Origin of the sequence: Vibrio ostreicida (genome assembly GCF_013074385.2) — a bacterium.
GTDB classification, from domain to species: Bacteria; Pseudomonadota; Gammaproteobacteria; order Enterobacterales; family Vibrionaceae; genus Vibrio; species Vibrio ostreicida.
Genome location: NZ_JABEYA020000005.1, coordinates 171,868 through 216,287, shown reverse-complemented (window position 1 = coordinate 216,287; position 44,420 = coordinate 171,868). Strand labels below are relative to the sequence as shown.

Here is a 44,420-nt window from a genome sequence, read left to right as displayed (position 1 = left end):
AATGGGTTACCAGAATTTCTCTATGACCTTCGTGAACAAAGATAATCGATAGACACGCTCATTTTATTGCAGTCACTGGTGACAGACTAAAGGAAAGAATCAAACCAAAGTGCGTATTATGCACCCTTATGTTAAAACATGTTTCATATCAACTAATTGTGGATACTCCTATGTTTAGGGGTTCCAACAATGAAGTACCACGAAATGACCAAGAATTACTGTTTTCGTGAATTTGAATGCGGGTTATCGGTCGAAGACACAGCAAAATTGTGTTTCAAAACTGTGACTACCGTCAAACATTGGGATAAGGGAGCGACCATTCCAAAAGAGTGTAAACGGCTTATGAGGATGTATAAACGGCTAGAACTCTCTTACAGTAAAGATTGGATCGGTTTTAGTATGAACAGAAGCAGAATGGAGTTACCCACTGGACAGCTGATCACTCCTCAGCAAATATTAGCCGGAATCGGACTACTGGAGATTAACTCAGAGTTGGAGATTAAAACGTCTACTCAGCTGTTAAAACTGGCGCGTTTTATTAGTGCAATGAAACGATAACAATAACTAAGGCTCTGAAAGGGCCTTAGTGAGTTGCTTACTGTTATTAAAAAGTTATACTTAAAGTGTATATGTGTTTTATGCATCTTATTTGGTAATGTATTGGGATTTAAAATGATAATAGGTGGGCGCGCGTTCTGTGGTCGTGATACCTATAAGGAGAGACATGGATATTAAAGTGGTTGTGGCTCTGATCGGAATTGGTGGTGTACTTTCTAGTGCGCTAGTTCAGTTTTGGCTGGGAAGTCGCACGGAAAAGAAAAAAAAACATGTTGAAATACGGAGTTCAGCCTATCTGGATTTTTTAAATGTTGTTGCTGAAATCGCAAGTTCAGCAACGCATTCGGAGCAGCGTAGTGTTGAGCAGCTAAAGCAATTAAATCAATCCAAAACACGAGTAATTTTGCTAGGTAGTAAAGCAGTTGTAACAACAGTGAATTCTTTCTTTCAAAAACACGATTCATTGGACAATAAAGAATCGTATCTATCCTTTAGTAAAATTGTAAAAGCAATGCGCTCAGACTTGTCTGGATGTGATGAGATTGAACTAAGCGTGCTCTGTGAGTCTCTGTTTGGTGTTTAAGGGGTATGCGGCGGCATCGGTATTGCGTTGCTCACACCTTAGCAGGGTGTTGTTCAGCTACAAATTAGGAGTAACCTTTAGATATACAAGTATTTACAGACGAAAGACTAAAATTTGCTCGTTTCTTTTTTTTCACAAGCTAACGCGCTTCGCTTGTTCAAATTACGCCCAGAGCAAGCAAAAAACCGCTTGCACTGGTCACAATTTACAGGTGAAGCGTTTAAAAAATTGTTGTTCTCATAACTATTTTTAATTCCTTTTGTATCTTTTCCGTTTTTTCTGACCTAAACAAAGACCCGAGGAGCGGTATATCCATAAGAACGGGGATACCAGTTTCGCTCATATGCTCAGATTTAGACATTAAACCACCAAGAACAATGGTTTGCTTATTTTGCACCTTGACGACTGATTGAAGCGTACGTTTATTGATGATGATATCGGACGCTAGGGTAGAGTTAGTCACTGATGAAGATTCTTGACCTATCGATAAGATTATTTCGTCACCGATAACGTGAGGTGTCACCTCCAATAAAATACCCACATCATGACGCTCAATACGTTGCACCGTATTACCACCGTCCGTAACCTCTGATGAAGTAAGGAAAGGCACGTTTTGACCCACTGTTATATAACCGCGCTCCCTATCCATTATTAATATGTTAGGGCGAGATAATAGCTCTGAATCTTCATTATTCATGACCGCTTTAACTAAGGCGTTAAAATTTCCGCCTGAAAACATAGCGGCACTATCTGTTAATACATCAACCACGGTTGTATTCGTTACAAAGCCCGCCTTATCAAGTGCCAATTGCATATTCACGCCAATTTCTTGAGCATCACTAAAAGTCACTTCTGTTATTATTGCTTCGATAAAGACTTGTTTTTGAGGACTGTCAATCGCCTGTATTAAAATATCAATTTTACTTAGCTGTTCTTTCGTTCCAGTTACCAATAAGCCGTTGGTTGTCGGTAAGACCTCAACAGTAAAATTGTTAATGGGGCTATCTTTAACCGACTGAGTTCTCGTTGCTTGAAGCGTAGAATTAATCACATCAACAAGCTTAGAGTTTCGCACATGGTTAAGCCTATACAGTTTAACCAATGACGGCTCAATCAATTTGATTTGATCCTCTTTCGGCTTAACAACATAGAAACCATCTTCGAATTGAACCCAATACCCATGAGCGGATAAGACGTTGTTAAAAAACGATGCATGTTCATCTGGCTTGAGGTTTGGAGCGGTAAAGCTGACGGTTCCCGTCACTCCCTGACCGAGCACAATCGGTTGACCTATCTCACGCGCTCCCCAAGAAACAAACTCAGCAATGGGCGTGTTGGACGTCTCAAACGTAGAAGATTCAGAAGCAAAACAGGATGCCGTCAGCAGTAAGAGACATAAGAAATGAAAAGCAAAAAGGATACCTATAACAAAATTGCGCATTTTATAAACCTTGATTTAATGAAATTAATATACGCCAGAGAATTAACAGTGAATACGCTCGTAAATGTCATTTTTCATCAAAGTCAATTGACACCTTGAATTAGATTCAAATGAATACCCCAAAGATGCAAGCTCGATACTTGAAATACGAACCCCAGATTTATCCAACTCAAAATAAAGTGGCTGATTGGGAGCGTTCATATAGCTCACAATGCGATAGCCCGACAAATCAACGCTAGGCACGTTTTGCTCGACCTGTTGAGTGACCTCAACAATGGGATCAACGGTAGGACGTGTTAAATACGAAATGAAGGAAGCCACAGCGACACCCAAAAATAACATGGTGAAGCGTGAGTATTTACGAAAGTATATTTTTGTAATACGCATAATGTTTCTCGCCGTGTAGGGGACAGTATACCGTCCATGCACATAATAAGGAGGCAATACGGAATAAACGCCGTGAGGGTAGTTAGGGCTAAACATTTGCTTAGTATCGTAACTAGAATAAAGGTCCGTACCCCAAAGCATCCATTTGTCTACGGTAAGCGATTGAGCGTTATCCCCGTATTTCACGATGCCTATATGAAGTTTCGGCAAGGGCAAGCGACACTGGCCGAGCGTGAACATCCAAACAAGAAAGGAAACAACAGGGATTTGCATTCTATCCATGCGGCGACAAAAAACAGTATGCTCGGCCAGTGCAAGGCGAGCTTGCTTGTCTACAATCGCAATATCTTGAACAATAAAAATCACATCCCAACCAAGCTTTCGAATATGCAAAAGGTGATCAATTAATTTCTGTCGGTTCTTATCGTTCCATGTTCTAGAGTTAAACCACGTGCCACATTCGTCTAGAACAATCAAACCGTCTTTACTCGTATCATAGGATTTATTGGCACTACCGATGACTTGCAAATCCTCAACAACTGGCTTGTCTGGCAGGCGATAAAGACGGGTGTTCTTTTTATCGCGTCCTATCATCTCTTTAAGGTTAATATTAAGGTTCGTTGCGACAGGAACGCCACGCTGCAAAGCCTCACGAATTTTACTCACCGAGACAAGCGATTTACCGCCGCCAAGCTTGCCCGTAACAAAAAATACTTGAGCCATTAGCCAGCCACCTTCGTTACGATATAGACTTGCCACTCCCAGACCCAACACATAATACGAGCGGAAAGAATGGTACTGACACAAGGGACCGCGATATCAGGAACGAAGAAGCCCCAAGCTTGAGAAATGACTGAAGGGGCAACGAAATGAATAGCGGTGAGTAAGGCATATATTGAATAACTCACCGCCGTAGCTAACCCAACAATCATGGTAACAATGGTCAAATTGATTGCGATTTGCTTTGTGTACCGAAGAAAGAAGAAACCAAATATTTTAGCCGAAAGACCACCAAGAAACGCCGCTAAAGCTGGCAAGCGCATTGCGTTGCCAATCGTGCCTAAAATGGGTAATAGTGCAATCATTATGCGTGCCTCGTTGCGCTTGGCTTAATACCCGCAGGGGTTATGCCATTGAGAAGAATATCGAATAGCGTCATGATGGTGTAAGCCCCAATGAGAAAAGAGAGAATCACTTTGATTTGCTCGCTTAAACTGCATGACAATTCAATTGTTGATCCTTCATGACTGCCAAGAGTCAAAGGCTGGCAACCAGAATTAAACCCTAACGACTCCATTAACATGGTTTTTGCATCACCGCCAACCACCTCCATATCAACCGTTAACGGGCTATCAATCGTGCCTTGGATGGTTGACATCAAAACGCCCTCAGAATCGTTTAAATCACTAGAAAACTGAGTACCTAATTGGGATGATATGGTCTCGATAAAGTCCCCCTTCAAACCGTGGTCACCCTCACAACCTCTTGGGTCAGCTAAAGGATCGCAAGGGGCTTCACCAGAATCACCAAGTAAGCTAGCTATATCATCAAGCTTTGAGCCTAACGCACCTGTTTGACCACTAATCGCGGATACCGTGGCGTCCGTGCCTGACATGACCGCCCCTGTTGTTTGTAATTGCGCCGCTTTATTCGCCTGATGCAAGGCGTAATCTTGATTCATTTGCTCACTGATAAGAACGCCAGTCGCAGCCTGATAAGCATTAGATTGATTGAGCGCGTTGTTCACATCAGAAAAACCTTTGTTGACGTCGGTATTGAGGGCATTAAAGGCATTATTGTTGTCCCTATTAAGATTTTGAATGCCCTCCAAAACTGCGGTATCGGTGCTATCGGTTGGGGTAACATGATCCGGTTCAGGCTTTTCAAAGGACGGAGTCGAAGGGTTAGACGTCGGTGGCGTACCAGGATTGAAACCGCCATCGGGCGGGGTTATAGGGTCGGTTGGGTCGATATCCCCTAAACACTCGGGATAGGTAGGCATCCCTATGACACATTCGCGCGGTTGAGTGCAAGACATATCGAGCGTGTCCAAGAAATCAGAGCAACTAAACCTAAATATGCCACTTGATTCGGCGCACGCCATTTCAGCACTGAATATCTCATCCCAAGTAGAAGAAAGGTCGCAGTAGGCCACCTCGACACATTCGCCCGTCACGGGGTCGGGTTGCTGACCGTCAGGACACGCAGGACCGCACTGTCCGGTTGCGGGGTCGGGGACTTCGCCATCCGGGCAAGAGGCAATATCCGAATAATAAAACAGGTCGTTACCTCCTGATTGGGACGTCGTCACCGACAGATACGAGGAAGCGACCGTCACACTAAGAATGGGGCCTTTGTTGACTTCATTACCGAACACCGTTGAAATGAGAGTACAACCTTGCAAGTCATTCGGTTCAATCACATCCCCCACAGAAACACAGGTCACTCGATTGACGGTGTTAACCCAGCCCGTCAATTTGACTAACGCAGAGACCGCATTAAACGAAACGGCTGAGAGTAGCAAGGCAATCATGGCGCTTTGTGGTTTGTTCATCGCGGTATCCAAGAAAAGAAGGGAAAGTGGGGCAGCGAACCGCCCACACTGGTGATATTAAGTGGCTTTGTTTGCTGATTTCCTGAATAGCTTGATACCAATAAAGCCAACCACAACGATAGGGACGATCCCCCAAGCCATTGCAATATAATCGGTAGCCGCACCCGTTAGAGCGTCAGCCGCCGCTTGAGCCTCGACACCCAGAGCCGCATGAGCAACACCGGAAGTAAGAGAGACAACACCTAAAGCAACAACAGGTGCACGATTTTTTAAGCCAATTAACAGTTTTTTCATGTTGATTTCCTTTTTAGGATGGTTAGTTAGAAATAGAGGTTTCAGAAGCTTGCTTGAACATTAAAATGCTCTTGGCTCCTGCGTACCCCAAAACGGACGCGGTCAGTAATGACCCGATTACAAATTCTACCGTTGGCATTAACGTTGACCTCCATATATGCAGCCAAGCAAAAAGCAGAGCATTAAACCAATGCAAAAAATCAAAAGATAAAACGCTTCGAATTGCTCAACTGTCATAATTTCGCCTATTTACTGAGTTGTGGTAGAGCAAAGAGGTGAAAGCCAGTTAACGCAACGTGCTTCCCCTCATCATTACCAAAACTGAATTCTTTGTATTGAATGTCGAAGGTCATACGCTGGCCAACGCACTGTTTGAGCGTCTGGCCTGCTTTGCCTGAATTCCACAGTTCCGCACTGATTTTGACCTCAATCGTGTCGGTGGGGTGTGTGGTGATGAGGTTAATTTTCCCCAATAGCAACAGCTCACCGCCGCGCCCCGTTTTGGATTCTTGAATGATGTCCGATTCGTCTAAAATTAATCCTTCGAGTTTCATAGTTATTACCTTTATTGACGTTTAAAAAAGTGAAAAGCGGGAGTTATTGACACAAGTCCAAGGGCGACATCAATGGCGCATGTCTGGCGGGGCTGCGCCCACCAAACACGCGCCCTCGATATCGCCTAAGAGCACAAGAGCTTGCAACTCTTCGATATAAGCAACGTATTCCTCATATTGTGCATAACGCTGTTCAGCCATTCGCGTATATTCGGCTTGCGCTTCGAGCGCATCAAAGAAATCAGCCGTCCCTTTCATAATGGTTTTCTGAGCAGCTAAGAACTGCTGTTTATTTTGCGTTTTCCAGTTACGAAAACGAGTAGCCAAAAACACATTCTTAAACAGAAGGCCAGACACGCGACCTTGAGCCGCATCACCAAAGCGAGTGGGGGAGAATTCACCGGACGTTAATAGCTTTTCGATGGCGTCCGGCGCGTTGTATTGAACACGGACAGGCTGGTCTTTGCGCTTAACGAAAACGCCTCCCATCGCCTGACAAAAATCCTTCCAATCGCCGATGTCAGCGGCTTTGCGTATCTTCTCAAGCATGTAATGCTCAGTTTCACTAATGTCTGATAACACGGTGCTATCCTCTTTAAATTCGTCTCTCAACCGACGCATCTCACGCCACACCGTAACCGACGGACCGCCTATGAATTGAAATTGTTTGATTTGATTCACTCGCGCCCAAGTGACAACACGCTCAGCCGCCTCAATACCGCTTAATCGAGAGCCTTTATCACAATCGATATGCTGACCATCAATGTTTTTGCTCAGGTACTTAGCGACATAACCAATGGCGGACCCTTTTTGCCAATCAATAGTCTTTGCTTTGAATCGATATTTCTTAGCGCCGCGCTCACTTGGTGAATCACTCATAGCAAGACGATTAAATTCATGGGTGACGGTTTCACGATGCTCTGGACGCATGAACAGCAAAAAGTGATGATGAGGCGTACCGTCTTGATGTGGCTCCGCAATGCGTATTCCATATAGTTTGATGTCCTTTTTATCGAGCAGCTTTCCAAGATCCTGCCACACATCCATTAAATGTAAGTGCGCTTGCTTTGCGGTAGGCTTGCCAGCCTGTAACCATTTAGGATTCACCTCACCGTTAGAGACAGCATGAAAGCGGCTAGGGGCTGTAGTGGTATAAAAAACAGCGTCATGACCAGACTCTTGGGCGATTTCTTCAAAGCCACGTAAGCGGGTGAACATTTCGCCACGGCGAAGCTCAGTGTTTGAAACGGATTTTTTGGACAGTTCAGCGATAGTGAACCAGTTTTCTAAATCGTCCTCATCAAAAGCAACGGTATTTTCAAGCACTTGCTCATTTGATGCGATGCGATCACGTTGGCGATAGACTGAGAAATCAGAGCAATAGACTTGCTTTCTCTCTTGAACAAGTGCCAAGTCTCTTGAGACCTGTTCGACTGTTAACGCACATTTTTTGCGTAACTGTCTACGAAGAAAAATTTCATCACAAACGCGATTGACCAGTGAATACAATTCACCTGATGAGGACTTTTGAGCGATCAACTCATCACGGAAAGAAAGCCCGAGGGATTCGAGCAGCTCACAGGCTTTAGCAAACTGATGAGATTCACCCTCAATAGAGAGAATTTGCTTAGCGAACGAGCGTGATTTTGCTTTCGCGAGTTGACAAACATCCTCATCACTCATTGCCGCACTATAGGTATGTTGAGTAAGCCTAGCGTTGGCGGCTTGCACTTCAATAAAGGCTTGACGCTCGTTTTGCTTCTTGGCTATGTCCAAATATGAACGCTTCATATGACGGCCAAAGTCACCATTACGGCGAAATAAGGGCGCAAGGTCATAACAAGGGTTTGAGAAAACAGGGCGCACATTATCGGAAACATCCCAAGAATGAATAGCTTGCGTTAAGGCATGACGGCGCAACGATTGATATTTATTGTTTGAATCGGTGTGGTCAACGAAATCAAGAGACCTAACTAACTGGTTATCGAAGTGCTCAGTCAGTCGAGGACGGTTAGACGTTTCAACAGGTTGAAAATCAACGTGCTCATACGTGTTGGTTTTGAGGTCGTGCACCAAGCGAAGCATATTATCAAGCGCCTTTGACTAGTTGAGGGATGACCACCAAGGGCGAAAGCGTCAAGGTCCAACGCCCAAGGCAGTCAAATTCGATTTGTAGTAATCGTAAATACTAAAAGTAGTATTTACAAGATACTGTAAATCGAATTTTTTAAGTTACAATAAGAAAAACGGAGGTAAGAAAATGTATGCAAACGAACTGTTAGATAGCTATAAAAACACCAAAAATTACATACAAGACAAGCAAGTAGCACATGACTTGAACGTTTTGCCGAATGTAATTAGCAAAATAAGAAAAGGTATTCGCTATGTAACTGATGAAGAAGCAATTTTTTTAGCTAAAGGCGCAGGACTAGACCCAGAGCTGGCTTTACTTGGGTGTCACGCTGACCGCAATGAAAACCCGAACATAAAAATGATGTGGGCGAATATCGCAAAAAAGTATAACGGGCTAGGTTTTCAAGGTTTATCAATTGCTTGCGGCGGCTTGGCGATGTGGATTGGCAGCCCATCAGAGTCACTAGCTCGGTGCGTATTATATGTATTATGTTAAATTGTGTGTGCGTATTAATAAGGGCTTATCTTTAGAGGACTCCCCTTATCCTCCAGAATATTAATCTGTTGAACATAACTGTATTTACCATAAAATACATAATAATCATTCTCTTCAATCAAAGATTAATCGCAATGATTATTAGCAAACCGTTTATTTATATCGAGTATCGCCCGATGTGAGCGGCTTAATGGATTTTGATGTTACGAATATAATTGAGGCCAAACATGAGAGGTTTGGCCTAGAAATCAGAGGGGGAAAACAGAGTTAGCCGCCTGATAATTTGACGATATGGCCTTTCTTTTCAAGGTGTGCCTTGATTTTGTCGCGAGCATCACCTTGAATTTCGATTGTGCCGTCTTTAACGGCGCCGCCGCAACCACATACTTTCTTGAGTTCTGCCGCGAGTAGCTTGAGTGGTGCGTCATCAAGATCGAGCCCAGAGACAATGGAAACCCCTTTGCCTTTACGTCCTTTAGTTTGTCGCTGGATGCGAACGATACCGTCGCCTTGAGGCCGCTCGGTTTTTTCTTCTTGTGGTTTGATTCGGCCAATATCTGTTGAATAAACGAGACTCATGAGTTGTTACTTCTTCTGTGCAGCTTGTTGTCTAGAGAGTAAGTATGCCTCTATATGCTTTTGGATCGCAAGCTTTCCACCCTTAATCAATTTACCATTAAAAAAACAATACCAGCTGTTTGGTTCTCCCGTATCATTTTTAAGCGTAAAACCATGAAAGTTTTCTTGGGCAGGTTTACCCTCTTCCTGCTTTTTATTGTTTAAGGAGCCAAATTCTTTCGGGTCTATGATGGTTGCCGTGTCGCAAAACCAATCAATGCTTTTTTTTACCGCAGGCATACTGCCAGATAATAGGTGATTCTTTATCTGAACTTGCCAAAGATCTGTCGAGCTTCCAGCAGTTTTGAGGGTGAAACCTCGGTAAGTCGCAGCAGCCATAATCAAAGTCACTTAGTAATAGGATATTTTAATAATAATTGTATATTGTGCTTAATCAAGTATTCTAGGTAAGTATAGTTCTGTTATAGTGCGTTTGAATGCGAAAAAATATTAGACCAATCACAGATTTAAGTCTTAAAGACGTACTGATACCTCAATTTGGTCGCCCTATTACCATTGGTGATCTCAATAAATTGACGGTTGAACAGTATGCTAAAAACTCCTTATTGGCGATGACAAAAGACTGGAATCTGTTCACACACTTTTGTCGACATAAATCGTTAAGCCCTCTGCCCGCTCAGGCTTCAACCGTTCGCATGTTTCTCGAACAAGAATCTCAAGACAGGAAATACGCCACCCTTAGGCGTTACAATGTCACAATATCGTTGGTGCATCGTATATTTGGGCTTGATGATATTACTCAACACGCTGCCGTACAGCAGGCTCTGGGCCAATTTAGAATCGATAAAGCTGGCGATGCAAAGTCGACCATTCCCTTCGAACGTCATCACCTGATTTCATTGACAGATAAACTGGAACAGTCACTTTGTCCCAAGGTAATTCGCGATCTTGCTATTTATCACATTATGTTCGAATGTATGCTGAAACGCTCAGAGCTTAAGCGCCTAACCCCTAACCATCTTCAAGTTATTGATGCCCAGCTTCATGTTGCGCTTGGTGACCATCTTTACCGACTGTCGTCGACGGCACAATCTCAGGTTGAACGTTGGCTAAAAAGCAAACCAGTCGACCATCCATTTTTGTTTAGCGCGATCGATAAGCACGGGAATATTGCCATGGAGGCGCTTGATGATTCTTCTATCTATAGAATACTGCGTGCTGCCAGTGAGAAATTAAGGCTCAATGTGGCGTTTTCTGGCCAGTCTTTACGGGTGGGTGCTGTCAAAGACATGTCTCGCCGAGGGGCAAAGACGAAAGATATTCAACACTTTGGTCGTTGGCTCAGCCCAGCGATGCCCTATCAGTATCTTGGGAACAAGAACATCGCTGATGCTGAGAAAATGGTGTTTAAACGTTTTAAGCCTTGGAGTTAGCGTGCTCGTTTGACACAGTCAGCAAGGAAGTCGCGAATTTGAACACCGCTTTGCTCTACCATTTTGGGGAACATCGAAATCGGAGTCATTCCTGGGAACGTATTCACTTCATTAAGGTATACCTTGCCCTCTGGTGTTAGGAAAAAGTCAATCCGAGATAAGTGGCGCAGTTGCATTTGCGTGAAGACTTTTTCACAGGCGTGTTGGATGGTATCCCGCTGCTCTTGGGTTAAATCGGTGGCTTCAACATCCGTTTTTGAATGACTGTCTGAGCTGTACTTTTCTTTATACGAATAAAAAGAGTTTTTAGGTGCTTTAATTTCGCCCGGCGGAGTCAGGTGCAATTGGCCCTGATATTCATACGCCGCTACCTCAAGTTCTCTTGGGGTTATCGCTTGTTCAATCAAGACTTGATCAGAATAGCCAAATGCATCATTAATCGCTTGCTGTAGTTGCTCTAGGCTTTCGACTTTGTAACAACCGACAGAAGAACCTTGGCGCGCGGCTTTGACAAATACACTGCCCCACTCCTTAAAGGCAGACTCTGCCTTGTTATAAGCCTGTTTATTGTTTTCTGAGAGAAAAATATAAGGCGTGTTCGGGATACCTAAAGTGTCATACCAAAGTTTGGATGTGATTTTGTTGAAACTATTGTTACTTGCTTCCGGGCCACAACCAAGATATGGAATGTTGGCCAATTCGAGCATTGACTGTATGTCGCCTGTTTCACCCGGGAAACCGTGGATGCATGGGATGACAAAATCGATTTTTGTTGTACTCATCTCTGAGTTTAGCGTACCCGCATTGGTATCCAGATAGACTAAATCGTCTTTATCGAACCATCCATTTGGTTTCATTTCTACGCGAACAACCTCAAACTCTGGTGTTAATTCAAGTTGAGATTGAACATAGTTTGCTGAAATAAGGGAGATCTCATGTTCCGCAGAACCCCCACCGCAAAGTAATAAAATTTTTGTTTTAACCATCAAAAGATCGTTCCGTGAATAGCCAAGCGTTCGAAGGGATTATCATAATGAAAAAGGCACTAGGAATCATCGAATTATTACTATTATCGACGCTAATGCCGATTTAATCGTCATTAAAAAAGGGGCCGCAGCCCCTTTCACTGATTTAGTTCAGTTTGTTTAGCGTCGGATACTGAGAGTTCTTAACGGTATCAATGCTCTTCACAAAAGGCTTCATTGCTTGAAGTTCACCTGGGAGTTCAGAAATGGCTTTTTTCGCATCCATACGCGTTGGGTAATCGCCATAAAGAATGGTATACCATTTGGTGCCATTGACGACTTTGTAATTTTCCCAAACCGGCTGGTTGTCTCGGGGTAACTTACGAGCAAACTGGTCTACTTTTGTCTGGCTGCCTACTGCAACAACCTGAATCGTGTAACCATAACGGGGATTCATCGCCTTTTGTTTTGCCGTTGGCGGAATAATAGCGATCGCGGGCTTGGCTTTATGGGAGGTTTGCATACCGGTGTTGGCCATGTGTTGGTCAGTCATCGGTCTCACGGTTTTCACCGCCTCTTCCATGACACTATTGGTCATACCCTGCTCAGAAACAATCGGCTGCTCAATTGCCGCTGTTTTGTAATTTTCACGATAGCTTTCCGACGATACGTCTGTAACGTAGTCACTCGATACACACGCGGAAAGCACCACTGATAAGCCAACTATTGCGATTTTTTTCATGAATTCTTCAATGCCGTTTTTAGGAATTACTGTAAATCATGCCGTTAGATAGGCCCAGAATCAAGCCAACATTTTAATTATATATCAATACACTGTGACACATGGCACAAACTGAGAGGCACGTCGGGTGATCTGAATAAAACTACACCAATTAACTCAACTTTTGTCGGCTGTCTTGAGTAAGATTAGGCAACCCACCCTGCTTTATCGGAGCGTGTTTATGAACAACCTTATTCCTCTACTTAGGCCCAGATCTGTTGCCGTGATTGGGGCATCAAATAAGCCAATGCGAGCGGGAAATATTGTGATGACGAATCTTTTGCAAGGTGGGTTTGATGGGGCGATCATGCCGGTGTCACCAAACTATGCGTCAGTATGTGGTGTGTTAGCGTATCCAGACATAGCCTCGTTGCCCTTAACGCCGGATGTGGCGATTTTGTGCACCAACGCTACCCGCAATATTGAGGTAGTCACACAACTGGCTGAAAAGGGTGTGACCGCCGTCATTGTGTTGTCATCAGAGATGTATTTTGACACGAACGATGGCCTAACTATAGAGCAGACTTGCCTCCAAATCGCTCAAGCAGCAAAGATGCGAATGCTGGGCTCCAATAGCCTTGGTCTGATCCTACCATGGATCAATTTTAATGGCTCATTTTCCCCCGTGACCGCCCAGCGCGGTAATATTGCTTTTATCTCTCAATCAGCGGCAATGTGTACCACGATCTTAGATTGGGCCAACGACAAGAACATTGGGTTTTCCGCGTTTATCTCATTAGGGAATGCGTCAGATGTCGACTTTTCCGACTTACTCGATTTTTTGAGAGCGGATACTCATACCGAAGCCATCCTACTTTATGTTGATACCATCAAGGATGCGCGGCGTTTTATGTCGGCGGCACGCGCCGCCTCACGAAATCGACGCATATTGGTTCTCAAAGGAGGGAAAACCGCCGAAGGCCAACGGGCCGCTCGCGCTCATACGGGCGGCGACAGTACATTGGACATCATTTATGATTCCGCGATCACCCGTGCTGGCATGTTAAGGGTTGCCAATTCTCATGAGTTGTTTGCTGCGGTCGAGACTCTTACCCACGCTGTACCTTTGAGAGGTGAACGTTTGGCCATTATGACCAATGGCGGCGGTCCTGCGATTATGGCGGTGGATACGTTGCTGGCGCGGGGCGGTAAGTTGGCCGTTTTGCCTGACGATGTCGTCCAGCGTTTGAATGAGGTATTGCCTTCAAGTTGGAGCCAGCATAACCCTATCGATTTAGTCGGTGACGCTGGTCGTCAACGTTATATTGATGCATTAATGATTCTATTGGACAGTGATTGTGCCGATGCCATTCTTATCATGTATAGCCCGTCAGCGATTGCGCATTCAGAGCAAACGGCGCAAGCGATCGTTGAGGCGATAAAAGCACATCCTCGTCATCAACGTTTTAACCTTTTGACTAATTGGTCTGGCGAACTGACGGCAAGGCCGGCAAGGCGCATCTTTACTCAAGCGGGCATTCCCACTTATCGAACTCCTGAAAGTGCCGTGACCGCTTTTATGCACTTGGTCGAGTACCGTCGAAATCAAAAGCAGCTAATGGAAACGCCAACGACTGCGGAGCCAGTCCATATTCGCGAACTGACACAAGCCAGAAAGTGGATACAAGACAAACTTCAGGACCAGAGTGTGGTGAGCCTTGATACGCATCAACTTGGTCACTTCCTCAAATTATTTCATTTTCATGTGTTGCCGACCTGGATTGCTTCCGATGCCTGTGAAGCCGTTCACGTGGCGGAACAAATTGGTTATCCGGTTGCCGTTAAACTGCGTTCCCCTGATATTGTGCACAAATCAGAAGTTCAGGGGGTTATGCTCAATTTATACAGCCGCCATGACGTGGCGGCTGCGTCCCAAGCGATTCTCGATCGGGCACAGTTGTCTTATCCATCTGCTCACCTGCATGGCTTGCTCGTACAAGGCATGGCCAAACTAGGTGGCGGTGAGGAAATACGAATTAAGGTCAAAACGGATGATACTTTTGGCCCCGTCATTCTATTGGGTCAAGGTGAGTCTGAGTGGGACGAAGCCAAGGATGCGGTTTCAGCCCTGCCCCCGCTCAATATGACGTTGGCGAGATATCTCGTTATTCAGGCGATTAAGAGTGGCAAGATACGGCGGCTTAAACAGCCCAGTTCGCTCAATATCCAAAGTTTGTCTGAATTTTTGGTCCGGATATCGCAAGTGATCGTTGACTGCCCTCAAGTATATCAACTGGATATCCATCCAGTGCTAGCTAACGGCGAAACTTTGACGATTATAGATGCGGATCTCACCTTGAGAAACTACAGTGGAGAAACTCAAACACGGTTAGCTATCCGCCCATACCCTGTTGAATGTGAAAAGCCTAGCCAGTTATCGAATGGTGAAGCGATCCTGATCAGACCAATACTTCCTGAGGATGAGCCAAAACACGCTAGCTTTATTAATCGCGTGTCGAAAGACGATTTATATCAACGCTTTTTTAGTGATGTGGGCGAGTTTAATCATGAAGCACTTGCTAATTTCACCCAGATTGATTACGACCGAGAAATGGCGTTTGTTGCCGTAAAAAATAGGGCGTCGGATCCTGAAATCATTGGTGTATCACGCGCTCTGATCAATCCCGATAATACCGATGCTGAGTTTGCTATTCTTATCCGCTCTGATCATAAAGGGAACGGATTAGGCAAACAATTAATGCAATGTATTATTGATTACTGCCAGCAAAAAGGCACGTTGCAAATCTCTGGTATCACCATGCCCACTAATCGGGGCATGCTCAACTTGGCGCAAAAACTTGGTTTTACGCTGGATGTCCAGTTTGAAGAGAGCATTGCCGACATGGTCTTGCTGCTTAATCGCTAGCGGGGTATTCGTATTACCCTTTAAGCGTCCAGTTGTTTTTTAGGTACTTAATACACCATGACTTGGCTTCTCCCATTTGATGTCGCTTCCAGGCCAATATCAATTCAACATGAAAAGCTTCGCAACCACTGATTTCTTTCAGTTTTCCTTGCTCTATTAACGGTTTAGCCACCGAATGCGTTAATGTTCCAATCCCCAAACCGGCAGTGAGTGCTTCTATTTTAGTCGCGACGTTAGATACGGTAAGGCGTGGTTGTTTGTGGAGAACGTTGACACTGAGAGCCGGTTGTTCACGTGCGGTGTCCGCAATGGCAATCACGCGATACTTTGCCCTTGCATTTTCGTCAAATACCCCTTTTCTCTGGTGTACAAAATGGGTTGGTGCCGCGACCCATATCATACTAATTTGGCCAATCACCTCCGATTTTACGTCAAGAGAAATGCTGTCCGGTTTTGGACACACTAGCAAGTCACAGCGCTCAGCATCCAAGGATTCCCAGCACCCCGCGAGTATTTCTTCTTGAAGTCGCACTTGCGTTGAACTGACAAGGCTCAGTGCGTCGACCATAGGGAAAAAATTGTCGACGGGTATAATCCCATCAAAGGCGATGGTCATATCCAATTCCCAGCCATTGGCCAGGACGTTTGCGTCGTTGACCAGCTTCTCAGTGGCAGCGAGAATCGCTCGGCCCCGTTCCAGAATGAGTTTCCCCGCTGCGGTGAAACTGGCTTTATGCCCTGAACGATCAAAAATTACAATATCGAGATCGTGCTCCATCTTTTGAATTTGGTAGCTCAATGATGATGGCGCTCTATCCAATTCATTGGCTGCAGCGGCAAAGCTACCTCTGCGGTCGATGGCATCAAGGATATGCATGGCTTCTAATGTGATTGGGCTCTGCAATATTGTTACTCCTATCAACTAATATTTAATTTTAAGTGATTTATATCACATTAACAGAGATTTAAGTGAACTTTTACAATTAGAGAATAACATCTTATCTAATTGTAATTTAAGTATTTATTTAAAAATTAACCGTCCTAACCGCATTTTTCGTTGATAAATACCAATGAGAACGATAGTAATTATCATTTGGATCATTTAGAGTACAGCCCACGTAAACATCTGCACTATTATGGACCTCAACAATGTATAAAAAATCGCTACTATCAGCGTCAGTCGTGCTGGCTCTTACTTCAAACGCTCATGCTCAAGAGTATGCACTATTTGAAGAAGTCGTGGTATCGGCAACGAGAACGGAACAACAACTTGAAGATGTCGCTGGGTCTGTCTCCGTCGTCACCGACAAGCAAATTGAGAAAACGTTATCGTCGAATGTTGATGATGTCTTGCAGTATACCCCGGGTGTAGATGTTGTTTCTGATGGCCGGATGGGTATCCAGCATATTAATATTCGTGGTATGGAAGGAAACCGTGTCAACATATTGGTTGATGGTGTTTCACAGCCCTATCTTTATGACCAGTCATTTTCTTTTATCTCTTCTGGTCGTATTGCCCTCGACACTGATATGATCAAAGCGGTGGAAGTGGTAAAAGGGTCGGCGTCTAGCTTATATGGTTCAGATGGTATTGGTGGCATCGTCGCCTTTCAAACCAAGGACCCGAGTGACTTTCTAACAGAGGGTGATGGGTTTGGAGGGCAAATCAAATTCGGTTTTGACTCTCGCAATGACGCATTTACCGAGAACGTTGTGTTGGCAAATCGTAGCGGTGACTTAGAGACGATGGTCGCCTATACCCGCAATGATGCCGAGTTAATCGATAACTTTGCACAAGGAAATTACCAAGACTACTCGCCAAAAGATGTGAATGCGAAAGCAGACAACCTTCTTGTCAAACTTCAGTATCAAATTGATAGCGCGAATCGCATTGAATTTACCGGTGAATCCATTGCTCAAAAGGCGTCCGGTAATATCGAGCATGCTTCTTTCTCCTCGTACACCAACAATGATACGACGGATCGCACTCGCCTGAGCCTCAAGCATATTTGGAAAGGAGAAACCGCTCTGGCCGACAAAGTCAGCACTCAAATAAGCTGGTTGTCGCATGAGCAAAATAACATCACTGATCGTGTTGGGACTTCCCGCGGGAGTGTTGTCAATGAAATTAAAGACTATTCATACGAAGACAAAGGCATTCAAAGTGATGTCCAGATTGATAAATACTTGTCACTGGATAACTCGGAACACTTTTTTACCTATGGCCTAGCACTTGCGAGAAAGGATATTCGTAATGATAACAATATTATCGATCGTAGCAACAATGATCAGGCCTCGACCTACTTTTATCAACCTAACGCGACAGAGACTCGTATTGGCTTGTTTGTACAAGATCAAATCTCCTTTATGGAAGACGACCTTATTGTGACCCCAGGGGTGCGCTGGGACAAGTTTGAAACTAAGCCCGATGCCTCTACGACTGGGATCCCAAGCGGGCAAACGTATCAGACAAATTCTAGCTCAGCGTTGACGGCTCGCCTTGGCACCGTGTATTCATTCAATGACACCTCCAAAGTCTTTGCCCAGATCAGCCAGGGTCATCGAGCGCCAACGTTTGAAGAGTTGTACTATTCGATGCCGGGGCACGGCTACACGAATGTTCCAAACCCAGATTTGGAATCAGAGGAAAGCATTACCTATGAAACGGGTTATCGTCATAACACCGATGTTTCTCACTCCGAGATAGCCATCTTCTATAGTGATTACAAAAACTTTATTGATGTTGTCGATATTGGCGCAGGCGCCTCTGAGTTCCAGCACCAAAACATTGGCAAAGCGACCATCAAAGGCATTGAATTTTCAAACCAATTGGCGGTGAGTGAGTTGTTTGACTTGCCGAAAGGGTTGTCGAGTAATATCGCCGCCAGTTACACTCAAGGTGAAGATGGCGAGAACAAACCTCTCAACTCTATCCAACCTTGGAACGCCGTGTTGTCTTTTGACTATGATGCGCCGAGCAAAATGTGGGGAACCAGTTTGGCCATGAAGTATTACGCAGAGAAGAAACTGTCCGACATTAACGTTGACCCAGATGGCAGTATCAGAACTGCTGATGAAGTCGGCACACCCAGTGCTACTGTGATTGATTTGACGGCCTACTATCGCCCGATGGACGACCTGACGCTGAGAGCGGGTCTGTTTAACCTAACTGATAAAAAGTATTGGAAATGGAATGATGTCCGCGGCGAAGGCGCATTGAATGATGATGATACACAAGCGGGTCGCAATTGGGCCGTCACCGCTCATTACACCTTCTAAACATTTGGCCGTATTAGAAGACTGATTCACAAAGTCAGCGTGTGCTGGCTTTGTTGTTTTCTCACCCGGTATAAACAAAAAGCTCCTATTAAGGAGCTTTCACGTTCATTCAAAAAAGAATACAAAAATGGTATGAATGAAACTGTACTATTTTGAGCTTGTCATCTCTTTCTTAACCATGACCGCTGATGTGACGATGAAAGCGATGATAAGACCTAGTTCCATTGTAGAATTCCTATTGTTTGCAAAATTGATCGAGTGATTTTATTCGGCGTAATTCTAACAGCTTTCCAATTCATTGATAGCGTTTGACGAGATTTTTAACAATTTTGTGCTCTAAAGTATAAAAAAGCCTTGTTATCGTTATTTTTAACAGTCACCTTCGTCAATTAAGAGGAAATTTCGTGAGAAGACATCTCGAAAGTTTGATCATTTCACCGCCACTTTACCGCCAATGATTTTGTAAGCGGGCGTCCCTCGTATTAAGGTTTCTCGGGCAAATTCTGCGCCACAGCCTGGGCAACGACAATCACCATCCGTATAATCGTCAACGATGCGCTCTTTAAAGCACTTAACCAACGCCCCCTTGCCACCTTTACGGTATTTTAAAAGTGCGTGATGACACTTTACACATTTAATATCAATGGTTTGGGAGGGCTGTTTCTTATTCGGTTTTGCCATCTCAACAGTCACTCACGTCATCAAAATGCTCGGGTTTAACCCATACCTGACTGAAGTCAAACCAGCCCAACGCATTTGATTTGGCATTTTGCAGCGAGCCACACTGATCTTTGCTGACGCCTAACCAACAGTGAAACATGGGAATAATTTGCATCGCATCAACCAAGGCGATACCTAGGGTTTTAGCAGGAAAAGTAGATTTTTCCTGTGCTTGCCACGTTTCAACGATGTTTGTCCATTCTCTGAAATCTTCCGCTTTGCTGACCAAGTTGATATCACTGTAGTTCAGTAACCAAGCGACCAAGGCATCGTCTCTATGATTGGCGATGCCCATTGGCTTAATCCAGATATCCACTTGTTCGATATCGGGTAGCGAAATATCGTATTTCATCAGTTCAACATCAATATTATCCTGTTTAAGGAGCTCGACAATGCAATGAACAAGGGTCGGAAACATCGGGTGCTGAGCATGATACGCAATCGTGACTTTCCGATAGGAAGGGGGTGACGCATATTGTCCCTGACGTCGATGATGATACCAGCCAGGTTTTAAGCCATGGGCAGGCAGCACTCCAAGATCAACGATTTTATCTTGGGGGAGTTGCTGGTAAAGGTTGAGCGAGCTGAGCCTACAACTAAAGTAATTGGCCCATTCATCAGACTTGGCTAATCCATTGCGACGATTGAGCAGAAGGTAGGTGCACCCAGGATCAAGGTCTACATCATCGCTTAGTACGGTCACTGGGGGTTTCAGTGGGCTGGATAAGCTTGGGAACACCATCGAAGAGTGTACATCGTCAATGACCCACACCTCTACACGATCCATTAAAGGACGAAAACCAAAGTAACCATCAAAGGCGGATAAAATTAAGCGTTTATCGTCATTTTCGATGACTCGGTATGGCCCTGTGCCCACTGGATTTAGATCATAGTCATCCGAACGAGATTTTTCCGGCAGCAGGACTTTCGCCTCTGATTCTGAGAGCAAAAGTGGCAAGTAATGGTCTGCTCTGGTTAAGGTCACGTCAATGACACAACGGCTAGGGCTACTCACTTGATCAAGATGCCGATATAGGTTTGTGCTTTTGAGAGCTAACAAGGAATCGACGACAATGTCTGTGGTGAGCACATCACCGTTATGAAATCTAACATTCGGTCTTAGGTAAAAGCGCCAACGCGTTGGCGACAATTTTTCCCATGTATGAGCCAAATCGGGGCACAGGTTTTCATTGTCATCCAACCGTGTTAAGCCACTAAATACCTGCCTAACAATGTGTTGCTCTGAGCGACGCAGAGGTTTAGTCGGGTTTAACATGGAGAGCGGACGATAATAAGGAAGACGAACCACCTGCTGCCCAGCGTGTTGTTGAACTCCAAGGTAGCGCTCGACCACCTGAGCCAACTTGGCGGAGTCTTGATCAAGAACGTTTAACGCCTGAGCAATTTTCCCTTCTTCAAGGTACCGACGAGCTAAGTTTTCACTGACATCGGTGCGGCTTCGTTTGAAGACCAACTGTGAAAGTTTGGCTCTGCCCGGAGAGGGATGCCATTCGATCCAACCCTCTTGTTCCATCTTATTTAGGACGATCCGTGCATTGCGACGCGTGCAAAAAAGAATATCGGTAATGTCTTCTAATTGAACGCCACAATCTTTTCCGTTGTAATGCTCAAACAAGGCTTCGAATTGAACGCGCAGTCTGGGGCTACTCATAAAGGGGAAATCTCATCCATCTTAGATTGCTTTAAGTTTCCTTATTTAATAATCCATAAGCAAGCCCAATGTTTGATTATTGGATTTCAAGCCCTATTTCGTTCGCGATATCTTGTAATTGCTCTGTGTTGTCCAATTTTAACGACCACTTTGTTTCACTGCCGTTGGCTGCAATCACATTGGCACCACCACCAATGAGTTGTACGGCATCCACCTGAGCTTCTAGGGTTACCTTATGTTTAGAAACAAGTTTGATTACAATTTCGTAAGGCGTAACAATCACTTTTCCACCAGTAAAATTAATGACCATTTATTTTCCCCCCTTTCAAGGATTGTTTTTCATTGCGGACTTTCTTTACCGCGATCGTCAAACGGCTACTACACACCAAGCGGCCACGTTGATCGGCAAGGTTTATTTGCCATACCTGAGTTGAAACTCCAAGGTGGACAGGTTCAGCACGCCCTACGACTAAGCCTTCTCGCATTGTGCGTATGTGGTTGGCATTGATGTCTAACCCGACACAATACGCGTCTTCCGTGACGCAAAAATTGGCGGCCACCGAACCCAAGGTTTCAGCCAAAACAACCGATGCGCCGCCGTGCAACATACCAAGGGGTTGATGAGTAAAAGCACAAACAGGCATCGTCGCTTCAATAAAATCATCGCCAACTTGGCTATAAACAATATTAAGATGCTCGATGAGGGTATTTTCGGAACTGGCGTTGAGTCTTTTGAGGTCGATCGGGCGTTTCCAGATAGTCATAGTCTTTCTCATTACTGTTATGTACCCACTAGTGTAACCCAATGGTATGATGAGAAAAAATCAATCACGATTCGGAGTCTTTGATGAAAACTTGGTTGAAGTGCAGTGTCTTCGCCACGGCCATTGCCATTGCGGGGTGTGGTGCTTCCCCGACTGGGCGTCACCAACTCCTTCTCTTTTCGGATAACGACATGAGCGCGCTGGGCGCTCAATCGTTTGGCCAGATGAAGCAACAGCAACCGATTAGTAAAGACAGCAAGATCAACGCTTATGTTCAGTGTGTATCGAAAGCCTTGATTGAACAGTTGCCTGCCCAATTAGAGTTTAGTGAGTGGGAAGTGGTCGTATTTGACAGTGATCAGGTGAATGCGTTTGCTTTGCCGGGAGGTAAAATCGGTGTCTACACCGGCTTACTGAAAGTGGCGAACAACTCGGATCAATTGGCGGCCGTTATTGGTCATGAAATTGCTCACGTCTTAGCCGAGCACGGTAATGAAAGGTTGTCTCAATCTCAACTTGCCGACGCTGGGATAAAACTGACCGGGGTGGCGATTGGGTCATCTGGTTACGCTCAATATCAACAGACGGCGCTGGCCGCTCTTGGTTTGGGTGTTCAATACGGGGTGTTACTTCCTTATGGGCGTACTCAAGAATCTGAAGCCGATATTCTTGGGCTAGAGATCATGGCCAAAGCGGGTTTTGATCCCCAACAAAGCCTCCAGTTATGGAAAAATATGGCTAAGGTCGCTGGCGGGCAGCAACCACCCGAATTACTCTCGACTCACCCGTCTCACGACAGTCGAATTCAGGATCTTTCCGCTAAGATACAGATCTTACCCCACTACCCTGTAAGTAAACCGGATTGCTGATGCCCATTTGGGGAGCATGTCTCCCCAAAATCTAAGCACCCAGTATTATCAATGGTAATCTCAGCAGTTGGTCACCTGTTTGTGCAAAGTAAACGATAATGCCGATCAATGCTGACACCAATGAGGCATACCAAATAGCAGAAACTACCTGACCGTAGCGAGCCAACGGTAATAGGTGGCTATGATGTCGTCCGCGCCATTCCAGTGCAATCTCCAGACTCCCCATGATCAGCAAGAAGCCGAACAAAGTTAGACCTAACGAGTAGCTGAGTACCACGCCCCCAATGGCTGCGAGTGTGCAAACCACCATGCCCGCGACGCTGTTCATCGAAAAGCTGATGCTCTTTAATACATGCCCCCCATCTAAAGGCAACACTGGCAGTAAGTTAAAGAGGTTGAGGAAAGCATTGAACACGGATAAACCAGCAAAAAACATATCCCCCGTCGCCCAGTACGCGATCAGAAGCAAGACCGACAAGACCAGACCAAACATCGGCCCCATGATTGAGATGACGACGTCCTGCCAGCGTGTATTGATTTTTTCATCACTGAGCGCCAGTCCACCGAGAAACGGCACCAGATAAATGCCTTTGGTCTTCATGCCAAAGTATTTCATTGCTCTCACATGACCGTATTCATGAAAGACCAAGCAGGCTATCAGTGCCAAAGCAAACTGAAACGAAAACAACCATGAATACGCGGCAAGACTTGCTGAAGCCAATGCGACTTTGATCAGCTTAGCGCTCTTAAACCCTTTCATTGCGAGACTGAATAACCCGATCACGCTGAGTTTTTTTTCCGCTTTTGGCGGATTGTAGGGCGATTGTTGCTCTATGTCCTTGGTCTCTCTCTGGCCTGATAAGACCAATTGCTCGTTGACCGTCGCTTGATATTCCATAAGAAATGGCTGCCACTCAAGGGTTATTTCAAGCCGGCAAGATAAGGGGCGTGCTTCACTGATCAAAGTGAACTCGTGAGTAAAGTGCTTCTTATTGGCTCCGTCGGCATCCAATTGGGATACCAATTGGTTATCCCAAAATAGTTGTTGCCAGCCTGCGAGAGAGGCTTCTAGTCGCAGCGGTTTACCTAATAAATTTATGGCCAGTAGTTCCAAACGTTAACCTGCAAAGTTGAGCGAATGAGTCGCGCTCAATATACCGTTTGGACTTAAATCAGTAAAGTCGCTGCGACGACGGTTTAATCATGAAGTTGAACAGAAAGAGCTTGCCATCGGAGGGCCTTAATATCCCTTTATTTTTGATGGATAAAGTGGATAATGGCGAGCTTACATTACTACTACGATATTTGAGTCTGTTATGTCTTCAGAAGCGACCCTATTAGAACGCTGCCAATCCCAATGTGAGTTGTGCAGTGCCGACGCTCCATTAACCGCCTTTGCTGTGCCACCGCACAGCCATGTCACTGTTGATCACGCCATCATGGTGTGTGAGCAGTGTCTGAGTGAAATCGAAAAACCGCAAGATATTAATCATTGGCGCTGTCTCAACGATAGTATGTGGAGCCCTTTACCTGCGGTTCAGGTGACGGCCTGGAGGCAGCTTACGCGTTTGAACAGTGAAAGCTGGGCACAAGATTTACTCGACATGATGTACATGGAAGAAGACACCAAAAACTGGGCGTTGATCGGAATGTCAGACGATGATAAACATCTTGACAGTAACGGGGTAGAACTTGAGAAAGGCGATGATGTCACTATTATCAAGGATCTACCGGTGAAAGGCTCATCGATGGTCGTCAAACAAGGCACAGTGGTTCGGGGAATTGGCTTGGCGCAAGATGATCCTGCTCTCTTCTCTGGTAAAGTTGATGGCCAGTCTATTTGGCTTCGCTGTGAGTTTTGCCGCAAAAAGTAACGGAATAAAGACAAGGGTGCGTTTGGTGCTCTTGTTGTTTTACTCCTGCCCCCTGCCCCCTGCCCCCTGCCCCATGCTTAATCGACAGGCGATTCGCTGTGAGGAATGGCGTAGTCCGATTTGCCTTTTTGTTTTAGCAATTGGTGGTAACGGCCTGAGTTGAACATGGCCTTAAATCCTTGTTCACACTGGGCCAAGATGGTGTCTGAATCTGGGTATTTTCGGGATACCATTAGGTGAAGAGATGTGCCAGGAAAGGGCTCAGGCAATACGTCGAACTTATCTTTGGCATCAGGAAATAACGTGTTAATCCACTTCCAACCCGATTCAGGGTCGGCGGGTAAATAATCCATTCTGCCTTTTTGTAACAGGCGAAACGCCTGTTCTTCTGTTTGCGCGAGCACGTACTCTGCCTCTTGCTCATCAAACTTCTCCTTGATGTAATAACCAAGATACGTACCAACTCTAAACGTCATCAACTCACTGATGTTGCTGGGGGGCTCGGTAGGCGCAAGAGGTTCAAAAAAGAACACTCTGGGCGGATTGGCAGATTGAGTCAAAGGAAGCGAAAAATCAGCAAAAGTACGCCGTGTTTTAGTAGTGGCATAGGGGAACGCGGCAAAAGCTGATCCATGCTTTACCATGGTTTCTGCTCTTAGCCAGGGAACATAATTGATTTCTACGGTGTACGGGCCATTGCTGCACATCTCTGTCACCAAATCGACAAAGAATCCTTTTCCTTTACCCGCATTTGCATCCAGTACATATGGCGGCCAGACGTCGGTAACAAAAACAATCGGCTTAGCCACTGCCGTCCAACTGAATAGCCACAGCGCCAGTGTTAAGCGCCTTATTTTTCCCATGATAAGTACCTATTGGTTCTTCGTCCTTAACTATAGAATAGCCATCAAGAAAAGAACAGTACGTGACAATGTCACGTATTTATATTCATTACTCTATTTGTCCAGCAACGGTCTGGATGCGTTCAAAGCTACCTGGGGCTGTTACCCAAGCGACCACCGCATCAACGTCACTCAAGGGGTGTCTTAAATCAAATTGCCAAACACCCTCTGATGAACGACGTTGTTGGCGTTCGACCGCAATAAAATCATGCTCCAATGCTTTATTTTTATTCTCGCCAGCTTTGACTAAAGTGGTTTTGTTATTAACCAAAAAGATGATGGTGGCATCAAGCTGAGCAGCGCGATCAAAATTGAGTGAGAACTGGTTACCTTTACGACTGAGAATAAGACGAGTCGCTTCGGGTGAGTGTTGCTTAGGCAGTGTGCGGTTGACCCAGTTAAAAAAGCCTCGCCATTCCTTTCCATCGACCACAAAACCGGGTGTATACACGCTATCTACGACATCGTAGGCACGATACAGTCTTTGCAATTGGGAAAATTCTGCTTTTGCAAAGTCATCGTGCCAGCCAAGATAGTCCCAGTAGTCGACGTGGTAGGCGATAGGGATCACGTGTTTCCATAAATGTGGGTGATGCTCAAGTTCCGACAAAAAGCGGTCTGCGGGCGGGCAACTGGAACAGCCTTCAGAGGTAAATAGCTCAACAACTTGTGCAGGTTGGCCTTCATGAGACCAAATTTGTCCAGTCGATAGTGTTGAAGCAATGGACAAAGCTAATAGTGAATTCATCGATCGATCCCCAAGTTCAGATACTGATACTGACCGACTGACTCAGAGTTCTCTTTCATTGATGTCAAAAACAAAGACGCCAGCATTGTTGCTGGCGTCTTAAATATTCATTTTGTGTTTAGCGAGTTAGGCCAATATCTTTTTGCATGTGGCCCGACATGTTTCCGGCATAAAACGCACGGGGTGCATTGTCAGTAAAAAGAATATCGAACAAGTGTGCAATCAATCCTTTGAAAGTAACCGAGTAGGTTTTTTTGTCCATAGAGATTGGAGCGTCAACGGTCCCGATTTGCATTGTTTGTGCCATAAGTGCCTCTCTATAAATCATTTCATTTGTTTGCTTGAGGGAATAATAAGCAACTTCTTGCGTTACCAGAAATGACAATTCTTTACCCTTCGGATTAGTTTTTGTAATATAACAATTAATTAACAAAGGGGCGGAAGAATAATGCACTAAAACCGCTAAATTGTGAATAAACACTCACAAGGAACACATAGTGAGCAGTTTGTTAGTCTTTTAGTTTGCTTCTTGTCACATTTATTTCACATGGGAAAATGCAAAAACTTGCTCTGGTTATGAATTTTCAATTAGTAAAAGTATTCATTTCGTTATGATTGGCTGCCTTCACCCATTCAATGACTGTACGCATAATTGAGTCTTGCCCAATACAAAAAGGAGCCTATTTAGGCTCCTTTCAAAGTCGCAGTGGGCTCACTAGCGAGTTATATGCCCCCAATCGGGACAAAGTAAACCAATGCGGACCAAACGCCTACCCAGCTTACAACAATAACAATATCGACTAAATCTCTGCGCCACATGGAAACCTCCTGAGCACTATTTATCTAACTAACCCACTTATCAATTAGCAACCTTTGTGCCACCATATCTGCATTGGGTTGTTAGGGCGGTTGAGCCAGGCTGGATCATCACTCATGCATTCAATAAAACAATCGGCCATGGAGGTCTCTGTAATCACCCCTTCGCCTTGCATGTTGACGATGGCGTCGTAGCCCTCTTTGCCTTTCATGGTATAGGCTGACGAGGTGCCACAATACTCGCGCTCGTCGTCCACTGGGCTCCAACCACTGAGTTCAGAATAGATTTCTAAGTCTTGTATTCGCTTCCCCATTGGGGCATCAGGAAAATATTCAAAGTTGAGGTTAAAGGTATAGGGATAAGAGCCATCCCCTGTGCCGACAAGGCCGTTATTGGTGGCGTTATTGATTGCCCCTTCCAATACTGCGGCAATATCTTTCCCTTTCAGCAGATAGACGCCGACGGGAACCGCAAAAGGGAGCAACTTCCCTGCGACATCAGCAACAGAAACATCACCACGGTTAAGGGAATTACGAACTCCTCCCGCGTTGTGGATTGCGAAGTCGACAGCATGGCCTTGTTTATTCATGCAATAGGCAAAGGATTCGGCCACCAGAGGTGCAAGTTCACTGGCACCGAGATCATCAGGAATACGCACATGCCTCAGCTGACGGTTGGCATGGGCAATGACATGGCGTTGTAATTCTCGAACTTTATTGACGTACCTATCGGTCAACAATTTTTGTACGAAAGGGTCCTTTTTACATACCAACACATTCGGGTGATGATCAATATATGCCCTTGCAGTCCTGTAAGGAACGGTCTCCGTGGCTTGGCTCATACTCGCATCAAGGAAAACCCGGCGACCGAGCAGCAACTCATTTTTTCCTTCAAAGCGGGTTATGTGTCCGTCGGCGTTAAAATCGACATCGCAGTGGCCCATACTCAAGGCGTGATACCCTGCCTGAACCACATAAGTATGATTTATCTTAACCCCATATTCATCGTCCTTTTTGAGGCCAAGAGCGCTGAAGTCACCTTGTAAACGATGACTGTGTCCGCCGACAATCAGGCCAATGCCCTCCACGTGTTCTGCCATAGTGAGATCAGCGTCATAGCCCATATGGCTAAGTAGTATAATTTTGTTGATGCCTTGACGACGGATCAATTCAACCGTATTTTTTGCTGTTTCTTTCGCATTAATAAACGGGGTATCTGCATCAGGATTACTGATATCCGACATTTTATCCAAGGCCAATGAGAAGATCGCTATCGCCTCACCTTGAGCCTGCTTTACGATCCATTTGGCCGATCGTGTGCTTGGTTCAAATCCGTAGACATGTTGTTGATCTTTCAAGGTGTAACTTTTGTCATTGTGTTCTTGTGAAAGGTCCCAGTTGCCAGCGAGTAAGGGAAATTCAATCTGTCGAGCAAATTTGGCTACGGGTAAGTTGCCCATGTCGAGCTCGTGATTACCGAGCGCCATCGCGTCAATCTTTAACGCATTGAGCATTGTGGCGTTGGCTTCACCTTTAAATATAGAAAAATAAAGTGTGCCTTGAAAGCAATCTCCGGCGTGCAGAAAGAGCATAGTACGGTCGTCTGTGATCTTGTCTTCAAGCTGTTTTTTTCGACTTGCGATCCGAGCAAAACCCCCTGCGCTTACGTAGGGCTCTAGGGCTTGTCCATCGACATTAAGGGTCAGTTGAAGCGACGTTGGTTCAAAGTGGGAATGCGTATCATTAATGTGTGCTAGCCTGATTTTGGCGGCTTTATTGTTTTTATTCGTCATATTTTTCTCTCTTTTCCCTTACATCCTAACCCATCCTTGATGTCAAATTCATTAATTTTCACACTTTTATACTGCAACTTTATTGTCTATACACTCAGTAGTATGATGAGGATCTCCCAAAATTAGCAGGATTTACTCGCTGAAAAAGATTCAGTTTGTGAGTTAAGCGTCTGCTTACTCAGGGCAAATCTATTACAATTAAATGGCGTAAGTTCAAATAGGATCACTATATGCTGCTAGAGCGGATCGAGATTTCCGGTTTTCGTGGGATAAAACGACTCTCCATTGCATTCGATGAACTCACTACCCTAATTGGAGAAAATACGTGGGGCAAATCGTCTCTTCTTGATGCTCTTTCGGTCGCCCTACCTCCAGAAGGCGTGCCTTATCAGTTCGAAATGACAGACTTTCACGTCGATTATTCGAGTTCACATCCACAAACGCAACATCTTCAAATCGTAATCAGCTTGATATCAAATGATAAGAAGGAGATTGATTCCGGACGTTATCGCAAAATAAAGCCGATTTGGATTCAGAATGATCAAGGCGACAACAAGATTATTTACCAGTTGAGTGCAAGCCGAGATGGCTACGATATTGAAACCCGATATACGTTTCTTGATAAATCCGGCAACCCTTTACGCTTGCACCATTCTGAAAAATTAGCTCAGGAATTAATGACGCTTCATCCTGTGATACGTCTCAAAGACTCACGACGTTTTCAACGGCCGCCAACGACTCGGGTTGATAACAATAGCTTGATAGAAAAACGCATTGATAACACTTGTCGGCGGCTCATGTCCATTCCTGGTCATGTCAATAAAGGGGAGATGAAAAGCAGCCTAAAATCCATGAGTGTGTTGGTCGATCACTATTTTTCATTTAAGTCGAGTTCACGGAAAAACCCACGTAAGCAAAGAGACGGAATTTTTTTTAGTGGTAAGCCAACCAAAAAAAGCATTTCTCAAATCGTCGAAGAGACCAACAGTAAACAAACACGTTTGCTTTTTATGGGATTGCTGAATGCCTATTTGCAAGCCAAAGGCCCAAACAAACTGCGCCGTTGCGCTCGACCACTCCTCATTTTAGAAGATCCCGAAGGTCGACTTCACCCCACCCACTTAGCCAGAGCTTGGAGTTTACTTCAGCTGTTGCCGATGCAGAAAATCCTGACGACCAACAGCGGCGATTTACTCGGCCAAGTCCCTTTGAGAAGTGTTCGTCGTCTCGTTCGTCAATCAGATCGAACGATCAGCACATACTTACCATCGAAAGGCTTCAGCAAAGATGAGTTGAGACGCATTGGATTCCATATTCGCTTCCATCGTACTGGGGCGTTATTTGCTCGTTGCTGGTTATTGGTGGAGGGCGAAACCGAAGTATGGTTATTTAACGAGCTCGCCAACCAGTGTGGTTACAACTTGGCAGCCGAGGGGGTTCAGATTATTGAATTTGCGCAGTCGGGCCTGCGCTCTTTGCTCAAAGCTGCCAAAGCATTTGGGATTGATTGGCATGTCGTTACCGACGGCGATTCTGCTGGAAAAAAATACGCTGCGGCGGTACGAGCGCAGCTCGAAAATGAGCATGAGCGCCATCGTTTGACTGAGTTACCTGACCAAGATATCGAGCATTATCTATACAATCATGGTTTTGAATCTTTTTTTAAACAAATGGTGAAGATCCCTGCAGACCACCCTATTCCTGCGAAAAAAGTCGTCACTCGTGTACTGAAAAAGTTCGCCAAGCCCGATTTAGCGCTCGCGATTGTCTCTCATTGTGAAGATCAGGGAAGTGAGTGCATTCCTTTATTGCTCAGATGGACACTGAAGCGAGTTGTGACCATGGCGAACGCCAATACCTAATTATTCAGGGTTGGTTGATTGCGCTGACCCCTTGGGTAATGAGTCGCTTGATGGGGTTGATGATTGCTTGTGTAACCAGAGGCCACTGGTTTTCATCAGGTAGCCAAAGACACCACCAATGACCAGCGAAGGGGCGACAAGTTGCCATTGCCCCTGAGCGGCAAACGTGGCACAGCAGCCAATGAATGTCCCAGGGATGTAACTCAGCCAGCGCTGTTGTGCTTGTACACACATCAAAAACGCGACAACCGCTGTCGCGGCATAGCCTAAGACTTCAGCCGATAAGAATTGTGACACATGGATGATCACCATTGCCCAAAATACACCTGCCATATTGGTGATTAAGCTTATTGCTAATCCTTTTGCACCACTGATTGGGGCGGCAAAATAGCTGGTACAGCCCAAAAAGCCGGCCCAAGACAACAATCCTAGAGAAATGGCGACCCATCCCCAAAGTCCTGAAAGAATGCCGGTTGTTAGTGCAATCGCATACAGTGTGCTCATAGAGCCTCGCTTGATGTGCCTCTAAAAGGCCAAAAATTACAAAGCGAAATAGTAAAACGAAAAGCGGCGCATTGTTAAGATAAATATCACATAAAAAAGTAATATAATTGCAACAAAATAAAAAATATGTGATCTAAAATTAATTATGTCATGAAATAGTACGATCGCTGACGTCAACACACTGAGCGGGCTACTCTCCCCGCCTTTGATATTGATTTGGACTCTCACAATACGCAATTTAATGCACTTTAGTTTTGTACTCGCTTATTGCAATCTTTATCATAGGATGTTTGGAGAGTAGTCCATTTCTGAGCTTTCGGTCCCGTTCGTTCAACAACAGTGTATAGGAGACTCGCACGATCATGACTTCATCCTTTTCACCCGCCGAGATGATGGTAGAGGCAGAAAAATACGCCCTTGCTAAGACAACAAAAAGTACCCGAGTTACCGTCGTTCTTGCCATGATGGCTGGGGTGTTTATTGGCTTGGCTTTTGTTTTTTACATCACGGTCACCACCGGCAATGGATCAATGAACTGGGGGTTAACTCGCTTAGCCGGCGGGCTCGTGTTTAGTATTGGTCTTATTCTCATTGTGATTTGTGGGGGAGAATTGTTTACCAGTTCGGTCCTGTCGAGCATTGCTTGGGCGAATAAACAGATTACGCTGTCAAATATGCTGTCTGTTTGGGGAAAGGTTTACATTGGTAACTATCTCGGTGCAATGGCATTGGTGATATTGGTTATGGGGGCAAGTCTATACCAAATGGACAACGGGCAATGGGGATTAAATGCCCTCAAGATAGCGCAGTACAAATTGCAGCATTCTTTTACTGAAGCCTTTGCTTTGGGCATATTATGTAATCTACTGGTCTGTCTCGCCATATGGATGACTTTCAGCACACCCGATGTGCTGACAAAGGCATTAATGACAATGCTGCCTGTTGCCCTGTTTGTCTCTAGTGGCTTTGAACACTGCGTGGCCAATATGTTCATGATCCCTCTGGGAATCATTATTCAACACTTTGCCCCGCAAAGCTTTTGGGATGCGATTGCGACTTCGCCTCTTCAATTCAGTGATGTGACTTTTGAGCGCTTTTTAATCGCGAATCTTATTCCGGTTACCTTAGGTAATATCGTGGGGGGCGCGGGACTTGTTGGCTTTGTCAACTGGTGTCTTTATCGCCGACCTATCAAGGCGGCAATATCGATCAATTTGGCCTCATCGCACTGCGATAAAGCAATGACGGAGGAAATTGACATGACTGAAACGATGATGGTCTCTGATATCATGACGCTCAACCCTATTACACTGACTTGTGAGATGCCGATACCTAACGCGATGGATATCCTGATCGATAACCTCCTCATTAGTGCTCCTGTATGCGATGCGCAAGGACAGCTAATGGGCTTCTTTTCTGTTCACGATGTCATGGTGGATTTGTGGTGTGACGATTATGTTCCAAATCCCAATCGTCGGGTTTTAGATGTCATGTCTCGAGATATCATAACGATCAGTCCAACGGACAGTCTGATGGAGGTCGTTGAATTTATGTGTATTGATAAGGAACAGCTGTACCCTGTTGCTCGTTCGGGAATAGCGACAACCTTGAGTACTCTGACGCTTGAAGAACGTGCCAAAAGTATCAGGGTCAGTAAACCTCATGTTCTTCCTGTGGTTGATAAGGGTCAGTTGGTTGGTGTATTAACACGACAGCATGTTTTGCAAGGACTGAGGCGTCGATATGTAGAGAAGGTTTTGGCCGTGTCCGCATAAAAAACGCCTCGACTAATATCGAGGCGTTGGTTGAAACGGTTTGTTTTACTTCTTAATCCCTTCGACATGTAACTCCATGTCAACGTAACTTGATGATCCCATGACGGGGATAGCAAAATCGGCAAGCTCAAGGCGCGTTGTACCATAGAAACCAGCGCGCTCACCACCCCATGGATCAGCACCGGCACCAATGAATTCAGCGGCGATAGTAATCGGCTTGGTAACGCCATGCAGATTTAAGTTGCCATTCACTTCCAATTGCCCGTTACCTTTATCAACCACACTGGTGCTATTAAATGTCGCGGTGGAAAATTTTGATGTATTGATAAAGTCTGAACCACGAATATGCTTATCACGCTCGGCATGATTTGAATCTAGGCTGGTGGTATCAATGTTGACGGCAATCGTCGAGGCCGTCACATTGGCAGGATCATAAGAGAAATTACCCTCAAAGGTATTGAATCGACCTTTGATAAAACTGTAACCAAGGTGGCTGATTTTAAAGTTAACCGAAGCATGCGCTCCCTTGGTATCAATTACATAATCCGCCGCGCTTGCCGCCATTGGCAAGGCCATTGCCATTGCTAGTCCGGTAGCAAATAACGTTTTTTTCATTTCGAAGCTCCTATCATTTTGCGTAGCGTGTTGTCTTTGTTAATCACATGATGTTTTATGGCAGCCAGTGCGTGCACCCCTGCCATCACAATGAGGCTCCAAGCAGCATAAAAGTGAATGTCTCCAGAGAGATCCGCTTGGTCATCAAATAAAGCACCCAGTCCAGGGACACTGAACCAGTTGAAAACGTCGATTCCACGACCATCTTCAGTAGAAATAAGGTAACCGGAGGCAAACAGTACAAACAAAACCAAATACATGGCCAAGTGCACAAGCCGAGCCCCGATTTTTTCAAGTGTATGACCTTCAATGTGCGGCGCTGATGTGGTCACTTTCCAGATCACACGAAGCACAGTGAGCCCCGCCAGCAATAAACCCACGGATTTATGCCAGTGCGGTGCCGTGCGGTACCATTCACTATAGTAGGTAAGGTCAACCATCCAAAGACCGGCTGCAAACATTGCGATAACCACTAGCGCTGATACCCAGTGAAATACCCGAGCCACCGCGTTATAGTTTTTAACTTCTGATGCCATAGTCTGATTCCAATTGCTAATGCCTCTCGTTTTCAAAGAGACTATCGGTTACTCCCGTTGTTAAACAGAGTATTTACGGTTCTTTACATTAATAAAAGTGTTTGGATTTGATTAAGTCATTCAAATTTTTTGAAGGAACTTATAGGGATGTGCGACGCGCTCCTAACCAGACAATTGGCGCACCATTCTTTAAGCCAAATTTACAGCGATTCAGAGAATACCCTATTCGACCGTATTATTGGATGCGTTTGACGTTATTTCTAGCTGAACTTTGACAGAGTGCAACAAGGGGATTGACCTCGTGTGTTTTAGTTGTGACACAACTTCAATCTTGTGCATAAACCCCTAAACAATCTCAAGATTTTGTAGGTTTAGTCTCTCGAAATCATGCTAATCTTATTAGTGTAAATATTCTTTCGGAGAAAAGTCTTGCTACTTGATGTACTAATACAAAGCGTGCATGAATTTCAAGCAGACTGCATGAAGTTGTGCGAAAAGCACTATCCGACTATCCACAATAAAGGTATGAGTGAACACCACTTAAGTCTTGCTTTTTCACGACGCCTGTCCAGAACCCTGATCGAATTCGGTCATCATTGTGAGCATGTCGCGCTCGATTGTATGCCAAACGCTGAGCATCCACATCATTACCGAATAAGTTCTGAGATTGGAACGGTTTGGGTTCTTTCATCTGATCTAGTCAGTGCGGGCAGTAATTGCCGCCAAAAGCTGTTTAGAGCCGTCACACATTGGCAACAAGAATACGCTTATGCGATCCAGCCCAATGATTTATTGCTGTTGATTAGCGATCACTGGATGTCGAGGAACCTGCAAAGTCGTGAACTTCTCCATTGGTGGGCGGGCCATTTACCGGATGAACTCGGCCAATATAAATCACAAGGGATTGATTTGCGGGAAAGCGATGAGCAACTTGCAGAGACATTAGAACAGCAGTTTGGTCTGTGCCCTTATTTCGTCAAATTTACCCATCCGCTGAGACGCTCAACCGACAAAAAATTAGTTCGGAAATATGTCCAATTGTATTCTGTGATTCAACTCAGCTAGTTTATCGCTTCGTTAGGTGTCATGGTACCTTAACCTTGTTCATCCATACTTGTGATAGAGCAAGATGATGTGGGTACAGAGTGAAAAAACTTAAACGCTACCAATACGAACGTTACGCTGTCTTGTGTAACCTTGCGTACTCCAGAGTTCTAAAACAAACTCGCTATGGCTTCGCCCCTAATGGCCAGCGTGTCATTGCCAATCGTTTTGGGAAACCACTCATGCGGGTGCTGTGGTCGCATGACAATGAGGAAGTGATTGTTGTGATAAAGGGGTCGCACAATATTTGGGATTGGTTGCTCAACCTTGCTCTATGGCAAAGACAGTGCCGCGCACTTGATCTTAATTACTCAATTCATGCGGGTTATTATTATCTTATCCTTCAAGAGAGTATGCCCGTGCACAAACAAGATCATTTGGGTACCAACGTATATCAACGTCTTTGTGCGATCCTGACCCCACTTATCGAGCAAGGTAAGCGAATCACTTTTACGGGCCATTCCTCTGGTGGAGCGATTGGTTGCGTACTCGCTGATGCATTTGAACAACGTTTCCCCAAATCGATTAAACGGGTTGTCACGTTTGGGCAACCTTCAATTGGCAACTATAGATTCAAAACCCGCTATCAGCTTAGCCACAAGACCTACCGGATCTGTTGTGACTTGGATATCGTGACGTTTCTGCCCCCACTCCCCTTTTTTTATTGGCATGTAGGAAAAATGCTTTGGTTATATAATGGTCGGATCTATGAAAATACACCGCCGCTCATGCGTTTTGGGCGTTCGATTGGTTCATGGTTGATGCGTCCATTTTCCTACCACTTGATGACCAAATACATTCGTAACAAAGATTTTTTTGATGAACGTTAATGTCGACGAGACTTTAGTGTTATCCACCTAATCATTCTCAGGGTACCCCTTTGGGTTGAGCGATTGCCAGCGCCATGTATCAAGGGCCATCTCTTGCAACGAACGACAAGCTTTCCAATCGAGCTCAGCTCGGGCTTTACTTGGGTCCGCCCAGTATTCAGCAATATCACCCCGCCGCCTTTCAACAATCTGGTAGGGTAGCGTTTGCCCACTGGCATACTCAAAGGCCTTGACCATATCGAATACACTATGGCCGTGGCCAGTGCCTAGATTATAAATATGGACGCCCGCTTTTGGCCCGACATGGATGAGGGCGGCAACGTGGCCATCGGACAAGTCCATCACATGGATATAGTCACGAACTCCTGTCCCGTCTTTGGTCGGGTAATCGTTGCCAAACACCAGCAAACATTTTCTACGCCCAACGGCAACCTGCGATATATAGGGCATTAAATTGTTAGGCACGCCTTGTGGGTCCTCGCCTAGCAGGCCTGAAGGATGAGAACCGATAGGATTAAAGTATCTCAGTAGGCTGATACTCCAGTCTGGATTGGCGATTTGAACATCCGTCAGGCACTCTTCGACCATACGCTTGCTGCGGCCATACGGATTCAAACCACCAGTGGGAAACTCTTCTCGCACTGGCACAGAGGTTGGTTCACCGTACACAGTCGCTGATGACGAAAAAATGAGGATGTTTACGCCCGTCGATCGCATCGCTTCAACCAAAGCCAGCGTGCCGTTGACGTTGTTGTCATAATATTTGAGCGGATTTTCTACCGATTCCTCTACCGATTTTGAACCGGCAAAATGCACAACAGCTTCAACACCATATGTGGTCAAGACTGTACTGATAGCCTCTGTATCACGAACATCCGCCTCAATGAAATTCGGTGTTTGTCCAGTCAGATGTGTGATTCGGTTCAAAACAGACCGCTTACTGTTTGATAGGTTATCGACAATCGTCGGTGTCATTCCCGAATGGATTAACTGAATACATGTGTGACTGCCAATATAGCCAAGACCGCCTGTAACCAGTACGTTCATACCACCCTTTCCCCGTCCCTTATTTTGTGTCGTAATCACTGTGACGCGCCAATATGACCAAGTCATGACAGATGTCTCTTAGTGTTAAGCCCTTCGACCCTCGTACTTTCTGAGCCATCCAACATCAAATTCAGCCAAAACTGACGCCCTATATTGTCAAAACAATGAAATAGATCACTGTTCGAGATTCGGTTCTATACGATGTTGAAGATTGATTGAAAATTGGAGGCGTTAATGACAAAACGTTCGATCACGTTAAATTGCGATATGGGTGAAAGCTTTGGACGTTGGAAAATGGGTCACGATGATTTGGTTATGCCGTGGATTGATATGGCGAATATCGCTTGTGGTTTCCACGCTTCAGACCCACAAGTGATGGCAACAACCATTAAACTGGCGTTAGAGCATGATGTACAAATTGGTGCTCATCCCAGCTACCCAGATTTGCAAGGGTTTGGTCGACGCTCTCTTCCGATGTCCTCTGAAGAAATCACCAACATGGTGATCTATCAGATAGGTGCCTTAAAATCTATGTGTGAGAGTCAAAATACTCAACTCAACTATGTTAAGCCTCACGGAGCTTTGTACAACGATATGATACGAGAGGTTCGCGTATTCGACGCCGTCGCTGATGCTGTGGCCTGCTTTGATGTTCCTATCATGATGTTGGCCTTAAGCGACAGTGATCGCCACTTGGATATTGCTGATAAGTACGAGCTGCCGGTGCTTTTTGAAGCCTTTGCTGATAGAACGTATCAATCAAATGGTTTGCTGACACCACGTTCAATGCCTGGTGCTGTGCTGTACCGAGAGGAAGATATTTTGGATCAGATTAAACAAATCGTCGACTATGGCAAAGTCCGCACTATCGATGGTTGTTTGATTCCTATAGAAGCCGACACGATTTGTGTTCATGGCGATAACCCACAAGCCATTGCGATGATTGAGAAGATTAGCAGTGTGATCCCCCGTTAGGAGTCGAGTGAGTGAATATACCAACGTCCGTTGACCCTGTTGCCGAGTGCTCAATACTGATTCACTTTGAAGCGCAACCCAGCCCACAACTTTCTTTGCTCATTGGAGAAATAAGCCGTTACTTGAGTAACCAATTTGGCGCAATGGTTATGAATGTTACTCCCTCTTTTGATTCGATTCTTGTTGATTATTTACCTCACCGGATTTCCATTTTTGAATTTGTTCCTTATCTTGAAAAGCTCGTCACCGAAGCCATTAAAGCGATGCCTGAAGACAGTGAAACCGCGCTCATTGAGCTGCCTGTCTATTATCATCAGGATGTAGGGCCAGATTTACTTTACTATCTTGAACAAGGGTTAGCCTTGAGTCAGGTCATAGAACATCATGCAAACCAAGAGTACACCGTGGGTGCGATTGGGTTTGCACCAGGCTTTGCGTTTTTGACTTCGGTTGCTGAAGTGTTATCACGTCCAAGACGGCCCTCTCCACGTGTGAGTGTGCCAAAAGGTAGCGTTGGTATTGCAAATGCCAACACGGCCATTTACCCAAATGAGTCTCCGGGGGGGTGGAATATTATTGGGAATTGTCCGATGGATCTATACCACCCCGATCAATGGCCTATTTTGCCTTTTACGATTGGCAGCAAAGTTCGGTTTAGATCCATCAACGAAGATGAGTACTTGTCATTGGGTGGCCAAGTGAGCCGGGGGTGGCAATAATGGCTCAGCATTATATTTCGGTGGTCAAACCCGGTCAGCAAACCCTCATTCAAGATTTTGGTCGGTTTGGCTTGGCGCATTTTGGTCTTTCTGAAGGTGGCCCTGTCGATGACTATGCCTACAGCTGGGCAAACCATCTCCTCGGTAACCTGACTAACTGCGCATGTTTGGAGATTACGCTTGGCCAAGCGGCGTTTTTGATTCACGCGCACTGTGAAATGGCGATCACAGGTGGAAACCTCAATGCACAGTTAGATGGAGAGTTATTGGACAATTGGTCAACCTTTTCCGCTCAGGCGGGACAGACGTTAAGCTTTTCTTTGCCAAAAAATGGACTGAGAAGTTATCTCTCGGTCAAAGGGGGCTTTATCGTCGAGCCGCAATTGGGAAGTTGCGCCACTGTCACCCGAGATCAATTGGGGGGATTGGATGGAGGGCGGCCACTACAGGCGGGTGATCGGCTCGCGTTTGGTTCTCATGCTGTGGCCGAAAAGCGACGTCAAATGACCTTCCGTTATAAACCAGATTACGACTTACCGCTTGAATTAAGAGTGATCGAAGGATATCAAGTGAACGATTTTGCAAAAGATGTGGTCAATGCTTTATATCAACAAACTTTTCGAGTTAGCCAGTTGGCCAATCGTATGGGCTATCGACTTGATAAGGGGACGGTTCCGCCGCCCCCGCACGAATACCTAAGTGAAGGCATTGCTTTGGGGGCAATTCAGGTGCCACCAAATGGTCAACCGATTATACTACTCAATGATCGTCAAACCATAGGTGGATACCCAAAAATTGGCTGTGTGGCCCGTATTGATCTGCCTCGCCTTGCTCAGGCAAGACCTGGTCAATTGGTCCGTTTTGTTCGAGGCGATCTACTTGGGCTTCAGGACGTCTGGTGCCAGTGGGCCCGGTTCTTTGGTTATTAGCGTGACGCATCGCTGCGTCAAACGCTGCCATTGGATTCAGAGTGGTTATTGGCCGTAAAAGCGTGCCAGCTCTTTGGGGTACAAACGCTTTTCGGCTAGTTGCTGTGCTTTTTGCTCAATCGCTTCTGGCGATAGCGACATACTGATCGGGTGAAGAGCTTCGATGGACAAGCCTCGGTAATCATACAAAGCCCACTCACGAACGAGCTTAGTCGCAGCCTCTAAGGCCGATGACCCTTTCACCACTTCAATTCGTGCATAATGATGCGATTCGAACGTTACATCAGCAGCGCGCAAGGTATCATCGTTACCTGGGATCTGTTGTGCACCAAATAATGGTGTGCCTGATTCAAGGGCGGTATGGTAGTCCGGAATAAACTGAGCAATGTGTTCGATTGCTCGTCTGGTACGGGTTGCCACCACGTCTGGCTCCCAGCCTTGTTCGAGCTTACGGTCCAATTCTGCTGGCAAGGTGGGTTGAGATGACGTCGGTCCTGTGGAAACTAATCCACCGTCAAATAAGGTGATGTCTTTTGTCATTCCATGCAACTGAAATATGCCACCTGGGTAAGGTGTGAGTTGTGCCATACCAGATGGTGTGCCACGTGGTCCATGAAATATTACCTCTGGCCATTGCTCGTTACACTCTGCCCAACGAGTGACGTAGGCGGCTTTGAACTCGACTAAGCGTTGTTTATGTGTCTGGGCGAGATCATCGATTCGGCCTGTTTGGTAACCACAGGCATTCACCAAGTAGTCAACATCGATAACAAAACCGTCTCCTTGTTCACCGCGACATTCAATAGCCCAGCCATCAGTGGTCGCCTCCAATCCCGTGACTTGAGTTTGGGTCAAGATCTGACAACGAGGCATGGACTCCAGCGCCAAGGTTACCGAAGCGGCAAGCCTAAAGACACTCCAGCCATGCTCTTGTACTGCGATAATCGGAAATTTAAGCGAATCAAGGTCGGTAGACTTGGCAAATGGAATCATCCAGTCGTCAATATTTTGAGGACATTGAGGTTGAATACGTTGAGCCAGAGTTTCCAGTTCATTGCGCTGATACGTTCTGTAATATTCATCAGGATCGCCTAGAACTTCATTTGCTGCGTCTTGTTCAACCAGCGTCGTATAACATTGTTGAATTGTTTTCAGGCGTCCATAGAGCGCGTCCGGTTCGCCCCCATCCGTGTGGGGGACCGCGATCACGGTAGGACGACGATTTAACGTATGAGGGTATAAGCGCACCGTCTCGATCGACTGCTTAAGCAACTCGATACATTGTGACGTCGAGATCTCTCGGTATAGATTACCGCCCGCGTGTAGGTGGCATATCGGCGGGCCACTGACCAGAGTGGCGTCCTTTTCGATCAACACGACCTTAATACCCAGTTCCGCTAAATGCAGAGCGGCAGTCGCCCCAGCGATACCGCCACCCACAACGGCAACGTAAGGTGTAGCAACGATGTTTTTCTTTAAGTGCATTAATGTGGCTAATTTATTCATTCTCAGAGTATTTTATCGAGTTTATCGCATTAAAAAAAACACAAATTTTGCAAGGGATAATTTAAATATTTTCAAGTAAAAAAAGTAAAAAAAACGCTTGACTCAGTTCTTAATTAAAATTGGAAATTATTACTGTGAATAACAAAAATCCTGTACACATTATCATTACTGGCCTTGGCGTATTGTACCACTTATCTACAGGCTAAGTTATCCCAAACTTTATCCACCGATTTTGTGGATAACTGTGTCAGTCAGACCCTTTAGCGTTAGCTAAGTGCTTTATTTATGGGGACTAGCAGCCGTTTTATCACACTGTTAACAACCAGAAAAAGTGTGCAAAACGTCACCAAGGGCAATGTAAACCACAGCGAAAAATGCAGATTGGGAGCTAGATCAAATCCAAACATCATGATGCCACCTACTACCATCTCGGCCCCAAATGTGGCGAGCAAACCAGCGACCAATGCCATTAAGCCATATTCTGCCCAAATGGTTCTCGTCACCCGTTTTTTGCTTGCTCCCAAGGTTCGATATAATTGGATCTCGGTTTGCCTCTGGCCAAGGCTCAAACGCAACAATGTAAAGATCAACAAAAGTCCCGAGAGCACGCCGAGCAACGCCAACACCGATATTGACCAAACTATCTGGCTCAACAATTGCTGAATTTTGGCCCCCATACTACGAATATCAAGCAAGCTGACCGTTGGGTGGTTTCTTGACAGTGTGTTGAGCACCTCATCGTGTTGGTCTTCGACCCTAAAACTGACCAAATAAGTCGCGGGGATATTTTTCATAACATCCGGGGTAAAGATAAAGTAGAAATTTGGCTTCATATCGCGCCACTCAACGTCGCGAATACTGTTGACTTGGGCGGTTACACTCTGGCTATTAATCACAAAGGTCAGAACATCACCGAGCTTGAGCCCAAGATCATTGGCGACATCCGCTTCAACCGATACGCCGTTACTGTCACTCCATTGGCCAACAAGGATACGGTTGTGTGCAGGACTGTGATCACTGAATGTAAAGTTTATCTCTCTGCTCAATACGTCGCTGCCCTCTCCACCACGTGCTCTATTTTTGGCATCGTCACCATTAATGTGTGATAAACGGCCGCGTATGATGGGATAATCTTGTGAACGCTCAATACGGTGTTCATCCAGCGCGTTGAGATACGCGTCTTTTTCATATGGCGCAATATTGAGTGCGAACGCATTGGGTGCATTATCCGGAATGGTTTGTTGCCAATCGGAAAGTAAGTCGGTTCTGACTAACCACATCACCGCTAGCAACATGAGTGACAAGGCTAAAGCGCCAAATTGGATCCCCGTACTGAGAGACGAACGATTGATCCTGCTCAAGGCCAGCTTAAACGAAGTGGAAAGGGGTAGACGGCCAAGCAAGCGGGTCATCCCCAAGCTCACCAAAGCCAGAATCACAAACAAGGCCACCATACCCGCCAATACGATCCAGACCAGCGTGTTGTCCCGATAAACCCAAAGCATGGGAATAATGGGCACGAGAATTAACCATCCTGTTAAACGGTTTTTTGGCGTGGCCACTTGAGTTTGCATCACCGCAGCCGCGTTAACATTAAGCAGGCTGATTAACGGGATGCCTAACGCTGGTACAGCAATGAGGAGGCTGCATGTAATGGATAAGAGCGCAGGTTTTATGCCATAACTGGGTAACGGATCGGGCAGCAGATCAACCAAAGGAATCCGCAATAGCGATTCAAGGCCAATGCCTATCACGATGCCGATGACCGATGCACTCGTCATCAAAATTAATACTTGAATGGCCAGCCAGCGACCAATCCAAAATTTGCTTGCCCCTAGGCTTTTGAGCATCGAAATTGTTTTTCGTCTGGTCGCCACATAGTGCTGACACGTCAGCACCAGTGTGGTCGCGGCCATTATCACCACGATCGCGACAGTCAAAGATAAGTACTGTTCCGTTCGTTGAAACACTTCATTGGTGCGGCTGGCGCTGTTTTGATCTCTCCAACGATCGCTGGGTGTCAGTTCTATACCTTGTTTGATGGCCTCAATAGCCGATTCGCTCCCGTTAATGAATAGCCGATAGCGAACGCGGCTGCCTTGCTGAACCGCGCCAGTGCGTGCCAGATCACTACTGTGTATAAAGGCCGAGGGCATTTGTTGGAATGGATTAAAGCTGAGTCCAGGTTCTTCTACGATTCGTCCTGTGATCGTAAAATCGGCATCACCGACCGTGATGTTGTCACCGATAGAGACGTCAAGTTGAGCAAAGAGACGTTCGTCCAGCCAAAGTTCTCCGGGCTTCACGGTATAGAATGGGTTTGTCCCATCGGATAACACCATTTCTCCCCTCAAAGGGTAACGACTATCGACGGATTTGACCCTAATAAGTTTCATGGCGTTATCACTAAACGCCATCGTCGCGAAGCGTGTTTGGGTCGAGGTCACAAGGTTATCACGTTTGGCCGCAAGATAGAGCGCTTCGGGGATCGGGTTGGCTGTGACAAATACAGTATCGGCCGTCAGGGCCTCTTTTCCTTGCTTGACTACCACTTGTTCCATTCGCTCTGCGAGAGCGGTCAGAGCGAATACACACGCAATGATCAGGGTCAGAGCAATGGTTACGGGCCATAACTGACCATGACGAATTTCACTAAGGCTCCAAGAAAACAAACGTCGGTTCAATGCTTTTGAGTATACTCTCGTCATTATGCTTCCTCTAAATGTCCAGATTGAATGTGAACACGTCGATCACAGAGCTGCGCCAAATTATGGTCATGCGTGACCAAAACTAACGTCGTGCCATGCTGTCTATTTAGGTCAAACAGCAACTCAATGACTTTCGAAGCGGTTTGTTGGTCTAGGTTGCCTGTCGGCTCATCAGCAAACAGAATTTTGGGTTGGATCATAAAGGCGCGAGCCAGCGCAACACGTTGCTGCTCGCCCCCTGATAATTGT

General features: G+C 45.5%; 44 protein-coding genes (1 of these 44 running past the window's edge). 15 read left to right on the top strand and 29 right to left on the bottom strand.

Annotation, left to right across the window (positions count from 1 at the left end):
- The first annotated feature begins 189 nt into the window (after window positions 1-189).
- Both HLM86_RS10200 and HLM86_RS10195 read left to right on the top strand, forming a co-directional pair.
- The gene (locus tag HLM86_RS10200) at window positions 190-558 is read left to right on the top strand and encodes a phage protein (RefSeq protein ID WP_170882645.1); all 369 of its coding nucleotides are present in this window, start codon (window positions 190-192) and stop codon (window positions 556-558) included.
- 166 nt (window positions 559-724) lie between these two features.
- Entirely contained in the window at window positions 725-1,141 is a 417-nt protein-coding gene (locus HLM86_RS10195) for a hypothetical protein (RefSeq protein ID WP_170882646.1), read from the top strand.
- Between the two features lie 220 nt (window positions 1,142-1,361).
- On the opposite strand, the gene HLM86_RS10190 is transcribed toward HLM86_RS10195, so the two are convergent.
- The 8 genes from HLM86_RS10190 to HLM86_RS10160 all read right to left on the bottom strand — a co-directional run bounded on the left by HLM86_RS10190 (window position 1,362) and on the right by HLM86_RS10160 (window position 8,456).
- Window positions 1,362-2,582: a secretin GspD/PilQ domain-containing protein gene (locus HLM86_RS10190; RefSeq protein WP_170882647.1), complete on the bottom strand. Its 1,221-nt coding sequence runs from the start codon at window positions 2,580-2,582 to the stop codon at window positions 1,362-1,364.
- Between the two features lie 42 nt (window positions 2,583-2,624).
- Window positions 2,625-3,692: a zonular occludens toxin domain-containing protein gene (locus HLM86_RS10185; protein WP_170882648.1), complete on the bottom strand. Its 1,068-nt coding sequence runs from the start codon at window positions 3,690-3,692 to the stop codon at window positions 2,625-2,627.
- Window positions 3,692-4,054: a DUF5455 family protein gene (locus HLM86_RS10180; protein WP_217702155.1), complete on the bottom strand. Its 363-nt coding sequence runs from the start codon at window positions 4,052-4,054 to the stop codon at window positions 3,692-3,694. The genes HLM86_RS10185 and HLM86_RS10180 overlap by 1 nt, the downstream gene beginning before the upstream one ends.
- Complete coding sequence (locus tag HLM86_RS10175) at window positions 4,054-5,523, bottom strand: hypothetical protein (RefSeq protein WP_170882649.1); 1,470 nt, start codon at window positions 5,521-5,523, stop codon at window positions 4,054-4,056. The genes HLM86_RS10180 and HLM86_RS10175 overlap by 1 nt, the downstream gene beginning before the upstream one ends.
- A gap of 57 nt (window positions 5,524-5,580) precedes the next feature.
- Window positions 5,581-5,817, bottom strand: a complete 237-nt coding sequence (locus tag HLM86_RS10170) for a major coat protein (RefSeq protein ID WP_170882650.1) — start codon at window positions 5,815-5,817, stop codon at window positions 5,581-5,583.
- A 138-nt stretch (window positions 5,818-5,955) separates the two neighbouring features.
- Window positions 5,956-6,054 carry a tail virion protein G7P-2 gene (locus HLM86_RS20440; protein WP_353958830.1) on the bottom strand — a complete coding sequence of 33 codons (99 nt, stop codon included), beginning with the start codon at window positions 6,052-6,054 and terminating at the stop codon, window positions 5,956-5,958.
- An 8-nt stretch (window positions 6,055-6,062) separates the two neighbouring features.
- Window positions 6,063-6,371 carry a chemotaxis protein gene (locus HLM86_RS10165; RefSeq protein ID WP_170882651.1) on the bottom strand — a complete coding sequence of 103 codons (309 nt, stop codon included), beginning with the start codon at window positions 6,369-6,371 and terminating at the stop codon, window positions 6,063-6,065.
- A 69-nt stretch (window positions 6,372-6,440) separates the two neighbouring features.
- The gene (locus HLM86_RS10160; protein WP_170882652.1) at window positions 6,441-8,456 is read right to left on the bottom strand and encodes a replication endonuclease; all 2,016 of its coding nucleotides are present in this window, start codon (window positions 8,454-8,456) and stop codon (window positions 6,441-6,443) included.
- Between the two features lie 175 nt (window positions 8,457-8,631).
- On the opposite strand from HLM86_RS10160, the gene HLM86_RS10155 reads away from it, so the two are divergent.
- Window positions 8,632-9,000, top strand: coding sequence for a DUF3693 domain-containing protein (locus HLM86_RS10155; protein WP_170882653.1), 369 nt, complete (start codon window positions 8,632-8,634; stop codon window positions 8,998-9,000).
- Between the two features lie 267 nt (window positions 9,001-9,267).
- Here the strand turns inward: HLM86_RS10155 and yciH are convergent, their stop codons facing one another.
- Both yciH and HLM86_RS10145 read right to left on the bottom strand, forming a co-directional pair.
- Window positions 9,268-9,579, bottom strand: coding sequence for a stress response translation initiation inhibitor YciH (gene yciH / locus HLM86_RS10150; RefSeq protein WP_076588742.1), 312 nt, complete (start codon window positions 9,577-9,579; stop codon window positions 9,268-9,270).
- A gap of 6 nt (window positions 9,580-9,585) precedes the next feature.
- Window positions 9,586-9,957: a DUF3319 domain-containing protein gene (locus HLM86_RS10145; protein WP_076588743.1), complete on the bottom strand. Its 372-nt coding sequence runs from the start codon at window positions 9,955-9,957 to the stop codon at window positions 9,586-9,588.
- A 98-nt stretch (window positions 9,958-10,055) separates the two neighbouring features.
- Between HLM86_RS10145 and HLM86_RS10140 the strand changes: the two genes are divergently transcribed.
- Window positions 10,056-11,012: a tyrosine-type recombinase/integrase gene (locus tag HLM86_RS10140; protein WP_076588744.1), complete on the top strand. Its 957-nt coding sequence runs from the start codon at window positions 10,056-10,058 to the stop codon at window positions 11,010-11,012.
- Here the strand turns inward: HLM86_RS10140 and HLM86_RS10135 are convergent.
- Window positions 11,009-11,998, bottom strand: a complete 990-nt coding sequence (locus HLM86_RS10135) for a D-alanine--D-alanine ligase (RefSeq protein ID WP_076588745.1) — start codon at window positions 11,996-11,998, stop codon at window positions 11,009-11,011. The genes HLM86_RS10140 and HLM86_RS10135 overlap by 4 nt on opposite strands.
- 145 nt (window positions 11,999-12,143) lie before the next feature.
- Window positions 12,144-12,719, bottom strand: coding sequence for an SPOR domain-containing protein (locus HLM86_RS10130; protein WP_076588746.1), 576 nt, complete (start codon window positions 12,717-12,719; stop codon window positions 12,144-12,146).
- Between the two features lie 220 nt (window positions 12,720-12,939).
- On the opposite strand from HLM86_RS10130, the gene HLM86_RS10125 reads away from it, so the two are divergent.
- A complete protein-coding gene (locus tag HLM86_RS10125; protein ID WP_170882654.1) occupies window positions 12,940-15,624 on the top strand; it encodes a bifunctional acetate--CoA ligase family protein/GNAT family N-acetyltransferase in 2,685 nt (894 codons plus the stop codon).
- 13 nt (window positions 15,625-15,637) lie between these two features.
- Here the strand turns inward: HLM86_RS10125 and HLM86_RS10120 are convergent, their stop codons facing one another.
- Window positions 15,638-16,528, bottom strand: a complete 891-nt coding sequence (locus HLM86_RS10120; protein WP_076588748.1) for a LysR family transcriptional regulator — start codon at window positions 16,526-16,528, stop codon at window positions 15,638-15,640.
- A gap of 245 nt (window positions 16,529-16,773) precedes the next feature.
- Here HLM86_RS10120 and HLM86_RS10115 point away from each other — a divergent pair, with 245 nt between their 5' ends.
- Window positions 16,774-18,903: a TonB-dependent hemoglobin/transferrin/lactoferrin family receptor gene (locus HLM86_RS10115; protein ID WP_076588749.1), complete on the top strand. Its 2,130-nt coding sequence runs from the start codon at window positions 16,774-16,776 to the stop codon at window positions 18,901-18,903.
- A gap of 429 nt (window positions 18,904-19,332) precedes the next feature.
- On the opposite strand, the gene HLM86_RS10110 is transcribed toward HLM86_RS10115, so the two are convergent.
- From HLM86_RS10110 to HLM86_RS10095, 4 genes are all read right to left on the bottom strand, one after another.
- Entirely contained in the window at window positions 19,333-19,584 is a 252-nt protein-coding gene (locus HLM86_RS10110) for a hypothetical protein (protein ID WP_076588750.1), read from the bottom strand.
- 1 nt (window position 19,585) lies between these two features.
- A complete protein-coding gene (locus tag HLM86_RS10105) occupies window positions 19,586-21,295 on the bottom strand; it encodes an SgrR family transcriptional regulator (RefSeq protein WP_170882655.1) in 1,710 nt (569 codons plus the stop codon).
- Window positions 21,296-21,371: 76 nt separating this feature from the next.
- A complete protein-coding gene (locus HLM86_RS10100; protein ID WP_076588752.1) occupies window positions 21,372-21,605 on the bottom strand; it encodes a DUF3389 domain-containing protein in 234 nt (77 codons plus the stop codon).
- Window positions 21,595-22,059, bottom strand: a complete 465-nt coding sequence (locus HLM86_RS10095; protein WP_170882656.1) for a hotdog fold thioesterase — start codon at window positions 22,057-22,059, stop codon at window positions 21,595-21,597. Before HLM86_RS10095 ends, HLM86_RS10100 begins: the two co-directional genes overlap by 11 nt.
- Window positions 22,060-22,142: 83 nt before the next feature.
- On the opposite strand from HLM86_RS10095, the gene HLM86_RS10090 reads away from it, so the two are divergent.
- Complete coding sequence (locus tag HLM86_RS10090; protein ID WP_076588754.1) at window positions 22,143-22,928, top strand: M48 family metallopeptidase; 786 nt, start codon at window positions 22,143-22,145, stop codon at window positions 22,926-22,928.
- Window positions 22,929-22,959: 31 nt separating this feature from the next.
- Here HLM86_RS10090 and HLM86_RS10085 read toward each other — a convergent pair whose 3' ends face one another.
- Complete coding sequence (locus HLM86_RS10085; RefSeq protein ID WP_076588755.1) at window positions 22,960-24,042, bottom strand: site-2 protease family protein; 1,083 nt, start codon at window positions 24,040-24,042, stop codon at window positions 22,960-22,962.
- A gap of 202 nt (window positions 24,043-24,244) precedes the next feature.
- Here HLM86_RS10085 and HLM86_RS10080 point away from each other — a divergent pair, with 202 nt between their 5' ends.
- Window positions 24,245-24,802: a PhnA domain-containing protein gene (locus HLM86_RS10080; RefSeq protein WP_170882657.1), complete on the top strand. Its 558-nt coding sequence runs from the start codon at window positions 24,245-24,247 to the stop codon at window positions 24,800-24,802.
- Window positions 24,803-24,879: 77 nt separating this feature from the next.
- Here the strand turns inward: HLM86_RS10080 and HLM86_RS10075 are convergent, their stop codons facing one another.
- From HLM86_RS10075 to HLM86_RS10060, 4 genes are all read right to left on the bottom strand, one after another.
- Window positions 24,880-25,665 (bottom strand): substrate-binding periplasmic protein, encoded by a 786-nt coding sequence (locus HLM86_RS10075; protein WP_170882658.1) that lies wholly within the window; start codon window positions 25,663-25,665, stop codon window positions 24,880-24,882.
- A gap of 88 nt (window positions 25,666-25,753) precedes the next feature.
- A complete protein-coding gene (locus tag HLM86_RS10070) occupies window positions 25,754-26,452 on the bottom strand; it encodes a DUF1223 domain-containing protein (protein WP_076588758.1) in 699 nt (232 codons plus the stop codon).
- Between the two features lie 118 nt (window positions 26,453-26,570).
- On the bottom strand, window positions 26,571-26,759 hold the full coding sequence (locus HLM86_RS10065) for a hypothetical protein (RefSeq protein ID WP_076588901.1): 189 nt from the start codon (window positions 26,757-26,759) through the stop codon (window positions 26,571-26,573).
- Window positions 26,760-27,315: 556 nt separating this feature from the next.
- Window positions 27,316-29,061, bottom strand: coding sequence for a bifunctional metallophosphatase/5'-nucleotidase (locus tag HLM86_RS10060; RefSeq protein WP_170882659.1), 1,746 nt, complete (start codon window positions 29,059-29,061; stop codon window positions 27,316-27,318).
- Between the two features lie 230 nt (window positions 29,062-29,291).
- Here HLM86_RS10060 and HLM86_RS10055 point away from each other — a divergent pair, with 230 nt between their 5' ends.
- Window positions 29,292-30,923, top strand: coding sequence for an ATP-dependent endonuclease (locus HLM86_RS10055; protein WP_076588760.1), 1,632 nt, complete (start codon window positions 29,292-29,294; stop codon window positions 30,921-30,923).
- On the opposite strand, the gene HLM86_RS10050 is transcribed toward HLM86_RS10055, so the two are convergent.
- Window positions 30,924-31,427, bottom strand: a complete 504-nt coding sequence (locus HLM86_RS10050; protein ID WP_076588761.1) for a DUF1097 domain-containing protein — start codon at window positions 31,425-31,427, stop codon at window positions 30,924-30,926.
- Between the two features lie 362 nt (window positions 31,428-31,789).
- Between HLM86_RS10050 and focA the strand changes: the two genes are divergently transcribed.
- Entirely contained in the window at window positions 31,790-33,202 is a 1,413-nt protein-coding gene (gene focA, locus HLM86_RS10045) for a formate transporter FocA (RefSeq protein ID WP_170882660.1), read from the top strand.
- Between the two features lie 45 nt (window positions 33,203-33,247).
- Here focA and HLM86_RS10040 read toward each other — a convergent pair whose 3' ends face one another.
- Both HLM86_RS10040 and HLM86_RS10035 read right to left on the bottom strand, forming a co-directional pair.
- Window positions 33,248-33,817 carry a YceI family protein gene (locus tag HLM86_RS10040; protein WP_076588763.1) on the bottom strand — a complete coding sequence of 190 codons (570 nt, stop codon included), beginning with the start codon at window positions 33,815-33,817 and terminating at the stop codon, window positions 33,248-33,250.
- Window positions 33,814-34,353: a cytochrome b gene (locus HLM86_RS10035; RefSeq protein ID WP_170882661.1), complete on the bottom strand. Its 540-nt coding sequence runs from the start codon at window positions 34,351-34,353 to the stop codon at window positions 33,814-33,816. Before HLM86_RS10035 ends, HLM86_RS10040 begins: the two co-directional genes overlap by 4 nt.
- A gap of 429 nt (window positions 34,354-34,782) precedes the next feature.
- On the opposite strand from HLM86_RS10035, the gene HLM86_RS10030 reads away from it, so the two are divergent.
- Together HLM86_RS10030 and HLM86_RS10025 are read left to right on the top strand one after the other, a co-directional pair.
- The gene (locus HLM86_RS10030) at window positions 34,783-35,418 is read left to right on the top strand and encodes a hypothetical protein (protein WP_076588765.1); all 636 of its coding nucleotides are present in this window, start codon (window positions 34,783-34,785) and stop codon (window positions 35,416-35,418) included.
- 80 nt (window positions 35,419-35,498) lie between these two features.
- The gene (locus HLM86_RS10025) at window positions 35,499-36,287 is read left to right on the top strand and encodes a lipase family protein (RefSeq protein ID WP_170882662.1); all 789 of its coding nucleotides are present in this window, start codon (window positions 35,499-35,501) and stop codon (window positions 36,285-36,287) included.
- Between the two features lie 27 nt (window positions 36,288-36,314).
- Here HLM86_RS10025 and galE read toward each other — a convergent pair whose 3' ends face one another.
- Entirely contained in the window at window positions 36,315-37,334 is a 1,020-nt protein-coding gene (gene galE / locus HLM86_RS10020) for a UDP-glucose 4-epimerase GalE (protein ID WP_170882663.1), read from the bottom strand.
- A gap of 234 nt (window positions 37,335-37,568) precedes the next feature.
- Here galE and HLM86_RS10015 point away from each other — a divergent pair, with 234 nt between their 5' ends.
- The 3 genes from HLM86_RS10015 to HLM86_RS10005 are packed head-to-tail and all read left to right on the top strand — an operon-like array spanning window position 37,569 to window position 39,957.
- Window positions 37,569-38,309, top strand: coding sequence for a 5-oxoprolinase subunit PxpA (locus HLM86_RS10015; RefSeq protein WP_076588768.1), 741 nt, complete (start codon window positions 37,569-37,571; stop codon window positions 38,307-38,309).
- Between the two features lie 11 nt (window positions 38,310-38,320).
- Window positions 38,321-39,028 (top strand): 5-oxoprolinase subunit B family protein, encoded by a 708-nt coding sequence (locus HLM86_RS10010; protein ID WP_076588769.1) that lies wholly within the window; start codon window positions 38,321-38,323, stop codon window positions 39,026-39,028.
- The gene (locus HLM86_RS10005) at window positions 39,028-39,957 is read left to right on the top strand and encodes a 5-oxoprolinase subunit C family protein (protein WP_076588770.1); all 930 of its coding nucleotides are present in this window, start codon (window positions 39,028-39,030) and stop codon (window positions 39,955-39,957) included. Before HLM86_RS10010 ends, HLM86_RS10005 begins: the two co-directional genes overlap by 1 nt.
- Window positions 39,958-40,002: 45 nt before the next feature.
- On the opposite strand, the gene HLM86_RS10000 is transcribed toward HLM86_RS10005, so the two are convergent.
- The 3 genes from HLM86_RS10000 to HLM86_RS09990 form a co-directional block, all read right to left on the bottom strand.
- Complete coding sequence (locus tag HLM86_RS10000; protein WP_170882664.1) at window positions 40,003-41,463, bottom strand: FAD-dependent oxidoreductase; 1,461 nt, start codon at window positions 41,461-41,463, stop codon at window positions 40,003-40,005.
- A gap of 266 nt (window positions 41,464-41,729) precedes the next feature.
- Window positions 41,730-44,171 carry an ABC transporter permease gene (locus HLM86_RS09995; protein ID WP_076588772.1) on the bottom strand — a complete coding sequence of 814 codons (2,442 nt, stop codon included), beginning with the start codon at window positions 44,169-44,171 and terminating at the stop codon, window positions 41,730-41,732.
- Window positions 44,171-44,420, bottom strand: partial view of an ABC transporter ATP-binding protein gene (locus tag HLM86_RS09990; protein WP_170882665.1) — the final stretch only. Its footprint extends 425 nt past the window's final position; the window shows 250 of its 675 coding nt (coding positions 426-675); the start codon falls outside the window, past its right edge — the gene reads right to left on this strand; its stop codon occupies window positions 44,171-44,173. Before HLM86_RS09990 ends, HLM86_RS09995 begins: the two co-directional genes overlap by 1 nt.

What these genes read in the sequence shown, in the direction of transcription:
- HLM86_RS10060 (WP_170882659.1), bottom strand. Translation starts at nt 29,061, where the DNA reads ATGACGAATAAAAACAATAAAGCCGCCAAAATCAGGCTAGCACACATT.
- HLM86_RS10040 (WP_076588763.1), bottom strand. Translation starts at nt 33,817, where the DNA reads ATGAAAAAAACGTTATTTGCTACCGGACTAGCAATGGCAATGGCCTTG.
- HLM86_RS10055 (WP_076588760.1), top strand. Translation starts at nt 29,292, where the DNA reads ATGCTGCTAGAGCGGATCGAGATTTCCGGTTTTCGTGGGATAAAACGA.
- HLM86_RS10110 (WP_076588750.1), bottom strand. Translation starts at nt 19,584, where the DNA reads ATGGCAAAACCGAATAAGAAACAGCCCTCCCAAACCATTGATATTAAA.
- HLM86_RS10035 (WP_170882661.1), bottom strand. Translation starts at nt 34,353, where the DNA reads ATGGCATCAGAAGTTAAAAACTATAACGCGGTGGCTCGGGTATTTCAC.
- HLM86_RS10155 (WP_170882653.1), top strand. Translation starts at nt 8,632, where the DNA reads ATGTATGCAAACGAACTGTTAGATAGCTATAAAAACACCAAAAATTAC.
- HLM86_RS10180 (WP_217702155.1), bottom strand. Translation starts at nt 4,054, where the DNA reads ATGATTGCACTATTACCCATTTTAGGCACGATTGGCAACGCAATGCGC.
- HLM86_RS10115 (WP_076588749.1), top strand. Translation starts at nt 16,774, where the DNA reads ATGTATAAAAAATCGCTACTATCAGCGTCAGTCGTGCTGGCTCTTACT.
- HLM86_RS10015 (WP_076588768.1), top strand. Translation starts at nt 37,569, where the DNA reads ATGACAAAACGTTCGATCACGTTAAATTGCGATATGGGTGAAAGCTTT.
- HLM86_RS10070 (WP_076588758.1), bottom strand. Translation starts at nt 26,452, where the DNA reads ATGAATTCACTATTAGCTTTGTCCATTGCTTCAACACTATCGACTGGA.
- HLM86_RS10140 (WP_076588744.1), top strand. Translation starts at nt 10,056, where the DNA reads ATGCGAAAAAATATTAGACCAATCACAGATTTAAGTCTTAAAGACGTA.
- HLM86_RS10080 (WP_170882657.1), top strand. Translation starts at nt 24,245, where the DNA reads ATGTCTTCAGAAGCGACCCTATTAGAACGCTGCCAATCCCAATGTGAG.
- HLM86_RS10160 (WP_170882652.1), bottom strand. Translation starts at nt 8,456, where the DNA reads ATGCTTCGCTTGGTGCACGACCTCAAAACCAACACGTATGAGCACGTT.
- HLM86_RS10065 (WP_076588901.1), bottom strand. Translation starts at nt 26,759, where the DNA reads ATGGCACAAACAATGCAAATCGGGACCGTTGACGCTCCAATCTCTATG.
- galE (WP_170882663.1), bottom strand. Translation starts at nt 37,334, where the DNA reads ATGAACGTACTGGTTACAGGCGGTCTTGGCTATATTGGCAGTCACACA.
- HLM86_RS10200 (WP_170882645.1), top strand. Translation starts at nt 190, where the DNA reads ATGAAGTACCACGAAATGACCAAGAATTACTGTTTTCGTGAATTTGAA.
- yciH (WP_076588742.1), bottom strand. Translation starts at nt 9,579, where the DNA reads ATGAGTCTCGTTTATTCAACAGATATTGGCCGAATCAAACCACAAGAA.
- HLM86_RS10100 (WP_076588752.1), bottom strand. Translation starts at nt 21,605, where the DNA reads ATGGTCATTAATTTTACTGGTGGAAAAGTGATTGTTACGCCTTACGAA.
- focA (WP_170882660.1), top strand. Translation starts at nt 31,790, where the DNA reads ATGACTTCATCCTTTTCACCCGCCGAGATGATGGTAGAGGCAGAAAAA.
- HLM86_RS10105 (WP_170882655.1), bottom strand. Translation starts at nt 21,295, where the DNA reads ATGAGTAGCCCCAGACTGCGCGTTCAATTCGAAGCCTTGTTTGAGCAT.
- HLM86_RS10135 (WP_076588745.1), bottom strand. Translation starts at nt 11,998, where the DNA reads ATGGTTAAAACAAAAATTTTATTACTTTGCGGTGGGGGTTCTGCGGAA.
- HLM86_RS10000 (WP_170882664.1), bottom strand. Translation starts at nt 41,463, where the DNA reads ATGAATAAATTAGCCACATTAATGCACTTAAAGAAAAACATCGTTGCT.
- HLM86_RS10075 (WP_170882658.1), bottom strand. Translation starts at nt 25,665, where the DNA reads ATGGGAAAAATAAGGCGCTTAACACTGGCGCTGTGGCTATTCAGTTGG.
- HLM86_RS10090 (WP_076588754.1), top strand. Translation starts at nt 22,143, where the DNA reads ATGAAAACTTGGTTGAAGTGCAGTGTCTTCGCCACGGCCATTGCCATT.
- HLM86_RS10185 (WP_170882648.1), bottom strand. Translation starts at nt 3,692, where the DNA reads ATGGCTCAAGTATTTTTTGTTACGGGCAAGCTTGGCGGCGGTAAATCG.
- HLM86_RS10095 (WP_170882656.1), bottom strand. Translation starts at nt 22,059, where the DNA reads ATGACTATCTGGAAACGCCCGATCGACCTCAAAAGACTCAACGCCAGT.
- HLM86_RS10165 (WP_170882651.1), bottom strand. Translation starts at nt 6,371, where the DNA reads ATGAAACTCGAAGGATTAATTTTAGACGAATCGGACATCATTCAAGAA.
- HLM86_RS10130 (WP_076588746.1), bottom strand. Translation starts at nt 12,719, where the DNA reads ATGAAAAAAATCGCAATAGTTGGCTTATCAGTGGTGCTTTCCGCGTGT.
- HLM86_RS10145 (WP_076588743.1), bottom strand. Translation starts at nt 9,957, where the DNA reads ATGGCTGCTGCGACTTACCGAGGTTTCACCCTCAAAACTGCTGGAAGC.
- HLM86_RS10175 (WP_170882649.1), bottom strand. Translation starts at nt 5,523, where the DNA reads ATGAACAAACCACAAAGCGCCATGATTGCCTTGCTACTCTCAGCCGTT.
- HLM86_RS10190 (WP_170882647.1), bottom strand. Translation starts at nt 2,582, where the DNA reads ATGCGCAATTTTGTTATAGGTATCCTTTTTGCTTTTCATTTCTTATGT.
- HLM86_RS10125 (WP_170882654.1), top strand. Translation starts at nt 12,940, where the DNA reads ATGAACAACCTTATTCCTCTACTTAGGCCCAGATCTGTTGCCGTGATT.
- HLM86_RS09995 (WP_076588772.1), bottom strand. Translation starts at nt 44,171, where the DNA reads ATGACGAGAGTATACTCAAAAGCATTGAACCGACGTTTGTTTTCTTGG.
- HLM86_RS10170 (WP_170882650.1), bottom strand. Translation starts at nt 5,817, where the DNA reads ATGAAAAAACTGTTAATTGGCTTAAAAAATCGTGCACCTGTTGTTGCT.
- HLM86_RS10005 (WP_076588770.1), top strand. Translation starts at nt 39,028, where the DNA reads ATGGCTCAGCATTATATTTCGGTGGTCAAACCCGGTCAGCAAACCCTC.
- HLM86_RS20440 (WP_353958830.1), bottom strand. Translation starts at nt 6,054, where the DNA reads ATGACAGTTGAGCAATTCGAAGCGTTTTATCTTTTGATTTTTTGCATT.
- HLM86_RS10050 (WP_076588761.1), bottom strand. Translation starts at nt 31,427, where the DNA reads ATGAGCACACTGTATGCGATTGCACTAACAACCGGCATTCTTTCAGGA.
- HLM86_RS10195 (WP_170882646.1), top strand. Translation starts at nt 725, where the DNA reads ATGGATATTAAAGTGGTTGTGGCTCTGATCGGAATTGGTGGTGTACTT.